Raw genomic sequence first — 57,671 nt, forward strand, 5'->3', positions numbered from 1 at the left:
GCAATCTGGAATGAATTTTGGCTACGTTACTGTGAACGGAGTGAACAGTAACGATCTCATGTATATTTTCTCTCAAACTGCACATCCTATCTCCGAAACTTATTCAATGTAACTGTTCAGTACTCTTGCACTACAGCAGTATTGAATAGTTATCTCAGATTTTTTCAGGAGGGTAACTCTATGACAATTCTTAAATGTTCAGCAATGACCTGTGTTTACAACAAAGAACAGCTCTGTTCAAAGGGTGATATTGACGTGACAGGCGAAAATGCTACTTCTGCAAATGAGACAAGCTGCGGCAGTTTCCGAGAGAGAACCGGCAGTTCCATGAAAGACAGCTATACAGATGACTGTGGCTGCGACAAAATCCAGATCGACTGCAAAGCCCATAACTGTACCTATAATGATAACTGCAAATGTACAGCATCCTCCATTCAGGTAGACGGCTCTAATGCACATGCATCTTCCGATACAAGATGTGACACCTTCCAGTGCCATTGTGGCGCATAATATCAACACCATGGCAACAGGATTTTCACCCGTATATCAGGGATAATGAACTTCCCTGATCTGGTCAAAAAAAGAGACATGTCCATCTATATGGAATATGTCTCTTTTGTCTGTCTGTAAATTATTTCACTGCAAAACAGATAATCCTATCTGTTTCTTAAGAAATCCGGAATCTGGATATCCTTCTTCTGAACAGTGCTTGACGGAGTCTTAGATGCTCCAAATGGTGTGGCATTCATAGTTGGAAGGCTGAAGCTAGGCATGTTCATACCGCTTCCTGTTGCAGTTCCGGCTGTTGCTGTACCTGTCGTTGCTGTGGAAGAAGGTCTTCTTACACCAAAGGAAGAAGCTGTGCTTCTTTTTCCGAAAGGGGTCTGCTGAAGGTTATCATCATTCAGACCTGTTGCAATCACTGTGATTCTGCAGTAGTCAGCAACTGTATCATCATACATGGCACCAAAGATGATGTTTGCTTCCTCACCTGTAAGCTCCTGTACATAGCTTGCAGCATCATTGGCATCCATAAGAGAAATATCTCCGGAAATATTAATGATAACATGTGTAGCACCTTTGATGGTTGTCTCAAGAAGTGGAGAAGATACGGCCTGCTGTACAGCTTCCATAGCTTTGTCGTCTCCTCTTGCTTCACCGATACCGATATGGGCAATTCCCTTGTCTGTCATTACAGTCTGAACGTCTGCAAAGTCAAGGTTAATCAGAGCCGGCAGATTGATCAGGTCTGTAATGCCCTGTACTGCCTGCTGCAGAACTTCATCAGCCTTCTTCAGAGCTTCCGGCATGGTTGTTCTGCGATCTACAACTTCCAGTAATTTATCATTCGGGATAACGATTAATGTATCCACTGCTTTCTTCAGATTCTCAATGCCTGCAAGTGCATTATTCATACGAGTTCTTGCTTCAAAACGGAAAGGTTTTGTAACAACGCCAACTGTAAGGATACCCATTTCTTTCGCTGCTGCTGCGATAACAGGTGCAGCTCCGGTTCCGGTTCCGCCTCCCATACCACAGGTAACGAATACCATATCCGCACCTTCCATTAACTGTTTTACTTCTTCAATGCTCTCCTCTGCTGCTTTCTGTCCAACCTCAGGCTGGGCTCCTGCACCAAGACCTTTGGTAATCTTCTCGCCAATCTGAAGTACAGTTGGAGCTTTGCACAGAGTTAAAGCCTGCTTATCAGTATTAACACCTACAAACTCTACTCCGCCGATGGCCTCTTCCACCATTCTGTTTACTGCATTATTTCCGGCTCCACCTACACCGATCACTATGATCTTGGCAGATGATTCAGCCTCGTTTGACATAATCTCTAACAACGTACTTCCTCCTTTATTTATACCTGATATCCTTTTCAGTGATTTATATCAAAGTTACATATAGATATATCATATATTTTTTTTGGGAATTAATCAACCATTAATTTTGTTTTTTTATACTTTTTTCACTCTTTTTCGGCAATTCCGGTAAATATGTTGTATCAGTGTACGGAGCCTTCTCTGATCTCAAAGTTTCCATATACTATCAATATCCCTCAGAATCATCCCCCTGATAATCACTGCTATCTTCTGTATAATCACCATATCCATCTGAATCATCTGAGTTTCCGTCGTCATATGATGAATCACTTTCTCCATCTTCTGAAGTTTCAGAACTCTGGTCATCTGCAAAGCTTTCATCTCCTGAACCGTCTCCCGACTCATCAGATGCCGCATCCAGAGATTCCTGTGTAGGCTTCGGTCCCACATAATTACCGGATTCGTCATACTCACCTGCTCCGGTATAATCCCCTTCCTCATCATAACCGCCATTCCAGTTCTCAATTGCTTCCTCAAGAGCAGTCTTCGGTTTTGCACCTACATAATTACCATCCTCGTCATACTCGCCGTCTCCGGTATAATTGCCATCTTCATCATAACCGCCATTCCAGTTCTCAGCAGTAACTTCTTCCTGTTCCAGTTCTTCTTCAAAGGTATTGGACTCCGTAGCCACACTCTCCATATGAAGAATACCTTTTTTTCCCTGAATTTTGGGCAGAATCGCTATCACTCGGTTCATCTTCTCTTCCAGATCAGCATCTTTTCCAAGCTGAACAGTTATATCCCCATAGATGAGGCTGATAGAATAGCTGCTGTCAAACTGAATATGATCGGGGATCATATCATTTTTCTGAAAGATTGTAGACAATGCTACAGCTGTATTCAGTACAGTATCTCCTTTAATATCCAGTTTCTCATCCATCACGATGCTGTTCACCTGAATTCCGTCAAAATACGGAACCGTCTCATCTCTGTTCTGAGAACCCTCCACAAAAATGCCATTTCTGTCAAAATAAATGTAACTGTCAAGATATCGGATGCATCCGACTGTTTTTTTCTCTTTTACGCTGATACAGATGGTATTTCGGTTCAGCTGGGTAACTTTAAATGCATCTACATATGCAATGTCCTCTGTATTTGTAGTGCTGTAGAGCAGTGGTGCAAGGACCGAATTGGAAGCCATCGGTCCCCGAAGCACCATATTCTTTACTTCTTCGTCTGTATAATGGGAAGTTCCCCTCACCTCAACAGTATCTACTTTATAATAGGAAAAAAATACTATCACAGCGACCATAACTCCGGCGCCTATCATACCTGCCAGCATCTTCTTCGTCCTTTTGCTCATAGGAGGTCTTTTCCCATAATTACTTTCTCTCATAAGTCCTCAAATCCTCTGTCCCCGGCTGCCATATTCTGCAGCCCAAAGTCCGTAAATCTTCACAGATATGCTCATAGCCCCTGCTGATAAACCCGGCTCCTGTAACACAGGTTTCTCCCTCTGCCATAAGTGCTGCAATGAGCAGGGCTGCACCACCTCTGAGATCTCCTGCCTGTACCTGTGTTCCCTTAAGAGTTTTTCCCCCTCTTATGATTGCCTGGTTTCCGCTTACGGAAATATCTGCGCCCATTTTTTTCATCTGAAAAGCACTGCCAAATCTCCGGTCAAAAATATTTTCCCGTATGGTACTCTGTCCCTGCGCACCTGTCAGTACTGCCATCAACGGAGCCTGCAGATCTGTGGGAAAACCCGGATAAATTTCCGTTTCTACTAAAACAGCCGGTCTGACAGCATTCTTTCCATTGACCTCTAGTGTACCACCATTTACTTGATATTGTCCACCTATTTTCCGATATACTTCCATAAACGACTGCAATTCCTCCACAGGTACATTATGAAGAATAATCTTACTTCTTGCTGCCGCAGCCGCACACAGATAGGTGCCTGCAACAATACGATCCGGAGGAATACGGTAGTCTCCGCTTTTCAGTTCATCCACTCCTCTGATCGTAATTTCACCGGTTTCCTCTCCTTCTATCAATGCTCCCATTGTTTTCAGATATCTGCAGAGCCAGAAAATCTCCGGTTCTTTCGCACAATTATAAAGATGTGTTACACCTTTTGCAAGAACTGCTGCCAGTATTGCCTGTTGAGCAGCTCCCACACTCGATTTCGGAAACACAATATCCTGCCCTTCAAATCTGACACATTCTCCATCCAGGCCTGATGCATTTTCCCGGACATCCGCGCCAAGTGCTCTCAGTGCCATAAGATGGAGATCTATTGGTCTTTTCCCGATCGTACATCCGCCCGGATACCCTATCCTGCATTTTCTGTTTCTTGCAAGCACCGCACCTGCCAGAATGATCGAAGAACGCATTCTGCCTGTATAGACTGCAGGAATTTCTGTTCCGTCTGCGCAGGAACAATCCAGATAAAGATCATGATCGTCCCACCAGGTCACTGCACCAAGACTTTTCAAAATCTCTTCCATACAAAAAACATCTGAAATTCTGGGGCATCCCCTCAGAATGCTTAGTCCTCTGTGCATCAGAGATGCGGCTATCATTGGAAGTGCTGCATTTTTAGATCCCTGTATAAAAATCTCTCCGCTGAGAGAAGCTTTACCTGTTACATGGATTTCATCCAACCTTTTGCTCCCAAAGAGTCTCTTACTTTACAGTTTATGGCTTTTTCTATTATATGTTACGTCATTCTGAAACCTGTAATTCAATTTATCCTGTCACATTTCCCAACATTCATCGCAAGTCCCATTTCCCCAAGAAGAAACACTGCCGAAGTTCCTCCATAGCTGATAAAAGGCAGCGTAATGCCTGTATTGGGGATTGTATTGGTCACCACTGCAATATTCAAAATAACCTGAAGAGCCAGATGCCCCATAATCCCGCAACAGATAAGAGCTCCGGCCAGATCTTTTGCATGCATGGCAGCCACACCCAGCCGCCACAGAAGCATTGCAAACAGAAAAATCAGAAGGATAGCTCCGGCTGCTCCCATTTCCTCACATATAATCGAAAAAATCATATCATTCTGCGCTTCCGGAACAAATCCAAGTTTCTGCAGACTGTTTCCAAATCCTCTGCCGAATATTCCGCCGCTACCGATGGCATACAGTCCCTGGATCGTCTGAAATCCTTTTTCATATTTCTCCGGATTTCTCCAAATTGCAAGACGTTCCAGACGATAACTCTCTGCAGCAAGAAAAACAGCTATGAAACCTGCACCTGCGCTGCCAAGCCCGATAAATTCCAGATATCCCGGATTGGATACAAAAATCAGGATTCCACCGATACCCAGAATAATGATCGCTGTACTCAGATTATTTGAACCTACAAGACCAATGATCGGCAGCAGGGTCAATATTGTCCTGCACATAAATCCAAAGCCCCTGGTTGCTTTTTTTGTACGCTCGATCTGCCATGCAAGAAAAAGGATCACAGCAACTTTCGCAAACTCTGAAGGCTGAAAAGATAAAGGTCCAAGATTCAGCCATCTTTTTGAGCCGTTGATCTCCTGACCTACAAAAAGTACTGCGCCGGACAAAAACATTGAAATCAGATATGCCACTGGTCCCAGCCTCAGAAAAAAATGATAATCAATGGAAGAAACCATATACATTACTCCCATACCCAATGCTGTGGCAAATAACTGTTTCTTAAAATAACAGGCAGAGTCGCCGAAACGTACTCTGCCATTATATTCACTGGAGCTGAATAATACTGCCAGGCCAAAAATCACAAGCAGTACAATCAGTACCAGCATCGTCATATCTGTTTTTGATAAATCTGTCGCTCTTTTTCGCGCCATCTGTTTCTCCGCAAAATTATCTATAGCCGGTCACTGCAGCTTCGTCTTTCTCTGCCGGACAGCTATAATTCTTACTTATAGATATTCTACAGATTTCTTACATATTCCTTGAACATATCTCCACGCTGTTCATAGTTATCAAACTGTCCCCAGCTTGCACATGCGGGAGAAAGCAAAACAGCATCTCCAGGCTGTGCTTTCTCCTCACATACCTTTACTGCCTCTTTCAGATCTTCGCAGAGGATGATGTCATGGAAACCATGTTTCTCAGCAGCTTCTTTGATTTTCTCCTTTGTCTGACCGATCAGCACCAGATAACGTACCTTTCCGTCAAATGCCTCAATCCATTCATCATAACCGGACTGTTTATCATAACCGCCGCCGATCAGAAGTGTCGGACGGTTCATTGCCTGGATTCCTTTAATTGCCGCATCCGGGTTAGTTCCTTTGGAATCATTATAATATACAACGCCTTTTTTCTCTGTCACATATTCGATTCTGTGTGCAACAGCTGTAAATTCACAGATACTCTTACGGATGCTGTCCAAGGATACTCCATCGTAGTAAGCCATTGCAACTGCGGCCATAACGTTCTCAAAATTGTGTTTTCCAAGAAGCTTCAGATCTTCTGTCTTAACTACTTCGATTTCTTTTTCTCCGTCCTTCAGGATGATTTTATTTCCATCCAGATAAATTCCCTCATCCAGTTTACGTCCGCTGGAGAAATATACCACTCGTGGAGTCAGATGTTTTCCAAACTCACGCAGAACCTCATCTTCATAATTCAGCACGCATACATCTTCTGTACCCTGATTCTCAGTGATCAGTTCTTTCACACGTATATACTCTTCCATTGTATGATGACGGTTCAGATGGTCCTCTGTAATATTCAGGATTGCAGATACCTTTGGTGCAAACTCATCAATCGTTTCCAGCTGAAAACTGCTGATTTCTGCAACAGTTACAGAATTTTGCTTCATCTCCAGTGCTTTGGAAGTATATGGGGTTCCGATATTGCCGACTACAAAAACAGACTCACGTGCATCCTGCATAATTTTTCCAAGAAGTGCTGTTGTAGTAGTTTTTCCGTTTGTTCCTGTGATGGCAAGCACTTCACCGTCACCTACTCTGTATGCCAGTTCCACCTCTCCCCATACCGGAAGTCCCTGCTCATAAAAACTCTTTACAAGTGGAAGATCTGTCGGCACTCCGGGGCTTAAAACTACCAGATCAAGACTGTCCTGTACTTCTTTCGGAAGTTCTCCTGTATATACAGTGACCGGATATGTCCCATCTGTTTTATGTACAACTGCGTCTTTATCTGTTTCGGCATTTCCGTCATAGATAACCGGAAATGCTCCTACCTTTGCCAGAAGGTCAGATGCTCCGATTCCGCTTTTTCCGGAACCGAATACAAGTACCTTTTTTCCCTGTAATTCCATAATAATTTTCCTCCCTTTTATCAGCATAACGCTGAAATCTGCTTAGCCAAAATCTTACAGTGCCAGCAGTGCGACCATACACATAACCGCTGTAATAACTGAGAATACCGCAACTACACGTGTTTCAGACCATCCGCATAACTCAAAATGATGATGGATCGGTGCCATCTTAAAGATACGCTTTCCATGTGTTGCCTTGAAATAAGTTACCTGAATGATAACGGAAAGTACTTCGATCAGATAGATCAGACCCACGATCAGGATAAATAACGGCATCTGCATCACATAAGCCGTACCTGCAACAAAACCACCCAGTGCCAGAGAACCTGTGTCTCCCATAAACACTTTTGCCGGATATACATTAAACAACAGAAATCCCATCAGACCTCCCACAACTGCACCTGTGATCGGCTCGATCCCCGATTTCATTCCAATAGAAACTACTGTAAAAAATACTGCAACGATCAGAGTCACACTGGAAGCAAGACCATCCAGACCATCCGTAAAATTAACTCCATTCACAGTACCGATCACAGCAAAGAAAAGAACCGGAACTGCCAGCCATCCAAGATTCAGGAAATGTCCGCTCCAGAATGGGATTCTCATAGTCAGTGAGATATCTGTATACTTAACAATATAAAATACAAAAATCGCAGTCAGAACTACCTGAAGTAAAAATTTCTGCCATGGCAGCAGTCCGTCTGAGCGTTTCAGCACAACCTTCAGATAATCATCCAGAAATCCGATAATTCCAAATCCAAGAGTCAGGAACAGTACCGGAATGATCTTCGGATAATCCCCTACATAAAATAATGCAGTTATCGCTGTGGCGATCAGAAAGATCACTCCACCCATTGTAGGTGTTCCTGCTTTCTTTAAATGGGACTGTACGCCCTCTGTTCTTTCTGTCTGGCCCATCTTCAGTCTCCGAAGAAAAGGAATGATGACCGGTCCTAATACAACGCTGATCGCAAAAGAAATCAGCACAGGGATTACAACTTGAAATTCCATCTTACACCTCGTTCATTCTTTCGTTTTTTCCTGAAAGTTTTTTACTTTCAGATTTCTTTTAGTATAAGGCTTTTTTGCTTATTTATCAACCCTGCCTGCGGAATTTCCCTAATTGCCTTCTGCAGAAAAATCAGAAACATCACTTTTTTCAATTCCAAGATATGGCAGGATATTCTCAAAAATACCACGTATCACAGGTGCAGCTACTGTCCCTCCATAATAGATTCCTTTCGGATCATGAATAATACACAGTCCCAGTATCTGCGGATCTTCTGCAGGTGCAAATCCCAAAAAAGAGGAAATATAACGATTTGCACTTCTTGGCAGTGTCTGAGAAGTGGCAGTTTTCCCACCGATGGCATATCCTTCAATTTTTGCATTTTTTCCGGAGCCCTGAGATACTACTGTTTCCAGGATTTCTCTTATTTCCTTCGAAGTCTCATCAGAGACAATTCCTTCCTTTACCGGAAAAATCAGTTTCTCACCCTCTGTTCTGTCAGGATTTAACACTGCGACTCCAAAATGCGGTGTCACCCGTCTGCCTCCGTTTATAAGTGAACTTACTGTTGCAGCCAGCTGAACAGGCGTAATCTGAAAAGACTGTCCAAAAGAAACCGTTGCCAGTTCCACTTCTCCCATATTTTTCTTCTGATGCATAATAGTTCCTGCCTCTCCCGGAAGATCTGTCCCGGTTTTATCCAGAAGTCCAAACTGTCTGAAATACTTATAATAACGTTCTACCCCAAGGCGAAGCCCCACCTCTATAAACACAGGGTTACAGGAATTCTGTGCACCTTCCACAAAATTCTGGGATCCATGTCCTGTTCTTTTTGCACAGTGGATTCTGCGATCCTCCACCACTTTATATCCGGGACAATAAAAACGGTCCCCAGGTGAAACAACACCAGCCTCCAGTCCGGCTGCCATGGTGATGATTTTAAATGTGGAGCCCGGTTCATAAGTATCATTCAGGCAGGGATTTCTCCACATCTGATTCAGTAATTCCTGCTTTCTTTCTGTATTTGTTTTTCCTGATGCTGTCTGCACTGCCAGTTCACTTTGTTCATTGTGATCTTCCGACGGTATTGTTATCCCGGATTCATTTAACTGCATATTCAGATCATCTGTCAGGGTAAAAGGATCATTCAGGTCAAATTCCGGCACATTGACACATGCATATATTTCGCCGTTCTGTGGATTCATCAGCAGGATAGATACACGTTCTGCCTGCTTTTCCTCCATTACTTTCAAAGCTGACTGCTGCGCAAATTCCTGAATATTTACATCAAGGCTGATTATCAGGCTTTTCCCCTCTATCGGTTTTTCCCTTGTCTCACCCAATTTATCAATTTCCACACCCCTGGCATCTGTTGTTGTCAGGATTTTACCCGGCTGTCCTCTCAGGATTTCTTCATATTTCACTTCCAGACCGATAATTCCCTGATTATCACCTCCCGTAAAGCCAATGACTTTTGAAGCCAGACTTCCACATGGATAGTAACGCTTATAATCCTCATCAACTTTCACCCCTGCCAGACTGCACTCTCTTATCTCATCACCTGTACTTTTTTCCACATTTGTCTTTACTATTTCTATGGAAGAGATTTTCTCCACTCTTTTTCTCACTTCTGCCTCATCTATTTTCAGTTTTTCAGACAGCAGGGCGATTACTTTTTCAGGTTCTTTAATCTGACTGTGGATCACAGAGATTGTACATACCGTCCTGTTTGATGCCAGAACTTTTCCCCTTGCATCCAGAATCTCCCCTCTGGCCGCTTTGATCTCTCTCTCTCTTTCGTGAAGTTCTTTTGCTTTCTTATAATAATAGTCTGATCTGAAACACATAAGATATACCAGTCTTCCGATAAGGCCTGTCATCATTAAAATACAGCAGAGTAATACCACCCATATTTTTCTCTTGTGAAACGTCATATTTTTTTTCATAAAAAAACTCCGCAGAGATTGTCATAACAATATATGACCATTCTCTGCGGAGCTATAACTATACGTTTTTATTCCAGACCTGCTTCTTCATTGGTAATACCGTCTGTCTCTTCGTCATTATCCTCAGTCGTCTCAGCTTCATCATCCTCCAGAGGTGCAGGTGCATCAGGATTGGATACTGCATCTCCTGAAGAATCTGCATCCGTACTTCCCGAAGCACTGACAAGATTTGTAGACATCTTATAATTGCCTTCCTCATCCAATATGTGATCTCCATTGGCATCCAGCAGATATCCGTTTTCATCAATCCGGTTTCCATCCCAGTCTATCAGATTGCCATCTGCATCCACCAGATTACCGTCACTGTCAAGTTCGCTGTCCGATATGGAAGTACTCTTTAAATGTCCCTTAAACCCTTCCCACAATTCTGTCTCCGGCACTGTTCCATCTTCAGATTCATCCGGCACTACATTCAGATACGGAAGAAGCTCCGAAAGGATTCCCTGTGCAATATACTGCGGATAAGTACTGTTTGCCTGATCCTCTACATTCGGTTCATCTACAACTACATAAATTACCACAGCCGGGTCATCTACAGGAGCAAATCCAATAAAAGAAACCAGATATTTTCCGTTTCCTCGCGGGTATTTCTCCGCTGTACCTGTTTTACCGCCTGAACTGTAACCCTGCACTTTGGAATGACGGCTGGTACCCTGCTGTACACTCAATGCCATATAGCTTCTGATATCACTGGAAATCCTAGAGGAAATCGTCTGCTTCAGAAGTATCGGCGAGATTGTTTTTATAGTTCCGCCATTACTGTCAAGAACCTTTGTCACAAGATGCGGCTGATAATAATATCCGCCATTGATAACGGAACTCATCGCATTGATTTCCTGGATCATGGTACAGGTAAAACCCTGTCCAAAAGCAGAACATGCAAGTTCTGTTTCCCCCATACTGTCCTTAGTATGGATAATACCTGCGCCTTCATTCGGCAGGTCAATCCCTGTCCTTGTTCCGAAATTAAACAGACTCTGTGCTTTGATAAACTGAGTAGCTCCCATCTTGGCACCAATCTGCATCATTGCATCATTACAGGAGTTTGCAATCACCTCTCCCAGTGTCTCTGTGCCATGTGCGCTCGGATAAACCGCACACTTGATCATAGTATCTCCAAAAGTCTGCGATCCATCGCATACAAATGTATCTGTTTCCTGTATCGCACCCTTTTCCAATGCAGAAGCCATGACGATCGGCTTTACAACAGATCCCGGCTCATAGGCATCTGTGACGCAGAAATTACTCCACATACCATTCAGAGCCTCCACTGTTTCCACATCATTCATCGCTTTGATTTCATCTTCTGTATATACAGCGGAAAGATCTCTCGGATTATTCAGATCATAACGGTCACCACCATCCATGGCAATAATCTCACCGGTGGACGGATTTTCAACAATGACACCTATATTCTTGGCCCCCATTGCCTCTTTAAATCCATTAACATATTTCTCAACAATCTGCTGTGCACCGATGTCAATGCTGGTCTGAATGCTTTTTCCATTCACCGCAGCAATAATGGTCTGCTCCACATCTGAATCATCATTGATATACCCATACTGTCTTCCGTCTACGCCTGTCAGTGTGCTGTTATAGTACCCTTCCAGTCCGATATCTGCCACATCTCTGTCCAGTGCAAAACCAATTGTATCGCATGCTGTTTCATTAAACGGGTAACTTCTCAGATAATCCTCTTCAAACCAGACGCCTTTGATATTTGCCCGTTCCTTTGCCTGCGCTTTAGTAAGACCGGAATCTTCATCCTCTGCCTTATATTTTTCAAATTCTTTCTTTTTGTCCATAGACAGCTGTTTTGTCAGTACCTGATACTGACTCTGGCTGGTTCTTGAATCGGCCAAAAGAGAACGCACTGTTTCTTCATCAATCCCCAGCACCTCATTTAAGGCACGTATTGTTGGCTCTACATAGTCCTCATCTGAATTTACAGTTTTACAGTCCAGGATCACATTATAAACTTTATTGCTGGTAGCCAGTATATTTCCGTTCTTGTCATAAATATCGCCTCTCTTTGCCGGCAGTACCTGGCTCTCATATTTCTGCTGTGCCTGACTTAACACCTGTTTTTTGTATTTGCTTCCACTGGTAGCATTAATATAAGTAATTCTCAGCACTAATATTACCAGAAGCAGTAACACAATTCCAAACAATATCAGCAGCTTTTCTTTCATGTTTTGGTTTATTTTTCTCTGTGGTCTTCTTCGACTCTTTCTTCCCGTATTGCTCAATTAATCACCTACTTTGAATCTGGTATATCCTGATACTGTCTTACATAGCTGTTACCCGATGTAGAATAGGTTACTGTCTGATCATCTGACGGATATTTCATCCCCAGTCTCCCCAATGCAGTCTGCTTGATCTTATTCAGATCCACATTTGATGTCACCTGGCTGTAATATGCATCATTGTCTTCTTTTAAATCTGCCAGTTCTTCCTCAAGAGATGCAACTGTACTCATCTTTGCGGTAATCTCTGATTTGTAACGAAGATATTTCACAGAGCAGAATAATATCGCCACACATACAACTGCCAGAAACGCTACAAATCCCCAGTTCATTGCAGTCGCCTTCTGCCTGTTCTTCTGTGCTTCTTTACTCAACTGATGTTTCTGCCTTGGTACCTGCGCAGGACTCGCCTGCACTCTTCGGTTTCGATTGGTCTGCTGCCTTCCCGGATTCTGTCTTCCCGGCTGCCTCTTTCTCTCCGGAACTTCTGCAAGACGTCTGACCGTATTTCCGTCAACATACATTCCTCTGTTTGTTCTGGCACTGGTTCTGCTTCTTCTTGCTGTTTCACTCCTGGTCGTTCTCGCCATTTCATGCCTCTCTAATTATAATACTCTCTCAAAAATCCGAAGCTTTGCACTTTTGGAACGCGGATTCTCTTCCATCTCTGTCTCCCCCGGAAGAATCGGCTTTCTTGTGATCACTTTTCCTTTGGATTTCTTCCCGCATACGCATACAGGAAAATCTGAAGGGCAGGTACACGGATTCTCATTTTTTCTGAAAATCGTCTTTACAATTCTGTCCTCCAGAGAATGAAAAGTGATAATGCAAAGTCTTCCGCCATCATCAAGGATATCGATCATTCCATCCAGAGAATCCCGCAACACATCGAGCTCTCTGTTAAGCTCAATACGGATTGCCTGAAAAGTTCTCTTGGCCGGATGTCCTGACTTCACCTGCATCTTCATGGGAATGGATTCTCTGATAATCTCTGTCAGTTCTCCGGTGGTTGTGATCGGTTTCACCTGTCTGGCGGCAACAATATGTTTTGCAATATTTTTTGCAAATTTATCTTCACCGTAATCACGAATAATACGGTATAATTCTTTTTCTTCATAGCCATTGACAATATCGCCGGCTGTCTGCGTCTGGCGCTGGTCCATGCGCATATCGAGCGGTGCATCTACCCTGTAGGTAAAACCACGTTCTTCATTGTCAAGCTGATAGGAAGATACTCCAAGATCAAGGAGAATCCCGTCGACTTTATAGATGCCTCTTGCTGCCAGTTCCTGTACCATGTAACAATAATTGCTGCGAATGATCGTCGCCTGTTTATAGGGGGCTAACCTCTCACTCGCAGCAATTATCGCATCCTGGTCTTGATCTATGCCAATAAATCTCCCCTTGGCAGAAAGTTTCCTGCATACCTCACCGGCATGCCCTGCACCTCCTAAAGTACCATCCACGTAGATTCCGTCCGGTTTGATATCTAAACCTTCAATGGTCTCTTCCAGTAATACAGATTTGTGTTTAAATTCCATCTCCGTCTCCTGTCTGGATTTACTTTGCAAGATACTTCAAACGAGACCTGTCAGATTGTGATTCCCATGTCCTGCATGCTCTCTGCAATGCTGTCCATGTCATCATAATCACAGATCTCATTCCATTTTTCTTTGCTCCAAACTTCAATTCTGTTCAGATTACCTGTCAGAACCACATCTTTCTCCAGACCGGCAAATTCGCGCAGTGTCTGCGGTACAAGGATTCGTCCCTGCCTGTCCAGTTCACATGTAGTTGCTCCAGCTACAAAGAATCGTGAAAAAGTTCTGGCATTTTTATTTGTAAGTGGTAAAGATCTGAGCTTCATTTCAAAGGATTCCCATTCATCCATCGGATAAATGTAAAGACAGCCATCAAGCCCTCTTGTCAGAACAAACTCTTCCCCTAAGAGCTCCCTGAATTTAGAAGGAATGATCAGACGCCCCTTCGCGTCGATCGTGTGGTTATACTCTCCCATGAACATGTTACTCACCTACTCTCGCAAAATCTGAATCTCCCCTTCAGATTTCTCAGGTGGTAATGGACTCTGCCGTTATTCCCCACTCACCACCACTATTCACCACTTTCTACCACTTATGTGCTTATTCTAAACTATTTAGGCTGAAAAAACAAGGGGGAGAAAAAGATTTTTAAAATTTAGAACTCTGTTAACATTTATGAAACAACCTTATTTTTACGAGAAAAATGGGCTTTTATACACAAAAAGTGGGTTGAATTTCCACTTTCAACCCACTTATCTTTCAGATATATGTTTTTTTACTGTTCTTCTTTTGAATTTGTGGGAGAAGTTCCCACATCTGGCTTTACCTGTTCATCCATCTCCGGCCGGATTTCCGGTTCCGGTTTCATTTCAGAAGTCTCAGGAAACATCTGTTTTTCTTTCACTGACTCATCCAGAAATCTTTTTTTCCTCTGCCGGCGTATAGTATCTCTTTTCTGTGCCATCACTCTGCGTATGATCACTACAGGCATAAAAACAGCAAATAATATAGCGGAAATTACCAGCGAAATCCCCACTTTTGTCCCCGGAATATAAAGCTTATCTGTTCTGAACCATTCAAAGAAAAACCTTCCCAGACCATAACCTGCCAGATAGATCATAAACAATTCGCCTTCATATTTCTTTTTTCGGCGCATGGCCATCAACAGCAGAAATAACAGCAGACACCACAGACTTTCATAAAGAAAAATCGGCTGAACCTGAATATATGAAATCCCATTTATGGTCAGCAGATTATCTCTCATTGCTCCCGAAACTTCTCCTGACCGCACAGCTGAAACCGGTATCTGCATTGCCCATGGCAGATCTGTATATTCTCCGAAAGACTCTCTGTTAAAAAAGTTACCCCAGCGCCCTATAGCCTGTCCCAGAAGTATTCCGGGACACGCAATATCGGCACTCTGCCAGAATGACGTTTTGGTAATCCTGCAAAATACCGCTGCCGCAAGAAATCCAAAGAGCAGACCACCATATAAAGCGTAACCACCATTTCGAAAGTCCAGTATGGCATTCAGATTTTCTTTATAAAATCCCCATGAAAAAGCCACATAAAATAATCTGGAACCTGCCACTGAAACCAGCAGGGAGATAAGCATCATATCGAGATACCTGTTCTGATCTTCCCCATTTCGTTTCGCTTCAAGTGTCACAAGTCCCATTCCAAGAAGAGCACCCACAGCAATCAGTACTCCATATATGGTAAATTCCATTCCAAATATCTGAAATGAGCGTGGCACATAATCAAAGACCAGGCCAAGTCCCGGAAAACGTATCGACATTTCCATAAATCACCTGTTCATCATACATTGAATCGGAATAAGATCACATCTCCATCCTGTACAACGTATTCTTTACCTTCCATTCTTACAAGACCTTTCTCTCTGGCACCTGCATAGGAACCACAGTCCAGAAGATCCTGATAATTTACAACCTCAGCTTTAATAAATCCTCGCTCAAAATCTGTATGGATCTTACCTGCTGCCTGCGGAGCCTTTGTTCCGATTTTAATTGTCCATGCTCTTGTCTCATCCTCACCTGAAGTAAGGAAACTCATCAGTCCAAGGAGATGATAGCTTGCTTTTACAAGTTTCTCAAGTCCTGATTCTGTCAGTCCCAGATCCTCCAGGAACATTTTCTTCTCATCATCATCCAGTTCAGAGATCTCTTCTTCGATTTCTGCACAGATAACGAAAATCTCACTGTTCTGCTCTGCCGCATATTTGCGCACTGCCTGTACATGGCTGTTACTTTCACCGTCATCAGCCAGATCTCCTTCTGCTACGTTTGCTGCATAGATCACAGGCTTCCAGGTAAGCAGATTATAAGTAGACATCCAGGCTTCTTCATCTTCATTTTCCATTTCCATAGTGATTGCCATCTTGCCATCTTCCAGATGTGTTTTTACCTTCTGAAGGAAATCAAGCTCCTTGGCAGCCTCTTTGTCCATGCGTGCTGTTTTTGTAACTTTTGCAATTCTTCTCTCAAGGATCTCAAGGTCTGAGAAGATCAGCTCCAGATTAATAGTTTCAATATCACGGATAGGATCAATACTTCCATCTACATGGATAACATTGGAATCTTCAAAGCAGCGGACTACATGAACGATTGCATCTACCTCACGGATATTTGCAAGGAACTGGTTTCCAAGGCCTTCTCCTTTGGATGCTCCCTTTACAAGTCCTGCAATATCTACGAATTCAATTACAGCAGGTGTCACTTTCTTAGAATGATAAAAGTCTCCGAGAAGCTTCAGTCTCTCATCCGGCACTGTAACAACACCTACATTAGGGTCAATGGTACAGAACGGATAATTTGCAGATTCTGCGCCTGCCTTTGTCAATGAATTAAATAATGTACTTTTTCCAACATTGGGTAATCCGACGATTCCTAATTTCATTTTTTATATTTCCTCCTATAAATCCTTTGATTTTATCCCAGTCCAATAGCTAAATCTTTGATTGACCAACATATCAAATGACAATCAAGTGGATATTCACAATCCAAGCTCTTTGCCTTTTAAATCTTTTCCCATATTTCAGCTTCTCTCATCAGAAGTCCTAATACAGTACTTTGTATTATACCATAGCATCTTATCTTTGTGAATATTCATTTTCATCTCATCTCCTGCTAATATTTCCACACTTTTCGAAATGAATTTTTCAAATTCTTCTCTCGCCTCATTTCTATTTCTAATTATTGTAAAAATCATTTTTATGCCGGCTCAAAAATGTCCTTACACATATTCAAAAGATGAAGGGCATAAATACAGCCTCTTATAGAATACTTGAAAACAAAAAAGCACTCACCTATTTCAGGTAAATGCCTTAGTCAAGCGGATATTCACAATCCGCTTTGCTACTTGCTCATAACCGAATAACTGCTCCGCAGTTTATCAGAAAGATTCAGCCTTCCCCTCCGGGAAAATAATTTTAAACACAAAGAAAAAAATCACCATGGAAACTCCACCTGTGATAATTGTCACAAGCATGTTATAGACTGCCGGTGCCACATATGCAGATGCAACTGGCATCCACAGATTATTAAATCCATTACAAATCAGTGAAATTACCACCCATGCAATAAAATACCAGATTGCCTGATATACAGGATTTCCATGGCTTTTGAAAGTAATATTTCTCTGAAGTGGAAAATTGATACACTGTGCAAGAAATGACCCTAATTCATAACTGATAAAATAGCCAAGTCCACCACCGATCAGTATATTCCCCGTTGCATCACGCAATACATTATACCCCAGCAAGCTCCATGTAAATTTTACTCCAAACAGATTCATGGAAACCTTTGGCCACATAAATTCTGTACCAGCCAGACCAATTCCCAAAATTCCTGGTAAAAATGTAAATACAAGATACTGGAATACTGTCACGCCCAGACTGAATATAACAAAATAGAATATCTGATAAAGCCATTTTGCAAAAGTAGCATGTTTCTCTTCAAAACATTTCCATATATTTTTTATATGATTCATCTGCACTTCCCTCCGGCTCCTTTTAATAATTTTTCATATTTCTTATTATTTCTTCTGTTTCTGAAATATCCGCCAACTACTTTTTTTACTCCAAGCATAAAGTGGCCATTCACAGCATCGACAATTCCATATACCATTTCCATACTGACTGCTCCGCCGGTCATCTTGGCAATCCCCCGAAACGGCATATTGTAAATAAAAAGAATATTCAGATCCGGCTTTCCCTGTGCCTCACTCTTCTTTTTCATTTTTGTGAGATATCTATATATCAGCCTTGCAAGTCGGCTTTTTGCATAATACATCTGACAGATTGCATCATTGATTCCCAGATTTCCACTCCATCTTCCGTTCGGTATCTCATGGCCAAGAAGTTCACGAAATTCCTCATCTGATATTTTCTGCACGATTCCTGTATAATAGTAAGGCATTTTTGACGGATTATACGGATACCCTTTACTATTTCCTATTCTCTCAGTCATACCTGTTAAACGAATATCTGCAACACTGGCTCCTACCATAATCTGATAAGTTCCTGTTTCTATTTCCCACTGTCCCGTTTTTATATTCCAATAACGGAATGTCTTATCATCAAACGGAATCCTGAGCTGTCTGCTTTCTCCTGCCTTTAGATAAACTTTTACAAAACCTTTCAGTTCTTTTTCCGGTCGGAACACGATTGCATTAGGAAGTCCTACATACATCTGAACAACCTCTGCTCCATCTCTGTCACCTGTATTGGTAACCGAAACTTTGATTCCATCCTCTTCTATGATAAGATCAGAATATGTAAATTCCGTATAGGAAAGCCCAAAGCCAAATGGATATTGCACCCGGACTTTTGAAGTATCATAATAGCGATATCCCACATAAACACTCTCTCGGTATTCCGATGTTTTCTCATTACTTGGATAATATCGGAATGCCGGTGTCTGTTCATAAGATATGGGATATGTTTCTGCCAGTCTTCCTGATGGATTCACTTTTCCGGTCAGAATATCCAATGTTGCAGAAGCGCCTGCCTGTCCATTCAGATAGCCATGCAAAATCGCTTTGCAGCAGGTGTGCCATGGCATTTCTATCGCAGATCCTGCACTCAGTATTCCAATAATATTTTCATTCACTTTACTGATATCCTGCAGAAGATCTATCTGATTCTGCGGAATACGCATATGGGTTCTATCCAGTCCTTCTGATTCACTGATCTCATCAAGACCAAAGCAGAAAATCACAATATCTGCGTTCATGGCCAAATTTAATGCAAACTTTCTATCATTCTCATCTACATCTCCATTTCTCTGATAGCCTCTTGTCATCCCCAGAATATTCAGATCATATTGTTGCAAAATCGATGACATATCTTCTACTTTTGTTGGATTGACCATAGAAGACCCTGCCCCCTGATATCTGGGTGAAAAAGCAAAATCTCCAATAACAGCGATGGATTTTTTTGTATCCAGCGGAAGAATCTGTTTTTCATTTTTCAGAAGAATCATGCTTTCTGCTGCTGCTTTCCTTGCCAGTTGATGATGTGCATTTCTGTCAAAGTTTTTATCTGAAAGCTTCTTCCCTGATGTCAGTTCCATCACTGCATCCACCAGTTCTCCAACTCTTTCATCCAAATCCGCTTCCTTCAGCGTTCCATTTCGGACAGCAGCAATCACTTCTCTTGCAGAATCGTACCCACAGGACGGCATCTCCAGATTTGAGCCGGCAGCAACACCTTTCACATGGTCATTGCTTCCGCCCCAGTCTGTTACTACAATTCCATCAAATCCCCATTCTTTGTGCAAGATATCTGTCAAAAGATGTTTGTCCTCATTAGCATAAATCCCATTAATCTGGTTGTAACTGCTCATGATTGCTTTTGCGTGTCCTTCTTTAACAGCTATCTCAAAACCGGTCAGATAAATTTCTCTTAATGCCCGTTCGTCAACAACTGCGTCCATTGCCATTCTCCGAAGTTCCTGACTGTTAACCGCCAGATGCTTCGGGCAGGCATAAACGCCTTTACTCTGTATTCCACGAATATATGACGCTGCCATCTTCCCGGAAAGATATGGATCTTCTGAAAAATATTCAAAATTTCTTCCACATAACGGGCTTCTTTTAATATTTAATCCAGGACCAAGCAGGATATTTACATCCATACTTGCTGCTTCCTCTCCAAGAGCCTGTCCAATCTCTTCCCCCAGATCCTGATTCCAGCTGTTTGCAATCGTTGCTGCTGTGGGGAAACAAGTTGCGTTCAGGGATGCATTCAGTCCCAGATGGTCTCCTGCCCCTGCCTGCTTTCTAATTCCATGCGGTCCATCTGAAAGAAAGATGGACGGGATGGAAAGCCTGTCAATTTCTCTGGTCTGCCAGACAGTTTTTCCACTGAGGATTGCTGCCTTTTCTTCTATTGTCATCTTTTCAACCAATTTTTGCTGTTTCATAACTGTTTTCCATCCCACTTTCATCTTTATTCAGCATTCTTTCTTTTCTTATATCCTCTGATTACCAGTACTTCCATTCCTGCCATGAAAAGTGCTATTACAATGTCGATACCAATTCCTGCTTTTTTCCAGTTTTCCATACCTGTTTCTTCGTGTTCTCCGTCATAAGCCCAGCTGCTTACAACTGTATACATGACATTTTTGCAGGCATTTCTCATCTGAAGTACAGATGTCGGATGCTCCGGATTGGCTACATTGTTCTCTTCTCCATTGAATGTGGACAACATTACATCTACTCCATTTGCCAAAGCTGCATCTGCATTCATAAATCCATGACCATTGTTTCGGAAGAAGTCTGTAAGCGCCATTCCCCTGAATCCCCATTCATCTCTAAGAACTGTATTCATAAGGTTACTGCTTTCTCCAGTCCATTTATCTCCAAGGAAGCTCCAGGAAACCATAACCGCATTTGCTCCACCCTGTTTTACAGAAATTTCAAATGGTTTCAGATAGATTTCCCGGATTGCCTGCTCATTTGACCAGACACTTACCATCTTTGCATTTCCTTCATACAGTGCGAAATGCTTAATGTAAGAATAAACTCCATATTTTCTTGCACCTTCTACTGCATTTGCACCCATATTTCCTGCAAGAACTCCATCTTCTGAAAAATATTCATAGTTTCTTGCTCCAAATGCGGTTCTATGAGTATTCATACCTGGTGCATACCAGCCCTCTGCACCCATTTCCTGACTGATCTTGCCCATGCATTCACCCCAGGCCTGTGCAAGTTCCTTATTCCATGTGGAAGCAACCACAACTTCAATTGGAAATCCAATAGAACCAACTCCTGTAAAGTTGTTATTAATTGCTGCTGGTCCATCGAAATCAAGTGTAGCCACTTTTCCCACAGAATCCATGGCTGCTGTCTGATAACCAGCCATTGCAATCATATTTGCCATTTCATCAACAGTAAGCTGATCCAGAAGTTTTTCCCAACGAGGATCGTCATAATCAGCATCACGCATATCAGCTAATGTAAGTCCATTATCTGCTCCCGTTGTCGGCATTACATCCTCATCATTGAGATATGTAGTCTTATCAAAGTTGCTGTTCAGATGATATTCAGAAACATATGGCTCACCCAGCTCTGCAGATGCCGGTGCTGCTGTAGCCTCTTCATAATTTGCAAAATGATCCGCACGTGACAGATATGTTATATCTCCTTTTGCATCTTCAAATACATTTGTTGCTGCAGTATCATCTGATGCTCTTTTATTTTCGCCCTTATATACTACATCTTTATCTGCAGTATAAGTTTTCTGATCCAGCACAGTATGTGAATCGCTGTTGATAGAAATCACATAATCGCCTTTTTCAAGAACATATGCTTTTGCATTATTCTCATCATAAGAGGCCATATCTTCTATACTAAATGTAACTGTAACAGTCTGAGATTCTCCCGGCTGAAGCAGATCTGTTTTTGCAAACTCGATCAGATTTGCAGAAGATTTCTCAATTCCCCCATTTGTATATGGCGGTTTATAATACACTTCTACTACATCTTTTCCGGCAACATCTCCTGTGTTGGTTACTTCTACATCTACAGAAATCTGTCCATCTTTTTCCTCCAGTTCACCCATTTTCTGTTCAAATTCCGTATAACTCAGACCATATCCAAATGGATACTGTACAGTCTTATCGTAATCAATCGCACCTTCCTGTGCAGCTGTTTCATAGTACTTGTATCCTACATAAATACCTTCCACATAATTGGTAAATGCCGGAGCATACACCTGCGCAGTTCCTGCGTTCATTCCTTCAACGGCCATATCTGCCAGATTTGTATACTCCGTTTTTTCTGCATTATTCCACCACGGAGCAGTCGTCATATCATAAATAAATGTATCCGGTGTTTTTCCGGAAGGATTGACTTCACCTGAAAATACTTTACCAAGTGCATTAAATCCCACATTTCCCGTTCCGGGGCACCATACAACAGATTTAATCTGAGGATATTCATCTGCGAAACCAAGTTCAAACTGATTTGCTCCATTATAAACCACAATCACATTATCAAAGTTTGAGCAAACCATATCTACCATATCTCTCTCAGTTTGTGAAAGCTGTAAATAATGCTCTCCCTCAGGAAAATCATCATATTCATCTGAATTATTATCATATGCTGCTTTTCTTACATCCATAGGAATATCATTATGACCTTCACCTGCTTTTCTGGAAAGAACCACAACTGCCACATCAGAATACTCTTTCGCACTTTTAATAAGCTCATCACTGTAAGTATCTACAGGTGGCTCCGGTAATGTCCAGCTCTGTTTCTGGATAGACATTTCCGGATTATCTGCACCATAATTGTTATAAAAATCAACCAGTTCCTGGTTAATAGAAAATCCGGCATTTTCAAGTCCCTGATTCAGACTGACAATATCATACAGATCATTAATTCCACCGGAACCAGCTCCTCCATAAGCCGGATTAATAGATTCCCAGCCAAAAATATTCAGTTTTTTTGTTTCATTTAAAGGAAGCAGGCTTTCATTCTTCAGAAGAACAATTCCATCTTCCATAATTTCTTCTGCTACTTCCGCAGCTTCTTCATTTGTTTCATCGCTTAAAGTTCCATTTCCCGTTGCCAGTCCAATCAACGTAGACATTGGTCCAAAACAGATCATATTCACGCAGACAACAACTGCAAGAACCATTGCGATCGCAGCTTCTCCTCTTATCAGAAATCTTTTGCCCCTGGACATCCTGCGGCATGCGATCATAATTACGATTCCAATTACAAGTGCAGCAATAATACCGATAATATACGGTTTGCATAATTGTAATACCGCCAGAACATCTTCCATTTCAACACTGATCATTCTCTTTTTTCCTCCTTTGACTCTCTCGCCTTTTTCAGGTATCATTTCCTGTTGACATTACTATAACATGGTTATTATTTCGTGCCGTTTTTGGCACAAGATGCAGCAAATATGGCACAAAATACTAAAAAAGGTCCACCGGACCTGTCGTATGCTTGGCAACAAAAATACCCAGAGCATTACAATACTCTGGGTAAAAGAATCTTTAATTCAAACCAGTTCTGCTGTACTCCAAATACTACAGAACCATCATATTTTTCTACAGCTTTACGAATACTCTTCAATCCAAAACCATGGTTTTTACTATCCTTTTTTGTTGTTGTAATCAGATCCTCTTCATTTTTGGAAATTTCTGCTTCACAATAATTCTCTATCTTGATGAACACAAATCCTTTTTGAGCGGATACTGTCAGATGGATCAGTCTTTTTTCCGGATCTGGAATTAAAATTACATGTTCAATCGCATTATCCAAAGCATTTCCAAATATAGAACATATATCTGTTACATGCATATGATCCAATAATTTTCCATCTGCCACACAGGTAATCTGTATATGATTTTTTCGACAATGGAAAATCTTAGCTGCCAAAATCGTATCAAGTACCTGATTCCCCGTTCTGCTTATATTCTCAAAAGCAGCGATTTCCTTTTCCATGGAATCAATCCATTTTTTTCGTTTCTCTTCATCTGATTCCGCACGAAGTCCCGTTATCTGGTGTTTCAGATCATGGTATTTCATTTGTATGAGATCCAGGCTGTCCTGATAATTTCGGTATTGATCATACTGGCTTTTCAGCATCACGTTCATTACTGAAAGTTCTTTCTCGGCAACATACTCACTGATCCTGCTCTGATAAGCATGCAGGATTGCAATTCCTCCAAAATCGATCAGTGTTCTGATAGAAAAAATATCTGCACGTTCTCTGCTCGCAAATGGTGCATTTTCATTTAAAAAGCTCAGATTACTAAAAGCAAAGATTGCAACAGCCATGATTGCCGCCGCTACTACTTCCTTTACTGTCATCTGTTCAAGATAATTCTGCTTCAGAAGATCTTTTTCTAAATAAATATCAATAGTAAAGCAGCCTCCAAAAACAACCATCGTAATCAGAATTTCAACCCCGAGGCTCTGATTCCCCCATGCCTGTACAATAGATACCATCTGCCACTGCAGCGAAGCTGCAAACTCTGCAAGAACAAATGCACGGGCACAGCAATAAGCCGCTCCCAGAGGCTTCATATTTCCTCCGACCATAAGAAATCCATACATCATACCTGCAGCGATCATCATACAGGGAATCCACAAAATTTCAGTTACGCTGCCTGTCAAAGTCAGAAAAATACTCTGCATTGCCAACACGAAAAGACTGCCTGTAAAAAAATGTACAGATTTCATGTTTTCTTTTTTTAGGATATAAAGATAAACCAGACATGATCCCCACTCTGCTATTGCTGTATAAATTCTTGGAATATCCTGATATAACATAGTATCCTCCATTTCACATGAAATCATTCCATATTGATGTTTTGCAGAAGCAGATTCATAAATTCTTTTTTTCTGGTTCTGCTGACAGGTATATGCACATTATGGATCACGCAATCAGAACCAACAAATCCCTCTACATGATTCATATTTACCAGATATCCCTTTGCACATCGAAAAAAATTATGTACCGTAAGTTTTTCTTCGAGTTCTTTCATCGTAATTCTTGAACAGTAATCTCCTCTCGAAGTATAATAAATTACATTATGTCTCTGCCCCTCAATAAAATAGATATCTGCTATATCTATCTTTACAACTCCTTCCCCAATGGGAATCGTAAGAAATTCTTTAACCTCAGAGCGCATACGTCCAACTGCTTTATCCAGTTTCTGCGAAAAAGAAAAGTACTCAACTGGTTTTACTACATAATCCATTGCATCAACTTCATATCCACGTACTGCATATTGAATCATATTTGTAATAAACATGATAATTACTTTCTGATCCATCTGACGGATTTTTTCTGCTGCTGTCATACCGTCCATGAACCGCATCTGAATATCCATCAGAATAATATCAAAACCGCCACTGTAATTCTCAGTGATATCTTCTCCATCACCAAATACCGTAACCTTTATTGATCTTCCCCTTTCCGTTTGATATTTCCGGATATACTCTGTTAATTGTTTTACATAAATTTCTTCATCTTCCACAATTGCAATCTGTATCATCCCATACCCTCCACAAGAATTGCATTCTTTATAACTGTTCAATCCCGCACAATATAGTTCCAGGTTTTTACTGTTATTTTATAAATAACTTTTGTTTTAGTATATCACTGCTTCATTCCTGAGTCAAGTGGATGTAATATTACAAATTACAGCTGTATAATCTGGTTTTCTTTTATCGTATATCCACAGTTATCGCATACACTGTCGCCAACTGTTTTTCCATCTCTCACAAATACTTCTATATCTGCACTACATTTCGGACATTTAACTTCTTCAATTGAAGTCATGTTTCTGGCATCCATACATCCTGAAAAAAATCCCATCTTTTCACCTTTTTCCTGTATATATTCTATTATTTTCTTAACCTAATTTTTCTTTTATTTTTTTATCTCATCTACTGCTGTCTGGCTGAAATCATAAAGAGAACCTCCCTCTCTCACAGTCCTAGCTTCTTTACAATTTCTTCCAGTGCACTTCTTACAGGAGAATCTTTCGGAAGCTGTATGATCGGCTTTCCATTACAGTCATACTGATATACCTGGTCATCATGTGGTACAACCCCTAACAGTTCCAGTCCCTGATTTCGGATTTCTTCCAGAGTTCCGGCATCCAGTTTTCCATCCGGAACACGATTCACGATTAATCCAGTTTTCTGTGGTTTAAAGTTTAACTCCTTCATCAGCTTTGCAATACGTCCGGCTGCCTGAACACCTCTTCTGGAACAGTCACTTACAAGAATAGCAACTTCCATCATTGGCAGGATTCCTCTGCTGATATGTTCCATACCTGCTTCGTTATCAACCACAATATATGGATAATGACTTTGCAGTTTCTGAACCTGGGTCTGCACAAGGCCATTTACAAAACAATAGCAGCCCTGTCCCTGGGTTCGTCCCATTACCATCAAATCATAATCGTCTTCTTCTGCAATCGCATCAGAAAGACGCATTTCCAGATATGCCTGTTTTGTCATACCGGAGGGAATCTGATATCGTGGGTCTATGCCTGCCCGCTCAATTTCTTCTCTCAGCTCCCCAAGTGTGACCTCCGGCTCAACACCGAGCACTTCGTTCAAATTTGCATTTGCATCTGCATCCACCGCCAGAACCGGACGTTTTCCGCTTTCACATAAATACTGGATCAACAATCCACAAAGAGTTGTTTTTCCTACGCCACCTTTTCCTGATACTGCAATTACATGTCCCATGTTTTTCCTCCTAAAATTCTGAACAATCTGTTGACTTTTTCTTTAAACCTTATTATAGTTGTTACTATATAAATTACAATAATCAATCCGTGAGATTTGTATGGTTACTCAACACATCAGAAAAATTGTTGAGAAATCATATGATACTAACTAATACAGGAGTATATAATGTCAGAAAAAACGAGAAAACAAGATCGCCGTACCCGCTATACCAGGCAAACCATAAAAGATACGTTCTTAGAATTGTTAAATCAGAAAAGTTTTACGAAAATTACAGTTACAGAGATCTGCAAAAATGCTGAAATCAACCGTGGCACTTTTTATCTTCATTACTACGATATCTATGATGTATTATCAGATATTCTTAATGATATGACTCAGGATATGTTAACAACTGTGGATCATTTATTCTGTCTAAATCAAAAAAGCTGTTCCTATCCGTTCTGTCAGAAAATACAGATGGAATCACAATACAGGGCACTGTTTCTGGATGATACAATTGCCCCTATTCTTCTGGAAAAATTAGCAGAAAATGCAAAAGAAGGCTATGTGACCTGGCTTATGTCACACAGCCTCCTAACCTTTGAACAGGCAGAATCGGTTTTTTATTTTCAAATGAATGGCTGCCTTTCCATCAACAGACTGATGCTCCGCAATCACTGTAATGACTGGAAACAGATTCAGACAACAATTGACAAATTTATCAAATCCGGGCTGGAAAGTTTTCTGATTCATGATCAGAGAGAAGAAAATGCTTCCGATAATTTTTGCAGCAAAATTTCTCCAACTGTTACCGCATCTTCTACACTCAGATAATGATCGGCATGATCCTGAAGAAATATTTTGCCAGATGCAGGAAATTCTTCATCTGCAAACCATATCTTTAAAGTTACCGGATATCTTGGCAGAACTGGAAAAACAGCACACAGATCCGCCTTTGTCTCTGTGAATTCTGCACCCAGGTTTTTACATGCTTTCTGAATTTTCTCAGGATCTTTATCCTGCAAAAGCTTTTCCAGTTTCTGCTCTGCAGTCCGGTCAAACTTGGTTCCTCGAATCAATCCATCTTTCAGATTACCAAAAGTAATGAGTTTCTGTGAACCTTCTGTTCCATCAGCCATATCCAGATAATGCAGCAATGTCAGATAATGCCATTCGTCCATGTCTGAGTTAATACAAAATTCAGGGAGTTGAATTTCAATCGTTTCATAAAAACTCAGTACTTCAAGCACATTTCGGCTACTATGAAAAACAGCCCCACTTTTTGCAGCAATATCCTCTCCGGAACGATTTTGCAGCCGTTTTACTGCTGCCTGCAACATTTCCTGAAATGCACGATTTTCTGTTTGATTTTTGTATTCCATAAGTTCTCCTTTGTGAATATTTATAGTATCTGTGTTGACTTTTCCTTTAAATTTCATTATAGTTGTAATTATATTATTTACAATCATCAAAATAATAAATATGCACCGTTTCTCAACACATTGAAAAGAACTGTTGAGAACTTGAAATGTTTTAGACAAACCAGAAATATTTTTGTCTCAAAAATGTGAAAGCAAAATCATTATATCATACTACAAGGAGTTTCTTATCATGAAATATTCAACGAAATTAAGTGATACTGTTCATGTGATGGTTCTGATTGCTATCAACCAGGAAAAATCTCTCTCCAGCGCCTCAATTGCAGAAAGTGTCCATACAAATCCCGGCTTTGTACGCCAGCTTATGTTAAAACTAAAAAAAGCCGGACTTATGACCAGTGTAGCCGGACATGCCCGTCCTTCTCTTTCAAAACCAGCAGACCAGATTACATTGCTGGATATTTATAAAGCAGTTGAAGGTGATAAACCATTGCTTCATTTAGATACTCATACCAATCCAGATTGTGGCGTTGGCATTAACATTCAGTTATCTTTGCAGGGATTCTATAATGAAATTCAAAAAAACGCTGAAGAAAAGATGAATACGATTACTTTACAGGATATCATAAATACTTATTACCAGAGAACATCCATGCAAAATGATTTACAGAATATTATATAGCAGGAGAAACGAAAAAGGACTTCCAGATATGGATTATCTTCTAAATGATGACAAATCTGATAACGATTTGGCGAGGAAAATTTTTATATTTTCTAATCCAGGGCTTTTCTTGTTATCATGCCCGCCTCCGTGCGGGCATTTTTAAATTCAACAGAGCACCGCAGGCGGTCTTTCCTATAAAGTAAAAAAAGCGGTAAATTCAGCTCATCTGCAAGCTCCAGTGCCTCCCTGGGAAACTCATCAAAAAAAACGTGTCTTGTATTTTAGTCTCTTGACATTATCATAAGCAACACCCCTGAGCTAAATGTAACTCTGGCATGTTCGCTGATGATCTCATTGCTTACAGTAAGTCCACTGTCTGCTGCTGTCAGACAATAGTTACTCAGGGGATATTTAAATCCTTCCAGAGTCAGATCTGTCACATTTCCTCCAAATGGAAAAAATGACACATATTTTCCAAACTGTTCTGACTTTTTCAGAACTGTTCCGTCTGAAATAAGTTTCATATAATTATACTGATCCACAAGTGTTACTTCTGCCCCCTGGTTTTGTGCCAGGACGAGGAGTCCGAAATTCGCCATCAGATGGTCTACTCTGTTTCCTGTCACACCAAAGATCACTATCTTTTTCGCACCGGTCCTGATCGCATAATTCATGGCAGACTGTGTATCTGAGTCATCTTTTTCCGGTCTCAGGCGGATAACTTTTATTTCTTTTTTTTCATTTCCAAAGCCTTTTTGCAATTTCCACTCAGTCATTCCACCATAGGGAATTTCACTATCCATACTTCTTTCTTCATGAATTTCCAGGAATTTTTTTCCATCTTCAGACAGACTGTCAAAATCTCCAATAACTGCATCCGGCAAAAGCTGATGCTCCAGAAAGAATTCCAGCCCTTTATCAGCTGCGATCAGACAGGCTTCATTCTTTTTTAAAAAATCGAGGGCAAAATCACTGTGGATATTGCCCCCGCTTACAATTATCGTATCTATCATGCTCTTCCTCAGTCAATCCTTCTTATGATCTCATCCATTCGTTCTCTGGCATGTTTTACATTTTTTGCCAGATCATCGTTGAAAACATAAGAACCTGCTACCAGCAGATTTGCACCTGCTGTGAGCACTGTCTCCATTGTCTCATCATTGATGCCACCATCAACCTGAACATCTACATCCAGATCCTCGGCCTCGATCAGTTCACGTACTTCCCTGATCTTCTCCGTACATTCTTCCATATACTTCTGACCGCCAAATCCCGGCTGTACAGTCATGATCAGAACCATATCCACATCGCTGAGCATATGGCTTATATCATTTACAGGTGTAGCCGGTTTGATGGAAACCCCCACCTTCACACCTGCTTCCCTGATCTGTTCAATAGTTCTCTCAAGATCTTCACATGCCTCCGCATGTACTGTAATGGAATCTGCCCCACATTCCACAAAATCTCTGATATATCTCTCAGGCTCTGTAACCATGAGATGTACATCAAAAAACAACTTTGATTCCTTTCGGATAGACTTTATCACCGGCATTCCAAAAGAAATACTCGGTACAAAATCACCATCCATAACATCAATATGAAGCCATTCAATCCCCTCTTTTTCCAGGGTTTTGATCTGTTCGCCCAAACGGTTAAAATCTGCCGATAAAATAGAAGGGCACAACTGATACATAATTAGAATCTCCTTTTCTCTTTTAATTCATTATAAAGTCCCAGATAATCTTCATAGCGAAGCTGGCTGATCTCATGCTCAGCCAATGCTGCTTTCACACCACAGTCCGGTTCATGGATATGTCTGCATCCCTGAAATCTGCACTGTTCTTCATATCTGCGAAACTCCGGAAAATACGCCTTAAGTTCCTGTTCTTCTATATCTGTCAGATATAAAGAAGAAAATCCCGGTGTATCCATCAGATAAGTATCATGTCCCACCGGTATCACCTGAGAATGACGCGTGGTATGCTTTCCACGTTTCAGCTTCTTACTTATCTCCCCGGTTTCCATCTGTACATTTTCCTGCAGTGCATTGGTGATTGAAGATTTTCCTACACCGGAAGGTCCTGCAACTACAGTTGTTTTTCCTTTCAGGATCTCATGTATCTCATCCAGTCCCTCTCCATTAAAAGTACTGGAAAAAATCACATCATATCCACAGCTCTTATAAGTTTCATATAAAAACTCCAGTTCTTCCTGTTTTGCAAGATCTTTCTTGTTAAAACATATAACAGCCGGAACATTCTCTTTCTCCATCATGATCAGAAAACGGTCAAGCAGCATAAAATTAGGTTTCGGACTCTCCATCGCAAAAATCACAAAAGCCTGATCCACATTGGCAACGGCCGGACGGATCAATGAATTTTTTCTGGGAAGGATGGCAGTCACACTGCCTTCCTTCTCCTGTTCATCCAAAACCTCTATCTCCACATTATCCCCTACAAGAGGTTTCTGTTTATCTTTTCTGAATATTCCCTTTGCCTTGCATTCATAAATCTCATCATTTTCTGCATAGATGTAATAAAATCCTGCAATTCCTTTGATTATCTTTCCCTGCATGGATCATTCAGCCTTAGCAAATGTAATAGAATAATTTCCGAGTTCCTGATAAGTGCCGTTAATCTGTTCAGACAGATACAAAGTACCCTCGCTGATACCAGGTGCACCTGTGATATTCAGATCATACGGGAACTGGATTACCTGATCTTCCAGAACAACTGAAGCAGTCGGTGTTCCGTTTACATTCTGGATCAGTTCCAGACGTACCGGACCTCCGGAATATCCTGACGGAGTATTCAGAGTCTGTGTACATTTCCATACTTCCCCGGCTGCTGCCGCCGCACTGTTATCTGCTGTCTGTGCCGGAGCATCAGATGATGCAGCAGTATCTGCGCTGTCACTCTGAGCCGAAGGTTCCTGATCTCCGGTACTTACTGTGATCACAACATTTACATTATCCGGATCTTCCCAGTTTCCAGCTTCCGGTTCCTGTGAGATTACTTCTCCTTCTGCCACCTCTGTACTCTTTTCCTCTTTTACTTCCACATTGAGGAACTTACCAAAAGTAGTAACTGCATCATTCTTTGTCATCCCGACAACACTTGGAACCTCCACACTGTCTCCATAGTCCACGCCTCGACTGACAAGCAGTGTTACGCTGTCCCCTGCTGAAACAGAGTTTCCGGCTGCCGGAGTTGTGGAGACTGCATATCCCGGATCTGTAACCGGAGTACCATCATCATTTAATTCACTGTATTCTTTCTGTATCTCAACAGTTAATCCCATATCTTCCAGAGTCTGCTGTGCGTCTACTCCGGTCTGTCCATCCACATCCGGAATTGTGATCTTCTGCGCACCCTTGCTGATATAATACTTAATGGTCGTATACTGCTCTACTTTACTTCCCTTTGGAATATCCTGTGAAGAAATGGTTCCTTTTGCCTGATTTGAAGCCTCCTCGCCCATAGGCTGAATACCCAGTTTCATATCCTTTGTGATATTCTTTGCTTCATCCTCTGTTTTTCCTACCAGATTCGGCACAGTTATCATTCCGTCATCATCTGATTCCGATGTATCCTGGGCCTCAGTTTTTTTGTCTGTATCATTGTTACTTCCAATAAGTCCGGACGCCTTTCCTGCGACCAGAATGATTGCTATCAGAATCACAACACCCATCAGAAGCATTACAATAGTCAGCCCATGTCCGCCTCCTTTTTTCTTTTTCTCAGGCTTATCTGATTTCTTCCTGTGCTTTTTCACTTCCGGCTCATCATCATAATCTGTTTCATTGATTTCTTCTTCCAGAGCCTCAGGTTCTGACTTTGCGATCTGCTTCGGCATATGTTTGATCTCGCCAAGCTCCTTATCTGAGATCACAACTGTTTTTGCTTCGTTATCCACAGACGTCAGCGTTACGAAATCTCCCTGTGGATCGATCAGAGAATGCTTCAGATCTGCGATCACATCCTCCATATTCTGATAACGGCGATCCACGCTTTTCTGTGTACATTTCAGAATGATCTGCTCCAGACTGTGGGGAAGCTCCGGTGTATAAATACTTGGAGGAACAATCTCTTCCTGAAGATGTTTGATAGCAATAGCTACTGTGGTATCTCCGTCAAAAGGAACCTTCCCTGTAACCATTTCATACATTGTGATACCCAGTGAATAAATATCACTCTTCTCATCACTGTATCCGCCTCTGACCTGTTCCGGTGAACTGTAATGAACAGATCCCATTACATTTGAGCTTATGGTATTGGAAGAAGCGGCTCTTGCAATACCAAAATCTGTTACTTTTACCTTTCCATCCATGGAAATGATAATATTCTGCGGTTTTACATCACGATGTACAATCCCATGGCTGTGTGCAGCTTCCAGTCCCATGGAGACCTGGATTGCAATACTGGTTGCTTCTTTTACAGAAAGCTTTCCCTTTTTGGAAATGTACTCCTTGAGAGTAATTCCCTCAATAAGCTCCATAACAATGTAATAAACTCCGTTATCGTCACCAACATCAAATACATTCACTATATTCGGATGTGTCAGGACTGCTGCAGCCTGAGCCTCACTTTTAAACTTGCGGATAAACGTCGTATCCTCTCTGAATTCCGGCTTAAGAACTTTTACAGCAACAAACCGATTCAGCTTATGGTCTTTTGCCTTGTATACGTCCGCCATTCCGCCGGTACCAATTTTTCCTAATATCTCATAGCGTTCTGCTATGATCATTCCCGTTTTTAACATGCTTTCACCTCGTCTGTGAATGGTTCTACCAATACAATTGCAATATTATCCTTGCCGCCATTGCGGTTTGCTTCTCTTATAAGTATCCTGCCTTTTTCATCCAGATCTGTAGATGTGTCAGAAATGATTTCCCTCAGCTGGCTGTCCTCAACCATGTTGCTGAGCCCGTCCGAACACATCAAAACTACATCTCCGGGTTCCAGTTTCAGATCAAAGAAATCAATATCCACTGTTTTCTCTGCTCCAAGTGCTCTTGTAATGATATTTTTCTTCGGATGCTTCCTTGCCTGTTCAGGGTCAAGTTCTCCCATTCTTACCATCTCCTGCACCAGTGAGTGATCCCTTGTTATCTGCTGAATCTTCTCTCCGATCACATAAAGTCTGCTGTCACCTACATTTGCCACATAAGCGTAATGTCCTACGATAGTAGCTGCCACTATCGTTGTTCCCATTCCTCTAAGTTTCTCATCCTGCTGTGCCTGGGTAAGAATCTCGGTATTTACACATTCAATGGCATGACGGATTACCTTTACCGGATTAAAATCCGCATCCTGCCGGATTTCCTCCACCATGGATGTAACCGCATGAGAGGATGCATAATCACCTGCATTATGACCACCCATACCATCTGCAACAACAAACAGATTCGGAAGATTTCCAACCGGGTCAGCAGTTGCGAACACATAATCCTGGTTCATCTTCCGCTTTTGCCCGACATCAGTAGCTGAATATATCCTCATGTCACTTCTCGCTTTCTGTTTTTTCCATATAACTTTTTCTTAACTGTCCACAGGCACCATCAATATCACTGCCCATTTCTCTTCTAATAGTAACATTTATTCCACATTTTTCAAGTTTTATTTTGAAATTCTCCACAGCCTGTCTTGTTGAACGCACAAAGGAACGTTCCTTAATAGGGTTTACCGGGATCAGATTTACATGGCAGTTCATATCTCTGATTCTGCCGGAAAGTTCCCTTGCATCCTCATCGCTGTCATTAACTCCGGCTACCAGACTATATTCAAATGTGATCCTGCGCCCGGTTTCTTTAAAATAATAACGGCAGGCTTCCAGAACCTCATCCATACTGTATTTGTTTGCGATCGGCATCAGTTCCCGTCGCTTCACATCATTAGGTGCGTGAAGGGAAAGTGCAAGTGTCATCTGAAGCTTTTCTTTTGCAAGGTCATAAATCTTCGGAACCAGCCCACAGGTAGATACAGTCAGGTTTCTCTGACTGATATGAAGTCCTCCGTCTTCTGTCAGGATATGTATAAACCTGAGAAGATTTTCATAATTATCAAGAGGTTCCCCCGTTCCCATGACCACAACATTGGAAACTCTTTCTCCTGTCAGAGCCTGTATCCTGTATATCTGATCCAGCATTTCTGACGGGAGAAGACATCTGGTCAGTCCTCCTATGGTAGATGCACAGAATCTGCATCCCATGCGGCATCCCACCTGAGAAGAAATACAGACAGAATTTCCATGTTTATACCGCATGAGAACACTCTCTATCACATTTCCATCACTGAGACGGAACAGATACTTCTGTGTACCGTCAATCCGGGATGTCTGTACATCTACCATCTTCAGTGCTGTGACAGGATATTCTTTCAGTTTTTCCCTCAGGCTTTTGGAAAGATTGGTCATCTCATCATAAGAAGTAACAAGGTGTTCATGCAGCCAGCTGTAAATCTGCTTCGCACGAAAAGGCTTATCTCCCAGAGTGGTCATCAGTTTCTTTAATTCGTCGATCGTCATTGACTTAATGTCTGTCATTACTTATTTTCTCCTGAATTTTGCAATAAAGAAGCCATCTGTTTTGTGTACTCCCGGCAGAAGCTGAAGATAACCCAGAGCTGTTGTCTCAGAATGCAGTTCTTCCGGAAGATACGGATCAATACTCTCCAGTTTGAACGGATGATTATTCATAAACCACAACATGTTCTCTTCATTCTCTTCCTTTGCGATAGTACAGGTACTAAATACCAGCACTCCGCCCGGTTTCACATATTCTGCCGCATTGTCAAGGATTGTTCTCTGAAGGATTACAATCTCTTCCTGCTTCTGTGCTGTCACCCTGTATTTGATCTCCGGCTTCTTTCCAATTACTCCATATCCGGAACATGGGACATCTGCCAGAACGACATCTGCCTTGAGTTCTGAATCTACATCAAATACCGTAGCATCCATCACATGAGCCTGCACATTAATGCAGTCTGTTCTGTGAATATTCTCTTCGATCATATCCACTTTATACTGGCTGATATCGCGTGCATCTACTGTTCCGTAATCTCCCATTTTATCTGCAACATGGAGACTCTTTCCACCAGGTGCTGCGCACATATCTATCACATAATCCCCTTTTTGCGGATCTGCAATTTCTGCCACCAGCATGGAGCTTACATCCTGCACTTGGATTTTCCCCTGTATAAATGCATCCAGTGCAAGAATATGGTTATAATTTGAAATTTCATATGCATAGGGAAGATAAGGTGCAGGTTTCACTTCCACTCCCTGATCGACCAGGCTCTCATAAATCTCTTTCTGTGGATATTTATGAGTTCTGCAGCGTACTGTGATCGGTTTCTCAGTGAGAAAATCTGTAAGGATCTTTTCTGTTTTTTCTTCCCCGTAATCCTCAAGCCAACGGTTTACCAGTGTTTCCGGCATAGAATATCTGACAGACAGATATCTGACCGGATTTTCTTCCCTTGAAGGAAGTTTCAGATTTTTCCACTCTCTGGCAATCGTACGAAGAACACCGTTTACAAAAGGTTTCAGGCTGTAAAAGCCTTTTCTCTGGGCCAGCTTCACCGCTTCATTACACACTGCGCTGTCCGGCACACTGTCCATAAACCTGATCTGATAAACTGCACTTCTCAGGATTTCCCTGATCACAGGCTTCATTTTATCTACAGATACTTTTGAATATGAATCAATAATATAATCTATTAAAATACGATATTCCAGTGTTCCTTCGCAGACTCTGGTAATAAAAGCTCTCTCCTGTCTTGGAAGGAACTGATATTTGGAAAGAGCATTGCGGATAGCGATATGGCTGTGTTTTCCCTCTTCCTCGATTTCCAGTAATATCTGCAATATCAGTTCTCTTGTATTTATTCCATTAGTCACGGTCTCTTCCTCCGGCAAGTATAATCAGTCTTAAAAGCTGCAGAATTGATGAAGCAAGTGCTGCAACATAGGTGAGTGCCGCTGCTGTAAGGACTTTTCTTGCACCTTTTACCTCATCAGCTCCAAGCATTCCTGAACTTCCAAGCATTTTCAATGCTCTTGAAGATGCATTAAATTCTACCGGAAGAGTTACAAGCTGAAAAAGAACCGCAAATGTAAACAAAATGATTCCAACAGTCAGCAGTGGACGGATTGAGAAAATCAGTCCTGCCAGAAACAATGGCCAGGAAAGTGTGGAACCGATGTTTGCAACAGGCACAATCGCAGAGCGAAGATTCAATGGCACATAGTTAGTCGCATGCTGAATAGCATGTCCACATTCATGCGCAGCCACTCCGATCGCAGCCACCGATGTTTTATCATATACATCCTGGGAAAGTGCCAGTTTCTTACTTCCCGGATCATAGTGGTCTGTCAGGCTGCCGGATATGGGTACTACCGTAACATCCGTAATTCCCGACATACGAAGAATCCGTCTGGCAGCATCGGCACCTGTAAGCCCCGATGCACTGCGCACTCTGCTGTAAACAGAAAACGTACTCTTTACCTTTGCAGATGCCAGTAAAGACAGCACCATTCCGATAACGAGCAGTAAATACGTAGGATCAAAATAATAATATCCGTACATCTAATCACTCCTTATGATCTGTAAAAACAATTCCATTTTCAATGTGATATCCCCGGAGAAAGGCTTCTGTTTCCATACGCTTCTTACCTTCCAGCTGTATCTCTGTAAGAATCAGCACTCCTTCTCCACATGCTGTATGGATTCCCTCTTTATCTGCCAGGAAGATTGTTCCCGGAACAGCATCTGTTTTCTCAGTGCTGACTTTACATTTCCACACTTTCAGAGTTTTTCCATTAAGAAATGTATAAGCACTTGGCCATGGATTCAGGCCGCGTACAAGGCGTTCCAGTTCTTCTGCAGATTTTCTGAAATCCATCAGTCCCATCTGTTTGGTGATCATAGCCGCATAAGGTGTAGGACTCTCCTCCGGCTGTTTTTCAAACTTCGCAGTTCCCTGCTCAATAGATGGAAGCGTCTTGATCAGCAGATCCGCACCAGCCTGCGCAAGTTTTCCAAACAGGCTTCCACCTGTTTCTGTCGGAGAGATCGGAATCACTATCTTTGAAATCATATCACCGGTATCAAGACCTTCTCCCATCTGCTGGATCGTTACACCTGATACTTTTTCCCCGTCGATCACAGCCTGCTGGATAGGCGCTGCTCCTCTGTATTTCGGAAGAAGAGACGCATGAATATTGATACATCCAAATTTCGGAAGTTCCAGGATTTCTTTTGGAATAATCTGTCCATATGCAGCAACAACTATGATATCAGGATTAATTTCTTTCAGAATCTCCAGAAATTCAGGGTTATTTCTCACTTTCTCCGGCTGATATACCGGAATATCGTGCATAACGGCTTCTTCTTTTACAGGTGTTGGCAATAATGTCTTACCTCTCCCTTTTGGTTTGTCAGGCTGAGTCACCACTGCTGCCACCGCATATCCGGCTTCTGTCAGTGCATGTAATGACGGCACTGCGAAATCCGGTGTTCCCATAAATACTATCTTCATTTGATTATCACTCCTCATCCTCATCATAGGAAACCTGATGAAGTTCTCCTTCTACCAGTTCTGTATACATATGTCCGTCCAGATGATCGATCTCATGGCAGAAAGCACGCGCAAGAAGACCTTCCCCTTCATATTCTACTTCATTCATATCCTCATCCAGAGCTTTTACCTTTACATAGTTCGGACGTGTTACCTGGCCAGCCATTCCAGGTACACTTAAGCATCCTTCATCACCAGTCTGTTCGCCTGATGTTTCAAGGATTTCAGGATTGATCAGCACGATAGGACCTTCTCCTATATCAATCACAACAATACGCTTCAGCATACCTACCTGTGGTGCCGCGAGGCCAACTCCCATTGCATCATACATGGTTTCAAGCATATCCCCGATCAGATCATGAATACGTGGTGTCATCTTTTCTACCGGTCTGCTGACCTTTGCAAGTACTTCGTCGCCCTGTAATCTGATTTTTCTAAGTGCCATTTCTTTATTCTCCTCTTCTTTGATTATGATGTTAGGATCAAAAGATATTTTGCCCCTAACCTGATATCTTGATTATTGTTATATCACGATTTCAGAAATTACTGCCTGTCGGATTTCCTTTCTGCAGCAGATTACTTCAGTAATGAGATTTTGAAAAACTCTGCCATAATTAACTGAAATCAAATTGTATGTATATTTTACGGAAACCGGAATTTATCTCTATGTATTTCTCCAGCTGGTCTTTGATATGTACCAGCGTTTTATAATCTTTATGTTTTAAATAGATAACCTGTCTGTAAATATCCTTAACTTTTCCAACTGACGCATATGCCGGGCCAATGATATGCAGGTCATTTTCTCTGTATATCCTTTCTATATAAAGTTTCAGATAATACATGGCCTGAACCAGTTTCTCATCTTCCGGACCTGAACCCAGAACTGCCAGCATATGTGCCGCAGGCGGATAATCCAGAAGCATACGGTAACTCATCTCTTCCTCATAGAATGCCTGATAATCCTGCACTGCCGCCGCCTGAATACTGTAATGATCCGGATGATAGGTCTGGATCACTGCCTCTCCTGGTTTTTCCCCCCGTCCTCCCCGGCCGACTGCCTGACAGAGAAGCTGAAAGGTACGTTCCGCACATCGATAATCCTCTGCATTCAGCGAAAGATCCGCTGCTACTATTCCCATGAGTGTGACATCCGGAAAATCATGCCCCTTAACGATCATCTGTGTTCCGATCAGTATATCTGCCTCATGAGCTGCAAAAGCTGCAAGGATCTTTTCATAGCTGCCCTTGGTTCTTGTTGTATCAAAATCCATTCTGAGAGTCCTGACTTCTGGAAAATCTTCCCGCACTACCTTCTCGATCTGCTGTGTTCCTGCCTTAAATCCGCCAATATAAGGCGATCCACACACCGGGCATACCCGGGGTTTTCCTGTCTCATATCCACAGTAATGACATAAAAGCCTTTCATTATTATGCTCCGAAAGAGAAACATCACAATGCGGACACTTCATCACATGTCCACAGGACCGGCAGGATACAAAACCTGCGTATCCTCTTCTGTTCAGAAAAAGCATTACCTGTTCTTTTTTCTCAAACCGGCCTTTCATCTTTTGCCGGAGTTCTCTGCTCAGTACAGACCTGTTTCCTGCTTTTAATTCCTCACGCAGGTCTACGATAGAAACCCGGGGCAGAGGTCTGCTTCCATATCTTGTTGTCAGCCTGACCAGACTATATTCCCCATTCATTGCCTTACTGTAGGCTTCCACTGATGGAGTAGCTGAACCCATTACCACATTTGCATGTTCTAAAACAGCTCTCCGGATTGCAGTTTCCCTTGCATGATAACGGGGTGTGCTTTCACTTTTATAGCTTGGTTCATGTTCTTCATCAATAATGATCAGTCCCAGACTGGCAAATGGCGTAAACAGCGCAGATCTGGGACCGATCATCACCTGGACTTCTCCCTTTTTCGCACGTTTAAACTGATCATAGCGTTCTCCCTGAGACTGTCTGGAATTGATAACTGATACTTTATCCCCAAATCTGGCATAAAATCTGCGTACCGTCTGATATGTCAGAGCAATCTCCGGGATCAGCACGATTGCTTCTTTTCCCTGAGAAAGCGTCTGCTCGATCAGCTTTATATACACCTGGGTTTTCCCGCTCCCTGTCACTCCCTCGATCAGTACAGGCTTCGGCGATGGTTTTTCCCACTCTCTCTGTATCTGTTTTACTGCCGCTTCCTGTTCATCTGTAAGCGGCATTCGCCTTTCTCCGGAAATATCACCTGTATTCAGTGAAGTTCTCATTATCTCATCATATTCTATGCGGATAATCCCCTGCTCCTGAAATTTCTTTACAACAGCAGAAGTTGTCCCCAGTTCTTTCGCCGCATGTGTATAATCCAGTCTTTTTTTCTCCAGAAGTTCCCTCAGAAGTCTTGTTCTGGCTTTAAACCTTGTTTGTTCAAGTTCTTTCAGCAACTGCGTTCCCGCCTCTTCGGAAATATCCAGGCATATATATTTTTTCTCTTTTGCCTTGATTTTCTCCTGGATAGGAAGTACTGTCCTGAGAGCCTGGATCATGGTGGAACCATAATTTTCTCTCATCCAGGCTGCCAGGGCGATCAGTCTGGATTCCGTAGTCTCTTCTCCACTGCAGATTTCACTGATTTCTTTAATCTTTTCGGGAGCAATTTTCGGTTTATCTGACAATCCGATCACATATCCTTTACGCACCCGGCCGGCATTTCCAAAAGGGATGGCTGCCACCATCCCTGCCTTTATTTTCTTCTCCAGCCTTTCCGGTACACGATATTGAAAACTCCGGTCCAGTTTATCACTGGAAATATCAATTATTATATCAGCATATATCATGAACTTATTCCTGTTTGACCCGCTACCTATTTACCAGCAAGAATATCTGCGATCAGGACACGTTCATCCATAGGATATTTCTTTCCTTTAATTTCCTGATAATCCTCATGTCCCTTACCTGCCAGAACTATAATATCCCCCGGCTCTCCATGATGGATTGCATAGGCGATGGCTTCTTTTCTGTCCGGAATCTCTACATATTTTCCATCGGTTTTTGCCATACCAATCTTGATATCATCGATGATCGCCTGTGGTTCTTCATCACGTGGATTATCAGAGGTAATGATGGTAAGGTCTGCAAGCTTTCCGGAAACCTCTCCCATCTCATAGCGGCGAAGCTTCGATCTGTTGCCTCCGCATCCAAACAGACATACCAGTCTGTGGGGATGATATTCTTTCAAAGTGGTCAGAAGACTCTCCAGAGCCATGGCATTATGCGCGTAATCGATCATCAGAGTAAAATCATCGGATACTTTTACCATTTCGATACGGCCTTTTACCTTAGCTACTTTTAAGGCTTTGAGAATGTTCTCTTCCGAAACCTTAAAATGACGGCAGATTGCGATTGCTGTCAATGAATTGTAGATGCTGAATTTACCGGGAATATCTATCTCCACATGAAAATCCAGAAGTCCTTTCAGATGGTAGGAAATACCCAGATATCCTTTACCTCCGACCAGCTTTGCATCTTCCGCACGAAGGTCTGCTTCCGGTGAAAATCCATAAGTTTCCAGGCTGCATGTATGACCTTCAATAATCTTCTCGAAATGTTCATCATCTCTGTTTACAATTCCTACCTTACACTGTTTCAGAAGTAAGGACTTGCATCTGAGATAATCATCAAAATCCTTATGTTCATTTGGTCCGATATGATCCGGCTCAATATTTGTAAAAATACCAAAATCGAAAACAAATCCCTGAGTTCTGTGAAGCATCAGTCCCTGGGAGGAAACTTCCATAACCACACAGTCACAGCCGGCTTCTGCCATCTCATGGAAATATTCCTGAATCACATAAGACTCCGGTGTTGTGTTCTTTGCAGGAATCACTTTGTCACCGATGATCGCTTCAATGGTTCCGATCAGTCCCACTTTATATCCGGCATTTTCCAGAATAGATTTTACCATATACGTAGTGGTTGTTTTTCCTTTTGTTCCTGTGATACCGATTGTTTTCAGTTTCTCTGCGGGATATCCGAAATATGCGGCAGAAATAAACGCCATTGCATATCGTGTATCTTTCACAAGAATGACTGTCACATCTTCCGGTGCTTCCACAGCTTCTTCCACGATCAGAACCTTTGCTCCTTTTGCAACTACATCCGGCACAAATTTATGACCATCCACCACTGCACCGCGGATACAGATAAAAAGAGAGCCCTCTTCTACTTTCCGGGAATCATAAATCACATTTTTTACTTCCTGGTCTGTACTGCCCTGAAGACATGTATATTCCAGCTTTTCCAGTAAGGATATTAATTTCATTTTAATCCTCCATATCATTTCCTGCCTGCCTGAATTTTATACAGCCTCTACGGCAATTTCGTTACTGTTCACTCCGTTCACAGTAACTTAGCCAAAATTCATTCCAGATTGCCTGCGGCAATAGAATTTCTTTAAAGTCAGGCAGAGGTGTTTTACTAAAGCGTATATTCTATATAAGAATAGCACACCTCCCCTGTCGTTTCAACGTTGTTTCTCTACTTCTGCTGTTTTTTTGTCTTCCTGTAACAGAATGCACTGACTCCGGACATGATTGCAAAAATCCCCAGTACAATATACAAAGCCGTTTCTGTCTCATCTCCTGTACGTGGTTTGGAAGCAGTAGTATAAGCACTTCCGGACTTTGAGTCATATCCATAACTCTGGGAAGCCAGAGATGCCGGTTGCGGCGTAACTGTAACAATATTATCAGTTTCCTTTAATTCTACGTTTGCCTTAGATGTCATTGCCTGCGTACCAGTCTCATCAGATGTAACGATTACCTCATTGATCAATTCCTGACTTGCCATATATTGTGGAACAGTCACTGTGGCGTAAAGCGCAAAAGCCTCTCCCGGTGCGATCTGCGGAATCAGAGCCTGTGTGCCTGTGCTGTTTAATGTTACGCCCTCTTTCCTGACAAAGTTTGCCTGAATACCGGCATTTTGGAATCTTTCTGTACTGAGAACCGAATGAAGTGTCCGCTCACCTGTATTCCTGATGCAGATCTGATATGTGATCGTATCTCCCGGATATGCCTGTGTTCTGTCCGCAGTTTTCTCCACCTCAAAAGCCGCCTTTAATGCAATGACTTCTGTTTCGACTGATTTCTGACATCCAATACTTTCTTCCTTTCCCGGATATTTCGCTTTTACAGTTACTGTATGAATAAGCTCTCCTGCCTGCTCTTCTGTAAGCTGTACCGTCATCTGAAGATTTCTGATTTCTCCTGCCTTAAGACCTGAAATAATTCCCTGCATACCATTTGCAGTAAATCCCTCTTCCTGTTTCCATTCGGCTTTTATATTATCCTGAGAAAAAACACTGGATATCTCTATATTTTCCAGAGGTAATTCTCCTGTATTCTCTACAGACAATATATAAGTAAGATTCTGCCCTGCACGTACCTCTTTCGTCTCCTGCTGTAACCGGGCTGTGATCCCTGTTTTTGCCTCCTGTACGGAAAGCAGAGCTGAAGGAGTTTCTGCAACAGTCCGGGTTTCATCCCCTGATTTCATCCAGAAATACGCACCTGTCCCCTCCCAATCTTTGCAAAGCGGTGCATCCTGGCACAGAGGATAATCTGTTTTTACAGAAGAAATACGATATTCTTCACGCAGAGACACCGGCACTTTCATGGTAAAGATATCTGTTTCCGCATCTGAAAGTGCAGTCTCACAGGTCAGCTTTGTAATCTGGGTTGTCTCACCTTTCTTATTTTGTATCTGTACGGATTCAGCCTGCAGATCATTCTTTAACGCTTCTGCATTTACCTGAAAATATTCTGAAATATATACAGTCAGAAAATATCTGGTTTTATCTTCCCTGATCTCATTTTGGTTCTCCTGCTCACTCTGTTGTGTCTGTCCGGTTTCTGTGTCAAATCCTTCTGCGTTTTCTTCTGCCTTCCGATATTCTTCGCTTTCTATATCTTCTATATCTATTACTGCACTCTCTGATTCACACTCTGTATTTTCGGAATCCACTTCATCTGTCGTATTTTCTGCTGCTTCTGCTTCTCTCACTTCTCCATCCCATGTACTATTTTCCATCTGCAACTGTCCGTTCTCCGAAACAGTATTCTCCTGTTGACTTTTGTACAGTTCTTTCAGACCGCTCACTTCCAGTGTCAGTTCTGCCTGAAATTTCTCTTCATCGATCCACTGTGCACTCTGCTTTAAACCCACAGCAGGAACATATAACTCTGCAGCTTCAAATTCTGCTGCTGATACTGCTCCTGCTCCCAAAGTCCCGACAGCAGCCGTTATCATGACTGCTTTTTTTAACTGATTCCATATTCTTTTTTTCATTCTCTCATTCTCCTGAATTTTTATTCTATGTCATCTGAGGTACTTCCACTGTCAGAATGATATCGGTACAGTATCTTTCGAGATTATAAGTTCATATCCACAGACATACGCATCTCTCCTCTCTGTTTTGCACAATAAATAAGATTTTCAGAGTTTCTGCTCAGGATTCAAAACCATCTCCCGGACTATCAATAAATAATTGGAAATTTTTGCACCGGACCGGTGCGTGAAAATAAGAATACTGATAACGGCTGTTGCCGATGAATCTACTTTAGCATGTCTATGCTATAAAAACAAGATACCACTTTTTATTTTTCGTATTTGTTTATAATTCTTTTATAAATTTACCGATTGTTTCAGAAATTCGACATACTTTGAACATAATTTTCCCATATAATAGGTCTTGGATAGATGAAAAACCACTCTCTATCTCCCCCCTCAAAAAAACAAAACAGCTCTCACAGAAATGTGAGAGCTGTTTGTTTTTTGTTACTGTTCACTGGTAATATCCCGCGAGGTGTTTTTTGAGTTATTTTCTATTGCAATTCTACTGGCAGTCTTTTATAATGTAGGATATCAATATGATTGAATATTTATGATATCAGTGATAAAAAATTTCAAAAATCTTTATATATAAGATCACCCCGCTGATATCATATTTACAGAACATGAAAGAATCGAGGTAATTCCCATGAGCGAAAAAATTACAGTAGTTGCACTGGGCCACAGAGCATTAGGAACCACCTTACCGGAGCAGAAAATCGCTACAAAAAAAGCAGCCAAAGCTGTCGCAGATCTTGTAGAAGCCGGAAATCGTGTAGTCATTTCCCACAGTAACGGTCCACAGGTTGGAATGATCCACACAGCCATGAATGAATTTGGCAAAGCACATCCTGACTATACATTTGCACCTATGTCCGTATGTTCGGCAATGAGTCAGGGCTATATCGGATATGACCTCCAGACCGCAATCCGCGCAGAACTTATTTCCCGCGGTATTTATAAACCGGTAGCTACTATCCTTACACAGGTTGTCATTGATCCATATGATGATGCTTTCGCTGAACCTGAGAAGATCATCGGACGTGTCCTTACAGAAAAAGAGGCTGAAACTGAAGAAAGCAAGGGAAACTTTGTCACTAAACTGGCTGACGGCACTTATAAAAGAATCCTGGCAGCTCCGAAACCGCAGAAAATCGTAGAGCTTGAAACAATCCGCACACTTGTAGATGCGGGCCAGGTAGTAATCGCAGCAGGCGGCGGCGGAATCCCGGTTATGGAACAGGGAATCGATCTTCATGGTGCAAGTGCAATCATTGAGAAAGACCTTTCCAGCGGACTTCTTGCACAGGAATTAAATGCAGATACTCTTCTGATCCTTACCAGTGTTGAGAAAGTAAGTCTGAACCTCGGTCAGGACAATGAAGAATATCTTAATACAATTTCTGTAGATGATGCCAAGAAATATATGGCTGACAATCAGTTTGCCCCAGGCTCCATGCTTCCTAAATTCGAAGCCGGAATCTCTTTTATCGAAAAGGGAGATAACAGAAGAACGATCATCACAGATATTGCGCATGCAAAGGATGGATATTTCGAAAAAACCGGAACTATCATTAAATGATTCTATAGCAATCCTCGTAAATAATACATTTAAGAGGATTGCTATATTTTATCTGACAATACAAAAAGACATATACCAGAGCAATACATATCATCTTGCCGGTATATGTCTTTTAATTATCATATTATGATGTCAGATTCAAAAGTTTACCCCTGACCTGATATTACATAGATTTACGTTCCGCAATCTCTGCCATCTTCGCTTCGTTCAGACGAGTATCACCATGCACACGGCTGTAGGAAAGATATCCGTTCATACGGTCAATCTTTGTCAGATTCTTGGAACCGCAGACCGGACACACGTCCATTTCAAGTTCCTCATGTCCGCAGTCATCACAGTAAGCAAGAGAAAGATTTACTCCCTCATAATATCCCAAAGACATGGCTCTGCGGATCAGAGTACGTATTGCTTCACGATTATAATCGATCGGATAACGTACATACTGAATCTTACCGCCGTTGCACAACTCCCAGAAACGTCCCTCCAGATCCTGTTTTTCAATCGGAGTTACATCTTCAGTCACATGACAGTGGAAACTATTGCTTACATAAGGACGATCAGAAACCCCTTTCACAATGCCATACATCTTACGGAACTGTTCCACCTGCAGTCCACATAAACTCTCTGCCGGTGTTCCATAAATTGCATAAAGATAACCATCTTTCTCTTTAAATTCATTTACTTTCCTGTTGATATATTTCAGCACATCCAGTGCAAACTGCCCGTCTTCAGCAATGGATTTGCCATTGTAAAGTTCCTGGAGTTCATTTAATGCAGTGATTCCGAAGGATGCTGTCATTGGTTTCAGAATCTTGCCAATCTTTTCATTCGGTTTCAGATGTCCACCGTAAAATCCTCCCTCACAATATGCCAGCGGGTTGGTTGACGCACGCATCTGTCCCAGATAATCATAGGTACGGATATGCAGATTACGGATCATCTCAAGATAGAAATCCAGCACTTCGTAGAAATCCCTGCTCTCTGCTCTGGCTTTGGCAAGGATCATTGGAAGATGAAGGCTTACCGCACCGATGTTAAATCTTCCCACAAACACAGGAACATCCTTATCATCTGCCGGATACATACCGCCTCTCTCGTACCAGGGGCTCAAGAACGCACGACATCCCATAGGACTTATAACCTTTCCATACTGCTTGTACATACTGGAAATATATCCTTTTCCTGACATGGACAGCCAGTCCGGATACATAGTCTTGGCAGAACAGTCAACCCCTGCCTCAAATACATCCTCACTGATCTTGCCTTTTCCATGGATATTTTCATCATAAAGGAATACGATTTTCGGGAAGAGTACCGGTTTCTTGCGTCCTGCCTTACCCTGTCCGCCTTTATGCACTTCAAGAAGAGAAATACTTGCCATCTTCTCGAACTGCTTTATTCCAAGTCCAAGAGTTACAGTTACAAATGGATAATCCCCTCTGGAAGATCCGACTGTATTCAGCTTATACTCAATCCCCTGCCATCCCTGGTCAAAATCTCTGCGGACTTTGTCAAGCGCATACTCGATCGCACGTTCTTCACGTCCTGTCCAGCTCTCGTCAGAGTATTTCATAAATTCCTGGATATATTTATCGTAACTCTTCTGTGCATAAGGTGCAAGAATCTTGTCTACTTCCGGTACTGTGAATCCGCCATACTGCTGTGCAGCAGTGCTCAGGATAATATCACCCATAACATCAAACGCAGTATCCAGTGTCTTAGGCTCATTGTACCATACATTTCCCATCTCAAATCCGCCGCTGAGTACAGATGCCACATCAAAGAGACAGCAGTTCATGGTATCCAGACGTGCAGACTGGTCATGAATATAAATATAACCATCTTTACATGCCTGAAGTTCATTACGATTCATAAAAAATTTACGATAAAGCTCTTTGTTCAGTTCATTAAAGATCAGGCTTCGCTTTGTAGCTACAAGCGCACTGTCTGTATTGGCATTACTCTTATCACCAATATAACGGATTGCCTGACTCTTGGTATATACATCATCCATCATATGGATAAAGTCAAGTTTGTAATTTCTGTAATCGCGGTAGCTCTTAGCCACTGCCGGGTTCACTCTCTCAAGTGCTCCCTCTACGATGTTGTGCATCTCCTGGATCTCTATCTCATTCTTTCCCAGTGCCTCCGCATGTTCTTCCGCAAACTGGCAGATAAATTCCTTCTCTTTATCCGAAAATGTGTATAAAATTCTGGCTGCCGACTTATTTACTGCTGCTACGATCTTCTGTGAATTAAACTCTTCTCTCGTACCATCTTTCTTTATAACATATATCATACCTTTTGCTCCCATATACAATATATAGTATTTTTTTCTTTCATTCACCACAATTCTCTCTATATGTGGTACGTTTAACAAGTATAGCACAGTCTCTGACAAAAAGAAAGGGGCAAAAAATTATTCGTCATATTGCTGAATTTGATACATGGCAAGATAATTATCTTGACCATCCAGAGATACCACAGATACCTCATCCCCGGCATGTAATTCTATTTTCTCCTCGTGGTCTGCTTCGTCAAATTTTACAGTTTCATCTTTTCCTGAAGAACTTCTGATTTCCAGAGCAACCTTCTCCCAGCCGGACACTATCCTGTATTCTCCCGGATCTATTGTAAAATCATACCCCTGGTCACTGGCATCTATATCGCCAATCTCTGATGCAGTATCATCCGTTCTGACAATATAATTCTCTCCGGTGAACATATACCAGTCCGGATTGCCCCTCTGTTCATCCTGTCCGTTCTTTACTGCACTGATAGTCTCAGACCAGTCATCTGTCCAGTTATTCTCATTACTTTCATTATTTTCATTACTTTCATTATTCTTATTACTCTCATTTACTTCATCAGAACTGCTGTCATCAAAAATACTGTTGAGATCTATGTCAAACTCATCATAGATAAATTCTTCTATCCTGTATCCAATCGTATCCCAATTCTCTGCCATCTGACCTATTATTACCATCAGAATCAGCACAATGATCCAGAAAATTTTGCCTGCCTTGCCGCTCTTTTTCTTCTCACTTTTTGCTGTCTTTTTTCCGGTGCTGTATGTACGGGCAGTCTGTGCGCTGTACGACTGACCTGATGTTTTCTTTGTCCCTGATGTTTGTATTCTTGAAGTTTGTACTTTTGTATTTTGCGTTCTAATAGTCTGTGTTCTGGCAGACGAAGTTTTTGCAGCTTTGGGAACTGTTTTATTTCTGTCAGACAAAGGGATCTCGTTCTCTGCCATTGCTTTTTTCACCTTTGCCGAAGCATGACGATAGTGCTCTGAACGGTCTTCGTTCAGATGATACAGTTCCATATCATTTCTATATGGCATTCCACAATATTTACACCTGCCGTTTACAATTGGTCCATCACAGACCTGACACCTTTTTCCCATATATCTTCCCCCTAAGTTTTATATAAATTTAACGCTTCATTCATTTACACATTTATTTTAACATTTCGCCCCAATCTTGCAAAGCTGAAATTGTGTTACTGTTCGTTCTGTTCTCCGTAACCATAATATCCCGCGAGATACTTCCAAATGAACAGTAATAATTGTCAAACTACCATTTTCCTGTTATAATAGCGTGGGAAAAGATAATGGATATTCAGTAAACAACAATATTTTTTATCAGTTTGCCATAAAATATGCAAATACAGAAATTACAGGAGGAATCCACTCATGGAACAGATTAAAATTCCTGACGGGTATCAGTCATCTTTAAATCTTCACGATACCCAGATTGCCATTAAAACTGTGAAAGATTTCTTTCAGCAGACACTGGCTCAAAAACTGAATCTGCTGCGTGTTTCCGCTCCGGTATTCGTTAATCCGTCATCCGGTCTGAACGATAACTTAAACGGCGTGGAACGTCCGGTAAGCTTTGATATCAAAGGCCAGCCGGAGAATGCTGAGATCGTACACTCTCTCGCCAAATGGAAGAGATATGCATTACAGAAATATGGCTTTGCTCATGGTGAAGGACTTTACACAGACATGATCGCGATCAGAAGAGACGAGGATCTGGACAATATCCATTCCGTATACGTAGATCAGTGGGACTGGGAAAAGATCATCAGCAAGGAAGAACGCAACATGGACACACTTGTTTCCACAGTACGTGCTATCTACAGCGTTCTCCGCAAAACCGAAAAATACATGGCTGTTCAGTACGATTACATCGAAGAAATCCTTCCGAGAGAGATCGCATTTGTCAGCACCCAGGAACTGGTCGACATGTATCCTGATCTCACTCCAAAGGAACGTGAATACAAGATTGTCAAGGAAAAAGGTGCCGTATTCCTCATGCAGGTCGGCAAAACCTTAACCAACGGAGAACGTCATGACGGACGTGCACCGGACTACGATGACTGGGAATTAAACGGTGATATCCTTGTTTATTATCCTGTTCTCGACATTGCTCTGGAGCTTTCTTCCATGGGTATCCGCGTTGACGAGGATGCGCTTGACAGACAGCTTACCATCGCAGGATGTGATGACAGACGCGAACTTCCTTTCCAGAAAGCAATCTTTAACAAAGAACTTCCATATACTATCGGCGGCGGCATCGGCCAGTCCCGTATCTGTATGTTCTTCCTCAGAAAAGCACACATCGGTGAAGTACATGCTTCCCTGTGGCCGGAAGAAGTAATGAAAGAAGCAGCAGCAAAAGGAGTACAGCTTCTGTAAAAAAGCCGTAAACCTGGAATACTCAGAGATCACAGACACACAGATGTGTAAAAGATGTGTAAATACACAATGTATATCTGAGTGCCTTATCAGACAAATGTAACGGGGCGAATACAAAAGTGAATATTTTATTTTTTTTAACACCTAAAAGTGATGTAGCATATATATTTGAAAATGAGACTCTTCGTCAGACTCTTGAGAAAATGGAACACAGAAAATTTTCCTGCATTCCGCTTCTGAGTCTGGACGGGAAATATAAAGGAAGTATTTCCGAGGGTGATCTTCTCTGGGGAATGAAAACCTTAAATATTCCCGGACTGAAAGAAGCAGAGAGCATTTCCATTATGGCAATCCCGCGAAGAGCAACATATAAGGCAGTTCACGCAGATTCTGACATGGAGGATCTGCTGGACAAGGCAATCAACCAGAATTATGTTCCGGTTGTAGATGATCAGGGATACTTTATCGGCATCATCACCCGTAAAGAGATCATCAAATACTGCTACAAAGAACTGAAGAAATATATAAAAGCTTCAGATTCATAAAAAGAGCTGCCGCATTGCAATTTTTCAATTGCTGGTGTGCGCCCCGTCAAGTAGACAATTAAAAAAATATAGGTTTTTTGCTACCCAGATCATGCTGGGTAGCATTTTTATGCTGCCATAAGCATGTCATGGTATTCCATTGGAGTTAGAATACCGAGACCTCGTTGAGGTCTGTCGTTTCTGTAATAATCTATATATTCAACAATCGCGGAGACTAATTCTTCTCTACTATGAAACTTCTTCTTGTAATACATTTCTCGTTTTAAAATTCCCCAGAACCCTTCCATTGGACCATTGTCTGTACAATGAGCAACACGTGACATACTTTGAGTCATTCCAGCTTGTTCCAGTTTATGATGAAATGCCCTGGATGTATATTGGTAGCCCCTGTCACTATGAAAAATCGGCTTAGCATCTGGATTCAAGGTTACTGCCTGATCAAAAGTATCGAATACGAGTTGATTATTGTTCGAATCACCTAAAACATATGCTACAGGTCGTCGGTCACACAAATCTAAAATAACACTAAGATATAGTTTATGAATATCGTCGAAGGATGTGCCGTATTTGAACTCTGTAACATCGGTTACCCATTTTTCGTTTGGATTATCTGCATGAAAATTTCTGTTTAAAACATTCTCTGCGATGAAGCCTGGATTTCTGGAAGGTCTGGTACAACCATCATAACGATGTTTCAAAGTGGATTTTATCTGCTTTTTGCGACAGATTCGTAAGATACGTTTGTCGTTTACGTCGATTTTATCATCATGATATAATTTGTCGTTTAATCGGCGATATCCCATGTCCGGATGCTGCTTATGCAATTCTTCCAATCTTTCTGCCAACTTCTGATTCAATTTGTCATTATCACTTTCTTTATGGTTTAACCATTTATAATAGGCTGCTCTGGAAACATGCCCAATCTTACATAATGAGCAGATAGAAAATTTCGTTTCTTCATGAAGCTCTTTGATTGCCAGATAAGTATGTTCGTTTCTTATTCGGTTTAGCCCCGCCTCCTTTCGATCTCCTCTAATTTTTTTAAGAATGCCACCTCCATTTCAGCATGTTCTTTTTCAGCACGTAAGATTTTAACTTCAGCACGGAGTTTTTCTAACTCACTCATTGAATCTAGAGATTTTCTTTTTCCACGATTATCCTTTAGAGCTTCTACACCTTTTGATTCATATTTAATAGTATAGTTACGTGCCTGCTGATAGGATACCTGATATTCTTCGGCTGTTTCGGCATAATTATGATCATGTGCAATACAATACTGTACGATTTCGATCCTTTCATCAAATGTGGTTTTTCTGCCTGTGGTCATGATATTGTTTCCCCCTGTTCCAGAAGATTTTAATACTTCACAACCATTATACTTCTTTATCCACTTTTTGAGTTGAGTTCCAGAACGAATCTGATACTTTTTTAATATTTCTGGGAATGTAAACTCATGAGACAAGTAATCTCTAACAGCTGCCTCTTTAGTTTCTTTTGAATAACGAGTAGTTTTAGAACCGGTTTTCAAACCGCTCCATCCAAAGGTTTCATAAAGTCGTTTCCAATCTTTTAAGGAACCTTGATTAATATCATAACGTTTGCATATTTCTCTGAACCCATATGTTCCATCAATGTATTCAGAAACTATTTTGACTTTTTCTTCATAAGTAAATTTATGTTTGAATGCCATAAAGAAAGCTCCCTTCTAAATAAACAAGATTTTATTATTTCTCTTGTCTACTTAGAAGGGAGCATATCATGCTAATGCGGCAGTTCTTTTTATATTCTTTATAACGCCTCAGCAGACCTCAACAAAATTCCTGTTTTTCCTTTTTCTGTGCCAGAAGCTTTCCGAACAATGCTGCCAACACCTGCTGAAACAGAGTTCCGATCATTACCGGAAACATAACTTCACCCGGAAAATATGCAGCTGCGATCACCGCTCCTGCGCTGATATTGCGCATCCCGGTTCCATACATCATGGAAACCGCCGTACTGCGATCCTTTCGGAAGATATACGCCACAAACCAGCCGAGTGCATATCCGGAAGCAGCCAGGACAAGGATTGCCAGTGCAACCTTCACCCTCTGCATATTCATATCCCGGATATATGGTGCTACTTTGGAAGAATTGGACGTTACCACAAATATCAGTGCCAGCTTTGAAAAAGGCGCCAGCTTTCCCGGCCATGTTTCCATTACTTTTCCATCTGTGATCTGATTTAATACCATCGCAACAACAGCAGGAAGCGCAACCATAAATATCAGTTCCCGCATCATCCTGGCAGGATCTATGATCACCGCAGAGCCCAGCAGGATCTTCAGCGTAGCCGGGATCAGAAAAGGTGCCAGTACCGTATCCAGAACTACCAGAGACAACGACAGAGGACTGTTTCCATCATAAATCGTCACCCACATCAGACTTACCACTGCAGTGGGAACTGCAAACTCCAGTACCATTCCGGTGATCAGCTCCATGTTATTTCCAAAGAAAAGATGGCCTGCCCCGCAGGCTGCTGTCGGGATTACCACATGGACCAGAAGCATGATAATAAGCAGTGAGCCCGGATGTCGGAATACATTTGCCACATCTTTAAATCTTGACTTCAACGCCCCGGCAAATGTCATAAATGCAAATACGGCCGGCACATAAGGCAGACCGCATTTGGCAATATCAGGAAAGCACACCCCCAGCAACAGACAGGTCGGTGTCACCAGGGCCATCCATTTTTCTATAAAACTGTTAAATTTTCTCAGCATCTTATAAAACCTTTGAAAGGAAGTCTTTCAGTCTAGGATTCTTCGGATTCGCGAAAAATTCTTTCGGAGTATTCTCTTCCTGTATCTTACCGTCATCAATAAAAAGAACTCTTGTTGCCACTTCTCTTGCAAATCCCATCTCATGAGTAACTACAACCATGGTCATACCTGACTGCGCAAGTTCTTTCATCAATTCCAGAACCTCACCTACCATCTCAGGGTCAAGTGCGGAAGTTGGCTCATCAAAAAGCATCACATCCGGATTCATGGCAAGAGAACGTGCAATGGCAATACGCTGTTTCTGCCCGCCCGAAAGCATATCCGGATATGCATTGGCTTTGTCAGGAAGCCCTACACGTGCCAGAAGCTCGTCTGCTTTCTTTGAAGCTTCCTCCTTTGTCATCAGCTTCAGTTCTACAGGTGCCAGCATAATATTCTGTTTTACCGTTTTATGCGGAAAAAGATTAAACTGCTGGAATACCATTCCAATCTTCTGACGGTGTCTGTTAATGTCAACCTTCGGATCTGTAATATCAGTTCCTTCAAAGAGGATCTGTCCGCCTGTCGGAACCTCCAGAAGATTCAGTGATCTCAGGAAAGTAGATTTACCGGAACCGGAAGGACCAATGACGGCTACTACTTCTCCCTGACAGATATCTGTTGTTATTCCATCGAGAACCTGATTTGTACCAAAAGCTTTCTTCAGATCCTTTACCTGGATCAGTACATTCTTATCGCTCACTGGTTCTTAATCTCCTTTCCAGTTTATTCATCCCCCATGTAAGGATTCCAACGATCACAAGGTAAATCGCTGCTGCTGCCATCAGAGGCCAGAACGCATTGTATGTACGGCTCTGGATCAGCATAGCTCCTTTTGTCAGGTCCATCATACCGATATAACCGATGATGGATGTCTCTTTGATCAGCACGATAAATTCATTTACCAGCGCAGGAAGTACATTCTTAAATGCCTGCGGGATAATGATCAGTCGCATGGTCTGGCTGAAATTCAGACCAAGGCTTCGTCCTGCCTCTGTCTGTCCCTGGTCAATGGACATGATACCGGAACGGACAATCTCAGCTACATAGGCACCTGAGTTGATACCAAAGGCAAGTCCGCCTACAATGATCTTGTTAATGCTTACAGCACCAAAAATTACAAAATTCATGATCAACAGCTGGATCATGGTTGGTGTTCCACGAATTACAGTCAAATAAACTCTGCAGATCGCATTGAGGATCTTAAAGGAGCCTGACTTATCGTGCGCAGAACGGATGATTGCTACAAGGAAACCGATGATCAGACCTACAATTACCGCAAATACTGTGATAATAAGAGTTGTTTTCAGACCATCCAGAAGCCAGAGATAGCGGTCATCTTTAATAAAGTTCAGATAAAAATCTTCTTTTACATTCGCTAATATCATAGGATTATTCATAAAAACCTCTGTTCCGAAAAGAGAGCTGTTGGCAAATCGTCAACAGCTCTGTTATTTGTTATTTTAATACTTATTTCTTTACAATAATTACCTGGCTTGCATCTGCATAGGTATCTGTAAAGTCAACGCTTGATTTACGGTCTTCTGTTACAGTCATACCAGCTGCACCGAAGTCTGCTTTGCCGGACTGTACGGCCGGAAGGATGGAATCGAATTCCATATCTTCAATTTTCAGTTCATATCCAAGCTTATCACAGATTGCCTGAGCGATATCAGCATCGATACCAACGATATCATCACCTTCATGATATTCATATGGTTCGAACTCAGCGTTAGTAGCCATTACCAGAGTTCCATTGGAACGGTCAACATCTTCCGGTGATTCATATGGAGTCTTACCGGCATCCTCACCAATGTAATTGTCCATGATGCTGTCGATAGTTCCATCCTCTTTCAGATCCTTGAGAGCTCCGTTAATCTTGTCAAGAAGTTCATCATTGCCTTTCTTTAAACAGATTGCATATTCTTCTTCCTCGAATGGCTCATCCAGAATCTTGAGATCATCATTATTCTCAACAAATTTCTGAGCCGGCTGTGAATCGATGATCACACAGTCGATCTGTCCTGCCTTTAATGCCTGAACAGCTTCACTTCCCTTGCTGTAACGTTCTACTGTAGAACCATCTTTCTCATAATCAGATGCATCAAGGTCACCTGTTGTACCAAGCTGAACACCGATTGTTGCTCCTGCAAGATCATCTTTGGATTCAACTTTCTGAGCTGCGGATACGCTTCCTGCCATGGAAAATACCATTACTGCACTGAGTGCAAGAGCTGCAAATCTCTTTTGATCTTTCATCTTTTTTCCTCCTCGCATCCGAAAGTATATCTACGGCTGCCATCTTTTTACCTTCTTCAGGCAACAGCGTATAATTATGCGTTTCGGTTGTATATTTTTGTTTTTAATTTTAACATACTTTCTATAAAATGCAAGGTAAAACTTGAATAACAGATATATTTTCCATATAATGTATAATACATAACTGTTCCGGGAAGGGCAAAATGTTTTTTTACATGAAGATCACAGAAAAACTTTCCCGGTAAAAGATTCGTAATTTTCACTTTTTCATAACATTTTTTCTATATGATACAAGAGGTGTATAAATATTTAACCAAATAAGGAGGCTTTTCTGATGAAATTTACAAAAATGCATGGTATTGGAAATGATTACGTATATGTAAACTGTTTTGAGGAAACTGTGGAAAATCCTTCCGCAGTAGCCAGATATGTCAGTGACCGTCACTTTGGTATCGGTTCCGACGGACTGATCCTGATCAAGCCATCCAAAATCGCAGACTGCGAGATGGATATGTATAATCTTGACGGTTCCCAGGGTGCCATGTGCGGAAACGGTATCCGCTGTGTTGCCAAATATGCCTATGACTACGGCATCGTAAACAAAGAACATATTTCTGTTGCTACAAAAAGCGGCATCAAATATCTGGATCTTACTGTAGAAAACGGAAAGGTATCCCAGGTTAAGGTAAATATGGGTTCTCCGATCCTGACCGCCAGACAGATTCCGGTAGTGTCAGAGAAGGAGGAAGTTATCAATGAACCTCTGGATGTAAACGGAAAAATCTATTACATAACCGCTGTTTCCATGGGAAATCCCCACGCTATTGTTTATATGGATGATATTGACCATCTGGATATTGAAAAGATCGGCCCGGCTTTCGAGAATCATGTTGCATTTCCGGATCGTGTAAACACTGAATTTGTAGAAGTGATCGATGAACATACTGTAAAAATGCGTGTATGGGAACGCGGTTCAGGCGAAACTCTTGCCTGCGGCACAGGTGCATGTGCGGTAGCAGTCGCTTCTGTTCTGAACGGACATGTAGACGGTGACAGTCCTGTCACTGTAAAACTTCTCGGCGGTGACCTGCAGATTTTCTGGAACAGACAGGAGAATCTTGT

49 protein-coding genes (1 of these 49 running past the window's edge) are annotated in these 57,671 nt (G+C 41.7%); 7 read left to right on the forward strand and 42 right to left on the reverse strand.

The window, feature by feature from the left end; translation table 11 throughout:
* Positions 1–180: 180 nt before the first annotated feature.
* Positions 181–510, forward strand: a complete 330-nt coding sequence (locus tag LJE09_RS02230; RefSeq protein ID WP_008706523.1) for a DUF1540 domain-containing protein — start codon at positions 181–183, stop codon at positions 508–510.
* 146 nt (positions 511–656) lie between these two features.
* On the opposite strand, the gene ftsZ is transcribed toward LJE09_RS02230, so the two are convergent.
* The 20 genes from ftsZ to LJE09_RS02330 all read right to left on the reverse strand — a co-directional run bounded on the left by ftsZ (position 657) and on the right by LJE09_RS02330 (position 26,670).
* Positions 657–1,835 (reverse strand): cell division protein FtsZ, encoded by a 1,179-nt coding sequence (ftsZ, locus tag LJE09_RS02235; RefSeq protein ID WP_227310950.1) that lies wholly within the window; start codon positions 1,833–1,835, stop codon positions 657–659.
* Between the two features lie 217 nt (positions 1,836–2,052).
* The gene (locus LJE09_RS02240; RefSeq protein ID WP_172679288.1) at positions 2,053–3,192 is read right to left on the reverse strand and encodes a cell division protein FtsQ/DivIB; all 1,140 of its coding nucleotides are present in this window, start codon (positions 3,190–3,192) and stop codon (positions 2,053–2,055) included.
* Between the two features lie 19 nt (positions 3,193–3,211).
* The gene (gene murA / locus LJE09_RS02245) at positions 3,212–4,495 is read right to left on the reverse strand and encodes a UDP-N-acetylglucosamine 1-carboxyvinyltransferase (RefSeq protein WP_227310937.1); all 1,284 of its coding nucleotides are present in this window, start codon (positions 4,493–4,495) and stop codon (positions 3,212–3,214) included.
* Positions 4,496–4,575: 80 nt separating this feature from the next.
* Positions 4,576–5,673: an FtsW/RodA/SpoVE family cell cycle protein gene (locus LJE09_RS02250; protein ID WP_227310938.1), complete on the reverse strand. Its 1,098-nt coding sequence runs from the start codon at positions 5,671–5,673 to the stop codon at positions 4,576–4,578.
* 86 nt (positions 5,674–5,759) lie between these two features.
* A complete protein-coding gene (murD, locus tag LJE09_RS02255; protein WP_227310939.1) occupies positions 5,760–7,115 on the reverse strand; it encodes a UDP-N-acetylmuramoyl-L-alanine--D-glutamate ligase in 1,356 nt (451 codons plus the stop codon).
* Positions 7,116–7,169: 54 nt separating this feature from the next.
* Positions 7,170–8,126 (reverse strand): phospho-N-acetylmuramoyl-pentapeptide-transferase, encoded by a 957-nt coding sequence (gene mraY, locus LJE09_RS02260; RefSeq protein ID WP_025578129.1) that lies wholly within the window; start codon positions 8,124–8,126, stop codon positions 7,170–7,172.
* A 108-nt stretch (positions 8,127–8,234) separates the two neighbouring features.
* Positions 8,235–10,070: a peptidoglycan D,D-transpeptidase FtsI family protein gene (locus LJE09_RS02265; RefSeq protein ID WP_227310940.1), complete on the reverse strand. Its 1,836-nt coding sequence runs from the start codon at positions 10,068–10,070 to the stop codon at positions 8,235–8,237.
* A 68-nt stretch (positions 10,071–10,138) separates the two neighbouring features.
* Positions 10,139–12,322 (reverse strand): peptidoglycan D,D-transpeptidase FtsI family protein, encoded by a 2,184-nt coding sequence (locus tag LJE09_RS02270; protein ID WP_008706513.1) that lies wholly within the window; start codon positions 12,320–12,322, stop codon positions 10,139–10,141.
* Between the two features lie 65 nt (positions 12,323–12,387).
* On the reverse strand, positions 12,388–12,966 hold the full coding sequence (locus LJE09_RS02275; protein WP_020993617.1) for a hypothetical protein: 579 nt from the start codon (positions 12,964–12,966) through the stop codon (positions 12,388–12,390).
* Positions 12,967–12,981: 15 nt separating this feature from the next.
* Positions 12,982–13,917, reverse strand: coding sequence for a 16S rRNA (cytosine(1402)-N(4))-methyltransferase RsmH (gene rsmH / locus LJE09_RS02280; RefSeq protein WP_008706511.1), 936 nt, complete (start codon positions 13,915–13,917; stop codon positions 12,982–12,984).
* Between the two features lie 50 nt (positions 13,918–13,967).
* Positions 13,968–14,399 (reverse strand): division/cell wall cluster transcriptional repressor MraZ, encoded by a 432-nt coding sequence (gene mraZ / locus LJE09_RS02285; protein WP_020993618.1) that lies wholly within the window; start codon positions 14,397–14,399, stop codon positions 13,968–13,970.
* A gap of 293 nt (positions 14,400–14,692) precedes the next feature.
* The gene (lgt, locus tag LJE09_RS02290) at positions 14,693–15,715 is read right to left on the reverse strand and encodes a prolipoprotein diacylglyceryl transferase (RefSeq protein WP_227310941.1); all 1,023 of its coding nucleotides are present in this window, start codon (positions 15,713–15,715) and stop codon (positions 14,693–14,695) included.
* 20 nt (positions 15,716–15,735) lie between these two features.
* Positions 15,736–16,833, reverse strand: coding sequence for a redox-regulated ATPase YchF (gene ychF, locus LJE09_RS02295; RefSeq protein WP_008706507.1), 1,098 nt, complete (start codon positions 16,831–16,833; stop codon positions 15,736–15,738).
* A 495-nt stretch (positions 16,834–17,328) separates the two neighbouring features.
* Complete coding sequence (locus LJE09_RS02300) at positions 17,329–17,925, reverse strand: hypothetical protein (RefSeq protein WP_055058146.1); 597 nt, start codon at positions 17,923–17,925, stop codon at positions 17,329–17,331.
* On the reverse strand, positions 17,922–20,360 hold the full coding sequence (locus LJE09_RS02305) for a glycoside hydrolase family 3 C-terminal domain-containing protein (protein ID WP_227310942.1): 2,439 nt from the start codon (positions 20,358–20,360) through the stop codon (positions 17,922–17,924). Before LJE09_RS02305 ends, LJE09_RS02300 begins: the two co-directional genes overlap by 4 nt.
* A 26-nt stretch (positions 20,361–20,386) precedes the next feature.
* On the reverse strand, positions 20,387–23,248 hold the full coding sequence (locus LJE09_RS02310) for a glycoside hydrolase family 3 C-terminal domain-containing protein (RefSeq protein ID WP_227310943.1): 2,862 nt from the start codon (positions 23,246–23,248) through the stop codon (positions 20,387–20,389).
* A 179-nt stretch (positions 23,249–23,427) separates the two neighbouring features.
* Positions 23,428–24,735, reverse strand: coding sequence for an ATP-binding protein (locus LJE09_RS02315; protein WP_227310944.1), 1,308 nt, complete (start codon positions 24,733–24,735; stop codon positions 23,428–23,430).
* A 23-nt stretch (positions 24,736–24,758) separates the two neighbouring features.
* Entirely contained in the window at positions 24,759–25,463 is a 705-nt protein-coding gene (locus LJE09_RS02320) for a LytR/AlgR family response regulator transcription factor (protein WP_055059335.1), read from the reverse strand.
* A gap of 146 nt (positions 25,464–25,609) precedes the next feature.
* Positions 25,610–25,786 carry a hypothetical protein gene (locus LJE09_RS02325; RefSeq protein ID WP_172679286.1) on the reverse strand — a complete coding sequence of 59 codons (177 nt, stop codon included), beginning with the start codon at positions 25,784–25,786 and terminating at the stop codon, positions 25,610–25,612.
* A gap of 113 nt (positions 25,787–25,899) precedes the next feature.
* Positions 25,900–26,670 (reverse strand): ATP-binding protein, encoded by a 771-nt coding sequence (locus LJE09_RS02330; protein ID WP_055059334.1) that lies wholly within the window; start codon positions 26,668–26,670, stop codon positions 25,900–25,902.
* A gap of 168 nt (positions 26,671–26,838) precedes the next feature.
* Between LJE09_RS02330 and LJE09_RS02335 the strand changes: the two genes are divergently transcribed.
* The gene (locus LJE09_RS02335) at positions 26,839–27,486 is read left to right on the forward strand and encodes a TetR/AcrR family transcriptional regulator (protein ID WP_055059333.1); all 648 of its coding nucleotides are present in this window, start codon (positions 26,839–26,841) and stop codon (positions 27,484–27,486) included.
* Here LJE09_RS02335 and LJE09_RS02340 read toward each other — a convergent pair.
* Entirely contained in the window at positions 27,408–28,034 is a 627-nt protein-coding gene (locus tag LJE09_RS02340; protein WP_025578146.1) for a DUF3786 domain-containing protein, read from the reverse strand. The two genes, LJE09_RS02335 and LJE09_RS02340, sit on opposite strands and share 79 nt — an antisense overlap.
* 229 nt (positions 28,035–28,263) lie before the next feature.
* Here LJE09_RS02340 and LJE09_RS02345 point away from each other — a divergent pair, with 229 nt between their 5' ends.
* Positions 28,264–28,713 carry an Rrf2 family transcriptional regulator gene (locus LJE09_RS02345; protein ID WP_055059332.1) on the forward strand — a complete coding sequence of 150 codons (450 nt, stop codon included), beginning with the start codon at positions 28,264–28,266 and terminating at the stop codon, positions 28,711–28,713.
* Between the two features lie 263 nt (positions 28,714–28,976).
* Here the strand turns inward: LJE09_RS02345 and LJE09_RS02350 are convergent, their stop codons facing one another.
* From LJE09_RS02350 to LJE09_RS02410, 13 genes are all read right to left on the reverse strand, one after another.
* Complete coding sequence (locus tag LJE09_RS02350) at positions 28,977–29,708, reverse strand: thiamine diphosphokinase (protein ID WP_195277520.1); 732 nt, start codon at positions 29,706–29,708, stop codon at positions 28,977–28,979.
* An 8-nt stretch (positions 29,709–29,716) separates the two neighbouring features.
* The gene (gene rpe / locus LJE09_RS02355; protein ID WP_026648253.1) at positions 29,717–30,391 is read right to left on the reverse strand and encodes a ribulose-phosphate 3-epimerase; all 675 of its coding nucleotides are present in this window, start codon (positions 30,389–30,391) and stop codon (positions 29,717–29,719) included.
* Positions 30,391–31,269, reverse strand: coding sequence for a ribosome small subunit-dependent GTPase A (gene rsgA, locus LJE09_RS02360; RefSeq protein WP_055059330.1), 879 nt, complete (start codon positions 31,267–31,269; stop codon positions 30,391–30,393). Before rsgA ends, rpe begins: the two co-directional genes overlap by 1 nt.
* Before the next feature lie 3 nt (positions 31,270–31,272).
* On the reverse strand, positions 31,273–33,456 hold the full coding sequence (gene pknB / locus LJE09_RS02365) for a Stk1 family PASTA domain-containing Ser/Thr kinase (RefSeq protein WP_055059329.1): 2,184 nt from the start codon (positions 33,454–33,456) through the stop codon (positions 31,273–31,275).
* Positions 33,450–34,196, reverse strand: a complete 747-nt coding sequence (locus LJE09_RS02370) for a Stp1/IreP family PP2C-type Ser/Thr phosphatase (protein ID WP_025578159.1) — start codon at positions 34,194–34,196, stop codon at positions 33,450–33,452. The genes pknB and LJE09_RS02370 overlap by 7 nt, the downstream gene beginning before the upstream one ends.
* 1 nt (position 34,197) lies before the next feature.
* Positions 34,198–35,238: a 23S rRNA (adenine(2503)-C(2))-methyltransferase RlmN gene (gene rlmN, locus LJE09_RS02375; RefSeq protein ID WP_025578161.1), complete on the reverse strand. Its 1,041-nt coding sequence runs from the start codon at positions 35,236–35,238 to the stop codon at positions 34,198–34,200.
* A gap of 3 nt (positions 35,239–35,241) precedes the next feature.
* The gene (rsmB, locus tag LJE09_RS02380) at positions 35,242–36,594 is read right to left on the reverse strand and encodes a 16S rRNA (cytosine(967)-C(5))-methyltransferase RsmB (protein ID WP_008706499.1); all 1,353 of its coding nucleotides are present in this window, start codon (positions 36,592–36,594) and stop codon (positions 35,242–35,244) included.
* Positions 36,587–37,282 carry a zinc metallopeptidase gene (locus LJE09_RS02385; RefSeq protein WP_008706498.1) on the reverse strand — a complete coding sequence of 232 codons (696 nt, stop codon included), beginning with the start codon at positions 37,280–37,282 and terminating at the stop codon, positions 36,587–36,589. Before LJE09_RS02385 ends, rsmB begins: the two co-directional genes overlap by 8 nt.
* Before the next feature lie 4 nt (positions 37,283–37,286).
* Entirely contained in the window at positions 37,287–38,234 is a 948-nt protein-coding gene (gene fmt, locus LJE09_RS02390; protein ID WP_227310945.1) for a methionyl-tRNA formyltransferase, read from the reverse strand.
* A 7-nt stretch (positions 38,235–38,241) separates the two neighbouring features.
* Positions 38,242–38,718, reverse strand: a complete 477-nt coding sequence (gene def / locus LJE09_RS02395) for a peptide deformylase (RefSeq protein ID WP_008706495.1) — start codon at positions 38,716–38,718, stop codon at positions 38,242–38,244.
* 169 nt (positions 38,719–38,887) lie between these two features.
* Complete coding sequence (gene priA / locus LJE09_RS02400) at positions 38,888–41,107, reverse strand: replication restart helicase PriA (RefSeq protein WP_195981860.1); 2,220 nt, start codon at positions 41,105–41,107, stop codon at positions 38,888–38,890.
* A 26-nt stretch (positions 41,108–41,133) separates the two neighbouring features.
* Positions 41,134–42,591 (reverse strand): UDP-N-acetylmuramoyl-L-alanyl-D-glutamate--2,6-diaminopimelate ligase, encoded by a 1,458-nt coding sequence (locus tag LJE09_RS02405; RefSeq protein ID WP_025578170.1) that lies wholly within the window; start codon positions 42,589–42,591, stop codon positions 41,134–41,136.
* Positions 42,592–42,806: 215 nt separating this feature from the next.
* Complete coding sequence (locus LJE09_RS02410) at positions 42,807–44,618, reverse strand: DUF7507 domain-containing protein (RefSeq protein WP_195981066.1); 1,812 nt, start codon at positions 44,616–44,618, stop codon at positions 42,807–42,809.
* Positions 44,619–45,309: 691 nt separating this feature from the next.
* Here LJE09_RS02410 and arcC point away from each other — a divergent pair.
* Entirely contained in the window at positions 45,310–46,242 is a 933-nt protein-coding gene (arcC, locus tag LJE09_RS02415) for a carbamate kinase (protein ID WP_118613483.1), read from the forward strand.
* Between the two features lie 163 nt (positions 46,243–46,405).
* On the opposite strand, the gene nrdD is transcribed toward arcC, so the two are convergent.
* Positions 46,406–48,541, reverse strand: coding sequence for an anaerobic ribonucleoside-triphosphate reductase (gene nrdD / locus LJE09_RS02420; protein ID WP_020993622.1), 2,136 nt, complete (start codon positions 48,539–48,541; stop codon positions 46,406–46,408).
* Between the two features lie 120 nt (positions 48,542–48,661).
* Complete coding sequence (locus tag LJE09_RS02425) at positions 48,662–49,651, reverse strand: hypothetical protein (RefSeq protein ID WP_055059325.1); 990 nt, start codon at positions 49,649–49,651, stop codon at positions 48,662–48,664.
* 288 nt (positions 49,652–49,939) lie between these two features.
* Between LJE09_RS02425 and asnA the strand changes: the two genes are divergently transcribed.
* Together asnA and LJE09_RS02435 are read left to right on the forward strand one after the other, a co-directional pair.
* Positions 49,940–50,947 (forward strand): aspartate--ammonia ligase, encoded by a 1,008-nt coding sequence (asnA, locus tag LJE09_RS02430; protein ID WP_008706487.1) that lies wholly within the window; start codon positions 49,940–49,942, stop codon positions 50,945–50,947.
* Between the two features lie 119 nt (positions 50,948–51,066).
* On the forward strand, positions 51,067–51,492 hold the full coding sequence (locus LJE09_RS02435; protein WP_055059324.1) for a CBS domain-containing protein: 426 nt from the start codon (positions 51,067–51,069) through the stop codon (positions 51,490–51,492).
* A gap of 107 nt (positions 51,493–51,599) precedes the next feature.
* On the opposite strand, the gene LJE09_RS02440 is transcribed toward LJE09_RS02435, so the two are convergent.
* The 6 genes from LJE09_RS02440 to LJE09_RS02465 form a co-directional block, all read right to left on the reverse strand.
* On the reverse strand, positions 51,600–52,541 hold the full coding sequence (locus tag LJE09_RS02440; protein ID WP_173899648.1) for an IS3 family transposase: 942 nt from the start codon (positions 52,539–52,541) through the stop codon (positions 51,600–51,602).
* Positions 52,499–53,182: a helix-turn-helix domain-containing protein gene (locus LJE09_RS02445; RefSeq protein ID WP_117627662.1), complete on the reverse strand. Its 684-nt coding sequence runs from the start codon at positions 53,180–53,182 to the stop codon at positions 52,499–52,501. The genes LJE09_RS02440 and LJE09_RS02445 overlap by 43 nt, the downstream gene beginning before the upstream one ends.
* Positions 53,183–53,300: 118 nt before the next feature.
* Positions 53,301–54,251, reverse strand: a complete 951-nt coding sequence (locus tag LJE09_RS02450) for a bile acid:sodium symporter family protein (protein WP_055052694.1) — start codon at positions 54,249–54,251, stop codon at positions 53,301–53,303.
* A 1-nt stretch (position 54,252) separates the two neighbouring features.
* Entirely contained in the window at positions 54,253–54,993 is a 741-nt protein-coding gene (locus LJE09_RS02455) for an amino acid ABC transporter ATP-binding protein (RefSeq protein ID WP_025578180.1), read from the reverse strand.
* A complete protein-coding gene (locus tag LJE09_RS02460) occupies positions 54,983–55,690 on the reverse strand; it encodes an amino acid ABC transporter permease (protein WP_022380491.1) in 708 nt (235 codons plus the stop codon). Before LJE09_RS02460 ends, LJE09_RS02455 begins: the two co-directional genes overlap by 11 nt.
* Before the next feature lie 70 nt (positions 55,691–55,760).
* Complete coding sequence (locus tag LJE09_RS02465) at positions 55,761–56,549, reverse strand: transporter substrate-binding domain-containing protein (protein WP_022380492.1); 789 nt, start codon at positions 56,547–56,549, stop codon at positions 55,761–55,763.
* A gap of 334 nt (positions 56,550–56,883) precedes the next feature.
* Here LJE09_RS02465 and dapF point away from each other — a divergent pair, with 334 nt between their 5' ends.
* On the forward strand, positions 56,884–57,671 hold the 5' portion of the coding sequence (gene dapF / locus LJE09_RS02470) for a diaminopimelate epimerase (protein ID WP_055052695.1). Its footprint extends 64 nt past the window's final position; 788 of the gene's 852 nt are visible here — the first part of the coding sequence; its start codon is at positions 56,884–56,886; its stop codon lies off the right edge, out of view.

This window comes from Blautia sp. DFI.3.45, from assembly GCF_020593505.1.
Lineage (GTDB): Bacteria > Bacillota > Clostridia > Lachnospirales > Lachnospiraceae > Blautia_A > Blautia_A wexlerae.

Bases quoted from the DNA above. Each gene is read 5' to 3' on its own strand.
- rsmH (WP_008706511.1), bottom strand. From the start codon at position 13,917: ATGGAATTTAAACACAAATCTGTATTACTGGAAGAGACCATTGAAGGT.
- LJE09_RS02330 (WP_055059334.1), bottom strand. From the start codon at position 26,670: ATGGGACATGTAATTGCAGTATCAGGAAAAGGTGGCGTAGGAAAAACA.
- LJE09_RS02385 (WP_008706498.1), bottom strand. From the start codon at position 37,282: ATGTACGGATATTATTATTTTGATCCTACGTATTTACTGCTCGTTATC.
- mraZ (WP_020993618.1), bottom strand. From the start codon at position 14,399: ATGTTCATGGGAGAGTATAACCACACGATCGACGCGAAGGGGCGTCTG.
- lgt (WP_227310941.1), bottom strand. From the start codon at position 15,715: ATGTCGATACGTTTTCCGGGACTTGGCCTGGTCTTTGATTATGTGCCA.
- LJE09_RS02425 (WP_055059325.1), bottom strand. From the start codon at position 49,651: ATGGGAAAAAGGTGTCAGGTCTGTGATGGACCAATTGTAAACGGCAGG.
- ychF (WP_008706507.1), bottom strand. From the start codon at position 16,833: ATGAAATTAGGAATCGTCGGATTACCCAATGTTGGAAAAAGTACATTA.
- rsgA (WP_055059330.1), bottom strand. From the start codon at position 31,269: ATGCAGGGAAAGATAATCAAAGGAATTGCAGGATTTTATTACATCTAT.
- LJE09_RS02310 (WP_227310943.1), bottom strand. From the start codon at position 23,248: ATGATCAGTGTTGAAATGGAAGATGTTCTGGCGGTATTACAATTATGC.
- LJE09_RS02340 (WP_025578146.1), bottom strand. From the start codon at position 28,034: ATGGAATACAAAAATCAAACAGAAAATCGTGCATTTCAGGAAATGTTG.
- LJE09_RS02325 (WP_172679286.1), bottom strand. From the start codon at position 25,786: ATGGGATTTTTTTCAGGATGTATGGATGCCAGAAACATGACTTCAATT.
- LJE09_RS02410 (WP_195981066.1), bottom strand. From the start codon at position 44,618: ATGAAAAAAAGAATATGGAATCAGTTAAAAAAAGCAGTCATGATAACG.
- arcC (WP_118613483.1), top strand. From the start codon at position 45,310: ATGAGCGAAAAAATTACAGTAGTTGCACTGGGCCACAGAGCATTAGGA.
- nrdD (WP_020993622.1), bottom strand. From the start codon at position 48,541: ATGATATATGTTATAAAGAAAGATGGTACGAGAGAAGAGTTTAATTCA.
- LJE09_RS02240 (WP_172679288.1), bottom strand. From the start codon at position 3,192: ATGAGCAAAAGGACGAAGAAGATGCTGGCAGGTATGATAGGCGCCGGA.
- LJE09_RS02275 (WP_020993617.1), bottom strand. From the start codon at position 12,966: ATGGCGAGAACGACCAGGAGTGAAACAGCAAGAAGAAGCAGAACCAGT.
- LJE09_RS02265 (WP_227310940.1), bottom strand. From the start codon at position 10,070: ATGAAAAAAAATATGACGTTTCACAAGAGAAAAATATGGGTGGTATTA.
- priA (WP_195981860.1), bottom strand. From the start codon at position 41,107: ATGATATATGCTGATATAATAATTGATATTTCCAGTGATAAACTGGAC.
- pknB (WP_055059329.1), bottom strand. From the start codon at position 33,456: ATGTTAAAAACGGGAATGATCATAGCAGAACGCTATGAGATATTAGGA.
- LJE09_RS02345 (WP_055059332.1), top strand. From the start codon at position 28,264: ATGAAATATTCAACGAAATTAAGTGATACTGTTCATGTGATGGTTCTG.
- LJE09_RS02370 (WP_025578159.1), bottom strand. From the start codon at position 34,196: ATGAGGATATATTCAGCTACTGATGTCGGGCAAAAGCGGAAGATGAAC.
- LJE09_RS02230 (WP_008706523.1), top strand. From the start codon at position 181: ATGACAATTCTTAAATGTTCAGCAATGACCTGTGTTTACAACAAAGAA.
- LJE09_RS02250 (WP_227310938.1), bottom strand. From the start codon at position 5,673: ATGGCGCGAAAAAGAGCGACAGATTTATCAAAAACAGATATGACGATG.
- asnA (WP_008706487.1), top strand. From the start codon at position 49,940: ATGGAACAGATTAAAATTCCTGACGGGTATCAGTCATCTTTAAATCTT.
- LJE09_RS02460 (WP_022380491.1), bottom strand. From the start codon at position 55,690: ATGAATAATCCTATGATATTAGCGAATGTAAAAGAAGATTTTTATCTG.
- ftsZ (WP_227310950.1), bottom strand. From the start codon at position 1,835: ATGTCAAACGAGGCTGAATCATCTGCCAAGATCATAGTGATCGGTGTA.
- LJE09_RS02305 (WP_227310942.1), bottom strand. From the start codon at position 20,360: ATGAAACAGCAAAAATTGGTTGAAAAGATGACAATAGAAGAAAAGGCA.
- fmt (WP_227310945.1), bottom strand. From the start codon at position 38,234: ATGAAGATAGTATTTATGGGAACACCGGATTTCGCAGTGCCGTCATTA.
- LJE09_RS02450 (WP_055052694.1), bottom strand. From the start codon at position 54,251: ATGCTGAGAAAATTTAACAGTTTTATAGAAAAATGGATGGCCCTGGTG.
- def (WP_008706495.1), bottom strand. From the start codon at position 38,718: ATGGCACTTAGAAAAATCAGATTACAGGGCGACGAAGTACTTGCAAAG.
- LJE09_RS02270 (WP_008706513.1), bottom strand. From the start codon at position 12,322: ATGAAAGAAAAGCTGCTGATATTGTTTGGAATTGTGTTACTGCTTCTG.
- rlmN (WP_025578161.1), bottom strand. From the start codon at position 35,238: ATGACAGACATTAAGTCAATGACGATCGACGAATTAAAGAAACTGATG.
- LJE09_RS02445 (WP_117627662.1), bottom strand. From the start codon at position 53,182: ATGGCATTCAAACATAAATTTACTTATGAAGAAAAAGTCAAAATAGTT.
- mraY (WP_025578129.1), bottom strand. From the start codon at position 8,126: ATGGAATTTCAAGTTGTAATCCCTGTGCTGATTTCTTTTGCGATCAGC.
- LJE09_RS02320 (WP_055059335.1), bottom strand. From the start codon at position 25,463: ATGATACAGATTGCAATTGTGGAAGATGAAGAAATTTATGTAAAACAA.
- LJE09_RS02405 (WP_025578170.1), bottom strand. From the start codon at position 42,591: ATGAAATTAATATCCTTACTGGAAAAGCTGGAATATACATGTCTTCAG.
- LJE09_RS02465 (WP_022380492.1), bottom strand. From the start codon at position 56,549: ATGAAAGATCAAAAGAGATTTGCAGCTCTTGCACTCAGTGCAGTAATG.
- LJE09_RS02350 (WP_195277520.1), bottom strand. From the start codon at position 29,708: ATGATAGATACGATAATTGTAAGCGGGGGCAATATCCACAGTGATTTT.
- murD (WP_227310939.1), bottom strand. From the start codon at position 7,115: ATGGAATTACAGGGAAAAAAGGTACTTGTATTCGGTTCCGGAAAAAGC.
- LJE09_RS02335 (WP_055059333.1), top strand. From the start codon at position 26,839: ATGTCAGAAAAAACGAGAAAACAAGATCGCCGTACCCGCTATACCAGG.
- LJE09_RS02315 (WP_227310944.1), bottom strand. From the start codon at position 24,735: ATGTTATATCAGGATATTCCAAGAATTTATACAGCAATAGCAGAGTGG.
- LJE09_RS02300 (WP_055058146.1), bottom strand. From the start codon at position 17,925: ATGAATCATATAAAAAATATATGGAAATGTTTTGAAGAGAAACATGCT.